The sequence below is a fragment of the Tsukamurella sp. 8F genome (genome assembly GCF_029167375.1).
Classification (GTDB): domain Bacteria; phylum Actinomycetota; class Actinomycetes; order Mycobacteriales; family Mycobacteriaceae; genus Tsukamurella.
Window position 1 is genome coordinate 114,548 of sequence record NZ_JARFTP010000007.1, and the last position, 55,200, is coordinate 169,747.

Below are 55,200 nucleotides of genomic sequence, written 5' to 3' on the forward strand. Positions count from 1 at the left end.
CGCCTCGCCACGGCATACACTGCGGCCGGGGACGGCGTGCGCCGCTGGGCGGAGGTCGCCCGGTCCGCGGACTTCCCCGGCGGGCGACCGACGACGCGCGGGCTATAGGAGGCATGACATGGCGACCGACGACCTGATGTCCCGGATTCTCGGCGAGATCGGCGAGACCGCAGAGATCGATGGCACGCTACCTGTCGAGACGATCCACCGCCTCGTCGACGCCGGAGACGACCCGCGCCCCATGTCCATCGCGGAGGTCGCGGAGCTCCTCGACCTGTCACCGCACTCGATCCGGTACTACGAGCGCGCCGGGTTGCTGACGGTGGCGCGAGACGGCCTGGGCCATCGCGTCTACGACGCCGAAGCGCAACGTCGCCTGGTGTTCGTCACGCGAATGCGCCTGTCGGGCATGCCGATGCGCGATCTACAGCACTACGTCGAACTGGTCGACGCGGGCGACGACTCGATCAGCGAACGGCTGGACATGCTGCTCGAACATCGGGACACGATACGCCGTCGGATGCGCGAACTGACGCTCTCGCTGGCCGCCACCGAATACAAGATAGCCACGTACCGCTCACACGGCGGCTGACGTCACCCGAGGGTGACGCTCCAAGCCCGGTGACCGTCGGCGAGGCGCCGACCGTTGCCCGTTCCCAATCGCTCGCGCAGCGTGACAGGCTCGTCGTGCGGCTCGTCGACCAGTCCCCGAGAACGCAACTCGGGCACGAGCTGGTCCACGATATCGACGAAGGTTCCCGGCATCGTCGCGTACATGAAGTTGAACCCGTCCACATCTGCCACGTCACGCCAGCGCTCCAACTCGTCGGCGACGGTGGCGGGTGAGCCGGTGATCACCGGTCCGCGACCGCCGATACTGACGAAGCGCGCGAGTTCCTCTACGGTCCACTGTCGATCACTGTCGCGGGTGAAGAGGTCGAGGGCGGAACGGTTCGCGTCCGTCGTCACGTGCACGAGTGGCGCGTCCGGCGGTAGCCCCGATAGATCCACGCCGGTCCAACCGCCGAAGAGCGCCAGGGCGCCGTGGGGACTGGCCGAGCGTCGGTAGTCGTCGAGCAGCTCGCGCGCGGCATCGTCGGTCGGGCGCACGATCGCGGTGAGCCCCGCGAGGATTCGCACCGAACGCGGGTCGCGACCCGCAGCCTCCACCTCTCTCCGGATCGCGTCGACAGTGGGCCGCACGGCGTCCGCCGTTGGGCCGATGACGAAGACCGCTTCGGCGTGAGTGCCGGCGAACCTTCGACCGCGGGGCGACGCTCCCGCCTGGAAGATGACGGGCGTGCGCTGCGGAGACGGTTCGCACAGGAAGGCGCCGGGCACCGTGTAGTTCTTCCCGCGATGTCCGATGTCCCGCACCCGCTGCGGGTCCGCGTACACGCCGGTCCCCCGGTCCGCGACCACCGCGTCGTCGGCCCACGAGTGTTCCCACAGCTTGTAGCACACGTCCAGGTACTCGTCGGCGACGTCATAGCGAAGGTCGTGCGGAATCTGTTCCGCGAATCCGAGGTTCTTCGCCGCAGAGTCGAGGTAGCCCGTGACCACGTTCCATCCGATGCGGCCCTTAGTCAGATGATCGAGTGTGGTCATGCGTCGCGCCAGAGCGTAAGGCTGCTCGTACGTGGTCGACACCGTCACCCCGAAGCCCAGATGACGCGTCGCCGCCGCCATGGCAGAGACCGCCAGGATGGGGTCGTTGACGGGAACCTGGATCGCGGAGCGCACGGCCTGGTCGCGGGACCCTCCGTATACGTCGTACGTGCCGAGTACGTCCGCGAGGAACAGCGCGTCGAAGCCGCCGCGCTCGAGCAGCTGAGCCAACGAGATCCAGTGATCGACATCCGCGTAGTGGGTGCTGGAGTCGTCGTCCCGTGTCCACAGCCCGGCCGACTGGTGTCCGATACACGCCATCGCGAAAGCACTCAGGATCAGGTTCCGACTCATCCCTGCACCGCCTCGACGCGTGCGCGCGGCCGCGTCTCCGGCGCCAGGCAGACGCCGACGGCGGACACCGCCGCGAGGACCATCAGGTACGCGGCCACGAGCCACGGCCGGCCCCCGCACGCGTCGAGGGCCGCCGCGGCGATGAGCGGCGTCAGCCCGCCTCCGACGACCGCGCCGACGGCGTACCCGATCGACGCGCCGCTGTACCGGAGCTCCGTGGGAAATAGTTCAGAGAAGAAGGCGGCCTGCGCGCCGTACTGGCTGTCGTGCCCGAGGTTGAGCCCCAGGATGTACGCCGCCACGACGAGAGCCGCCGCGCCCGTATCGATGAAGAGGAACGCGGGCACCGTGAACAGGACGGTGAACAGCGCACCGAACAGGTACACCCGGCGCCGACCGATTCTGTCCGATAAGGCGCCCCACAGTGGCGTCGCGACAAGGCTGATGACAGACGCAACGAGCGTGGCGACGAGGCCGACCGTCGTTCCGCGATGCCCCAGGGCATGCGCGATGTAGGTGAGCAGGAAGACGGTGTAGAGCGTGTACAGCGCGATCTGACCGATGCGCATGAGCACCGTCAGCCCCACCTCCCGGCCGTGGCGGCGAAGGACCAGTCCGACGGGGGCGCGGACGGTGCCGCCGGTGTCCCGTAGTGCGATGAATTCGGGCGAGTCCGCAACAGACAGTCGCACGATCAGGCCCACGATCACGAGTACCGCGCTGAGCAGAAACGGGATCCGCCAACCCCAGGACAGGAACGCCGAGCCGTCGACCGTCGCATGAACCGCTGTGAACACGGACGACGCGAGGATCATACCGACCGCCGAACCCGTCTGCGGCACAGCACCATACAGACCTCGCCGGCCTACCGGCGCATGCTCGACCGCCAGCAGCACGGCGCCTCCCCACTCGATACCCGCGGAGAGTCCCTGCAGGAGGCGGAGAACCGTCAGCAGAACGGGCGCGAGGAAACCCACGCTCGCATAGGTCGGGAGTAGCCCGATCGCCGTCGTCGCGACGCCCATCAACAGCAACGAGCCGACGAGGACGGCCTTACGTCCGACGCGGTCACCGAAGTGCCCCGCGAGCGCCCCGCCGACAGGCCGGGCAACGAACCCTACCGCGTACGTGGCGAAGGCGGCCAGTATGCCGCCCGCCGCGCTGGCGTGCGGGAAGAACAGCGGCCCGAGCACCAGCGCGGAAGCCGTTCCGTACAAGTAGAAGTCGTACCACTCGACGGATGTCCCGATCAAGGAGGCGACGGCGACCCGACGACGCTCCGCCCCGCTGGAGACCGGTCCGACGGTGGCCTCAACGCTCGTCAAGAGATCTGCCGCCTTTCATCATAGGAAGAGGTCAAACATATGGGCGCGCACCGCCATCCGGTCAACAGCTGCGATCACCGTGAGCCGATTCCCCATCGGCGGGCGCCGTTCCGCGTGCGCTACCGTCAGACAGGACACCGATGGGAGTGAGCGATGCCGATTCTCGAGCATGAGCGGGTCGTCGCACGAACACCCGACGAGCTGTACGACTTCGTCACCACTCCTTCGACGTGGCTCCAGTGGCATCCTTCGGTCGTCCGCGTCACTCCGCCCCTCGACGTCCCCGCACGAGAAGAGGCGACGTTCACTACGGAGGTGCGCACACCGGTCGGCACGGGTATCAACGCGTGGACCGTAGGACGGTGCGTTCCGGGCCGGGAGTGGCACGCGCAGGCGGACATGAGCATCGGCGGGACGACGATGCTGACCTATCGGATCGCACCCCACCGAGACGGCGCCCTCTTCACGCGCACGCTCGAATATCGACTGCGCAGCCCACTGCTGCGGGTCGCAGATCGAATCGTCGGACGGCGACGGATCGACGAGGAGTCGCGCGAGTCGCTGGACCGGCTGGCCACTCTGCACGCGTCCCACGACCCGGCCACACCACGGCGTGTGGCGGTGCTGGGCCGCGGAGGAGCAGGTAAGTCATCGCTGGCCCGACGCATCGGTTCACTGCGGGGCATCGATGTCATCGAGCTGGATGCGTGGTTCTGGCGGCTAGGCCCGCGGCTATAAAACGCGGACGTGAGAGTCGCGAGTTCTGGAAGTGGGTGGTCCGCTATCGCCGAGACAGCCTCCCCACCGTGAGCGCCGCCGCGCGCGCCACGTCCGCGATGGTGGTGATACTGCACAACCAGGATGAGGTCGAGCGGTTCGTCGCGAGCCTCGAGCGCCGGTGACGGTCATGTGAACCGAAACATCGTGACTGCCACCCGAAACGGATTCCCGTTGTAGCAGGTAGCTGGTATCAAGTCCAGGTGGGAATTCGCGCGGTGCTTTTCGATATAGGCGGTGTCCTAGAGATCACCGACGGCGCGCCGGCAGTGCTCTGGACGCGACGTCTGGGCCTCACTTCGTCTGGGTGGGATCGCTTGCGCAGCGTGCTCGCCGACGGCGAGATCGGCCGCACGACCGAGTCCGAGGTGTTCGACGTACTCGCCTCACTCATCGGACGCGACGCCGCAGAATCGACGCTCGGCGAGATGTGGGACCAGTACCTGGGCCACCCCGACACTGTTCTGATCGACTACCTGGCGGGACTCCGACCGACGTATCGCACGGGGCTGCTGAGCAATAGCTTCGTCGGTGCGCGAGAGCGCGAAGAGCGCCGCTACGGCTTCTCGTCGTTGGTCGACGAAATCGTCTACTCGCACGAAGTCGGTGTCGCCAAACCTGATCCCGCGGTCTACGAACTCGCCTGCCGCCGTCTCGATGTCGCTACGACCGAAACCGTCCTTATAGACGATTCCCAGGTCGCCGTAGACGGCGCGCGTGCGACGGGCATGAGAGCCATCCTGCATCGAGACACATGGACGACCACGCACGCCCTTGATGCATGTCTGGGCACGCGCTACGCACGATGAGGGTCACGCGTCTCGAGCAGCCGCCAACCGTGTTCCGGTGTCGGTCGAACTCAGCACCCGAGTTGGTCAGCGAGGTCGTCGAGTCCGGTCGCGTGGAAAGCGTCGAGCGGATTCGGCGCCTCATCCTTCACCTCGGGACCCCACTCGCGGGGCCGTTCGATGTAGGCGGTGCGCAGTCCGAATGAGCGCGCTGCCGCAAGGTCGGTGACGTGGGTGGCGACCATCAGCACCTCGTCGGGCCGCACCTGCATGAGTTCGGCGATGCCGAGGTATACCTCCCGCGCAGGCTTGTAGTGCCTCCACACGTCAGCCCCTCCGATGAAGTCCCAGTCGAATCCGTTGAGCTTCGCCATCTCCGTGAGCAGAGCCACGTTGCCGTTGCTGAGCGCCGAAACAACATACTGTGACTTGAGTCTTCGGATGCCGTCGGCGGCGTCGGGCCAGCCCGGAATCACGTGCCAGGCGTGTACCGCGATGTCGAGCTGACGGGTACTGGCGACGATCCTGTACGAGTCCCGCAGCAGACGATCGAGCGCCTCTCGATGCAGCTCGTCCAGCAATGTCCAAGGACGCGAGCCGGATTCGACCTCAGCCAGAGCGGGAGCGTATGTCCGTCGCCAGTCGAGCGCGAGCCGCGATCCGTCGATGTCTGGAAACTGTTCCGCGAGAACTTCGCTCACTCCAGTGTGCCAGTCGGTCACCGTACCGAAGGTGTCGAATGCCAGAAGCTTTATCACACCTGGTCCTCCCTATCACGGCCGTTGCCGTTCCGGCTGCGGCACCTTTCATTTCCGCGATCGCCGCACTTACGTATTCCGAGCTCGAAGTAGAGGACCGATCCGGAGCGGGCCACTTCCGACAAGCCTGCTTTGATGAGCACCTTCTGCGACGCCGAATTGCCAGCAAGGGTATCGGCGGCGATAGTCGCCGCCCCCCGATCGGCGGCAAAGGCGATCGCCGCGCGGAGGGCTTCAGTCGCGAAGCCACGCCGGCGCGCTGCCGGGACGACGCCGTATCCGATCCGGACGCGACCGTCTGGGTCTGGTGGACCGAAGTAGCCGATACCTCCGATCGCGATATGGTCGTCCCGGCGACGGATCATGTAGAGCGTGAACACCGGATCTGGATCATGTGTTCTCGCGAGGGTTCGCAACAACGAGAGTTCCTCGAGCAGAGGATATTCCGCATGCCAGTCGTCCCCCGTCCGCCGATCGCGAGAGACGATTCGCGCAGCCAGCTCCGGCGTGATCGACTCCAGGGTGAGTCGAGAAGTCTCGATGACCATCACCCGAGTCTCACACCGCGGGTTCGCAATCGCCATTGGGTTTTCCGGACCTCGCTCGCTCGTTGCCGCACGACCAGACCGCGGCCGCGCACGGCTACGCGGGTGCCGCCCTGTCGCCTACGCGGACTCGGAGGCTGTCGAGCATTCGGATGAGAACCCGCTCGCGACGGTCTACACCGACACCTGAGCGCATTCGAGTCAGGCCCGACCAGTGAACGCAAGCAGCAGGTCGGCTGTGGATCGCGATACCGGTCTGCGCTCGGGACCGAAGAGCCCTGCGGCACGCAGTTTATCGATCTCTGCCGACATCGTGTCGAGAACATACGAGCACAACTCGGCAGACGGTTCCCACGGAGCAGCAATGCCGTCACAGAGGTCTTTCGCGTGCAGAGTCAGTTCCATGACACGCATCCGCATCAACACAAGACCGGATCGCCGGCCCATTCTGTGATCGACGATCGCTGTGAGATCGCTCTGGCCGGCGACATCACGGAGAGCGCCCTCGGAACGCCAGAAGGCGGCGACGGGGTCGTGCCCGACGTAGTCCTCGGACCGCGTCGCGGCAGTCAGTGCAGCGGTCGCTCCGTCGAGCAGCATCGCGTAGCGGTGGGCGCCGCCGCTCACGTGGTCGACCAGGTCGCGGACAGTCCATTCGCCACAGCCGCTCGGTTGGCTCCACTGAGACGGAGCGACGTGCTCGAGCACCGAAAGCCAGACGCCCTCAGCCGAAGACAACGCCCGCATCAGCTGCCCGCGCTCCGCGTCGACCTCCGGATCGCTCATCAGACTCCCCTGCTAGCGCTATCAGCTGGTGAAACGAACCGGGCTCAGATCGCCCTTCAAGGTGGCAGCGCGCAGCCGCCTAGCCCCCGCTACCGTAGTGCCAACAACTGATCAACGGTGATAAACCTGTATCGGTCGGCTTTCAACCGCTGGATGACCGGCCGGATCGAGGCGCGCACAGATTGGCTGTACCAGGGATGCAACAACACGATGGATCCCGGCCGCGCTCTACCTGTGACGTAGCCCGTGATCGCTCCTCGCGTCGAGGCGCCCACGTCGAGCGGATCAACATCCCACATCACCGTAGTCATGTCTCGACTGGACAAGGCCAACGGCAAACCGACCAACTTCTTTCCGTAAGGCGGCCGAAACCGTAGCGGGCCTCGGTAACCGATACCACGCAGGGCCGAATTTGTCCGATCCAACTCATCGCCGTACCACCCCGGAGTGTGGAACCACATTCTCTGATGGGTGAAGGAGTGATTCGCAAGCTGGTGGCCAGCTGACATAAGCGCTTGCGCAGACGCAGGATGCGCGACGACTTGCGAGCCGATCAGAAAGAAGGTCGCGACAACCCCCTCCTCACGTAACACCGAGAGTATCTCGTCGAGCGCATCAGGGTTCGGACCGTCGTCGAACGTCAAGGCGACTACACGTTCATCGGTATCAACACGGGCAACGATGTCGCCGGCAATCGCAACGGTGCGGGCGTTGGCAAGTTTGTAGACTGCGAAGGTTCCACTGAGTGCCAGCGCAACAACGGTGAGTACTACGAGAACTTTGCGACGGCCCACGGGCCGACTCTACCGAGCAAGCGGCGCGTCGCCAGAAGCCCATCGAACCTGGCGGACGGTCGTACGGCCTCCTCCACCACGCGCACAGCCGAGATGTGGCCTACAGGACAACGACATCGGTAGGACATAGGAAAAGCCCCTGGCCTGCGATGCAGACCAGGGGCTCTCCGGTGGAGCTGCCGGGAATTGAACCCGGGTCCTCCGTCACCTTGGCGGGGCTTCTCCGTGCGCAGTCCGCTGCGTCTCTACTCGGATCTCCCGGTCACGCGAACAAGCCGGGATGACGATCCCAGTCGCTGTTTGATGTCCCTCACTATGCCGCGACCGCACCGTGAGGTGAGCCCTCTAGCTGATGCCGGTGACCGGGTCGAGGGCGAACCCGGGCCGACAGACCCGCTCTACTGCTTAGGCAGCGAGAGCGAAGTCGCGCTGATTGGAATCGGCGCTTAATTGGTTGCTGCGACGCTTAACGGTGGTCTCCAGCCTGCACCGGCACGCTTCCCCCGCGTTGACAAACGAAGTCGAAACCGATCAGCCCCTCGTTCGCCGCCTCAGCGGAGCCGCCCTGGTGGGCGGACCATCAACGATACCAGCGACGCCCCGTCGCCTGCCAACCCGTTTTAGGAGTCGGCCGGCGACGGCGGGACGCGTCGCTGCATCCGCCACGCACCCCGCCTCGCCGGAGGTCCTGCCATGTCCTAGCCAGAGAACGCCCCCGGACGAGACTCAGACCAGGGCGCGATGACCGACGTTGGTGGCGGTCATGTTGGCGAGCACAGTCAGCAGGACGGCCCCCACGCGTCGAGCGATGCTCGTCATCTTGGTCCCGGTCACGAGAACTCCTTCGATTGAATCCCATGAGTCACATCAGCAACTCTGTTCACAACTATCCATGGGCTGACCAGGGACTTCAATCAAAGTTATCGACCTGTGACCAAATGAATCACAGGGCTGTCATTCCTATCACCTCGCGGGCACCACACGAGGTTGCGTCACGAACATCAGTACAGCGTTCGCGAGAAGCAACAGCGCAGCGACCACGAACGTCTCGGATACCGCGTCCGTATACCCGGCCGGAGTGGAGATACCGCTCGACACGGCGCCGAAAACGGCCACGAGCACCGCTAGTCCGAGTGTCCCACCGAGCTGCTGCATGGCGTTCACGACGCCCGACGCAGCTCCGGCGTCATCTGGATGCACGCCGTCGAGCGCGGAGTTGGTGAGCGACAGGAACGTAGACCCACCCCCGAAGCCGAACAGTACGAACGGAATCACCAGGTCGACGTAGGTGGTGCCGACCGACAACTGCGAGACCCAGAGCAGCGAGAGGCCCTGTAGAGCGAAACCCGCGACAAGCAGTTTCCGAGGCGGGATCAGTCGCGTGAAATACCGGGCCGACAGCTGCGTCGCAAGGAACACCGCGCCCGTCATGGGCAGGTAGCACAGGCCTGTGACGAGCGGGCTCAGGTGCATGACATCCTGCATGAACTGCGTAAGGAAGAACATCATGCCGAGATTTCCGGCCACCATGAGCAGACGTCCGGCCAAAGCCGACGAGCGCGTGACAGAGGCGAACAACCGCATCGGCGTGATGGGCTCGGCCGCACGCCGCTCGACGATGACGAACACCGCGAGGAGCGCGACGCCGCCCGCGATCGCACCCAGCGCCACCGTCGAGCTCCAGCCGGCCTCGGCAGCCTTGACCAGGCCGTACACCAGGAGGCCCACGCCGGCCGTCGAGGTGACAGCGCCTGCGAGATCGAAGTGGCGGCTTTCGCGGGCCGTCGCCGGCAGCACGAGTGCGGCCGCGGCGGCGACGAGGATGCCGAGCGGGACGTTGACGTACAGCACAGCACGCCAGCCCAGCGTCTCGGTGAGTGCGCCGCCGAGCACGAGGCCGAGCGAGAACCCGCCGACCGACACCGCGGTGAACAGACCGAGTGCACGCATCCGCTCGCGCCCCTCGGGATACAGCGCCATGAGCAGGGCCAATGCCGCGGGAGCGGCGAACGCCGCCCCGACCCCCTGCGCGGCGCGAGCGATCAGCAGAACGGCCGCGTCGTCGGCCAGCCCCCCGACAGCGGACGCGACGGTGAACAGAACCACACCCGAGACGAAGGTGGCACGACGCCCGAGGATGTCGCCGAGACGAGCACCGAGCAGCAGCAAGCCGCCGAACGTCAAGGTGTAGGCGTTGAGCACCCACGACAGAGCCGCGGGCGAGAAGTGTAGGTCGCGCTGCATGTCCGGCAGGGCGACGTTGACGATGGTGGCGTCGATGACCACCATCAGCTGGCACCCGAGGACCGCCGCGAGGGCGGCACCACGAGCGCGCTTGAGGCGGGATGCGAATCCCGCTCCGGGACGTTGAACGAGAACAGACAAGGTACGACCCCTGATCCGTGGAGTGTTCGGATTGGACGGCTCGACGTTGAGCCCGAAAACAGAAGCGGAGGCTTCCTCCACTTACAATATCGGAGGGTTCCTCCGCTTCGCAAGCGGTTATCGTCGTACCCGAGGACAGGAGGTGGCCGAGATGGCGACATCGACGCGCCCCCGCGCCGACGCAGCCCGCAACCGCGAGAGGCTCGTGACCGCCGCGCGGGAGCTCATGAACAGCGACCCCAGGGTGCCGCTCGAGAAGATCGCGGCGGCAGCTGGCGTCGGCATCGGCACCCTGTACCGCAACTTCCCGAGCCGTGACTCACTCCTGGAGGCGGCGTACCGCCAGCACGCCGACGAGATGACCGACCTCGTGCAGAAGCTCGTCGCCGACGCCGTCGCTCCGGCCGAAGCGATGCGCCGCGTGATCGTGCACTACATGGCGACGTCCGGCCAGAAGGCCGGATTGAAGGAGGCGATCGTCGCGTCGGCCGGAACAGGCGCCGAGATCTTCCAAGACACCGCCGCACGCTCGAGCGCGGCGATCGGCACGCTCCTCGCGGCCGGCCAGGCCGATGGCACGTTCCGGACCGACGTCGAGGCGGAGGACGTGCGCCGCCTCATCGGGGGCCTGTGCGCGATGTGCCAGCGCAGCGAGCCCGCAGAGTGCGCATGCGGCTGCGGGGCCGACCCGTGCAACGGGCGCCTCGTCGGTGTCGTGCTGGACGGCCTGCGTCCCCACGCCTGACACGGGCCACGATCCGGGCCGACCAGCCCGCGAACGTCGGACCGCTATCCGCGCATGCCCTTGACGCGCCGGCCCAGCTCGCGGGTGATCTCCCGCTCAGCGGTGCGTCGCGCGATGTCCGCACGCTTGTCGTGCTCCTGCTTGCCCTTGGCGAGCGCGAGTTCCACCTTCACGCGACCGTCGTTGAAGTACATCGACAGTGGCACCAATGTCTGGTTGCCGTCCCGGATCCTGCCGACCAGCGAATCGATCTGACGCCTGTGCAGCAAGAGCTTCCGGGAGCGACGAGGAGTGTGGTTGGTCCAACTGCCGTGGCCGTACTCGGGGATGTGCAGCCCACGCAGCCATACCTCACCGTCATCGATGGTGGCGAACGCGTCGACCAGCGACGCCTTGCCCTCCCGCAGCGCCTTCACCTCGGTACCGACGAGCGCGACCCCGGCCTCGTAGGTGTCGAGGATCGTGTAGTTGTGGCGCGCCTTGCGATTACTCGCGATGACCTTGCGCCCCTTCTCCTTCGCCACGCTGCCTCTCTAGTCTCGATGGTGAACAACCTCTCCATCCTACGAGCCCGCCGCGGCGCGGGGGAAACGAGTTTCGTGCAATGTCCCCGACGATGCGTTCGACGCTGCGCCCGGCCGATCCCTGCGACGCCCCGGACATCGTGAACCTGCGGGACCGGATCGCGCGATGGATGGTCGACCGCGGCATCCGCCAGTGGTCGCCGGGCGAGTATCCGATCGCGACCGCAGCCGACGAGGCGGCCCGCGGCGAGTGGTTCGTCGCACGAGACGAAGCGGGGTGCCTAGCGGCGACCGTGCGCCTCATCTGGTCCGACCCCCGATTCTGGGGCGATGCGGACGCCCCGGCCGGCTACGTGCACGGCCTCATGGTCGCCACGGCGTCGACGGTGCGCGGCCGCGACGTGCTCGACTTCGCCGCCGAACGCACACTTGAGCGAGGGCTGGACCGCCTGCGGTTGGACGTCGTGGGCCACAACGACGTCCTCGTGCGGTTCTACGCGGACTACGGGTTCACAGAGGTCGGGCGCGCGAGGCTTCCGCACCCGTTCCCCGACTACGAGATCGCGTTGATGGAGAAGCCGCTCAGTCCCTGACCTGGACGCGCAGGGTCACGTATGCGGTGATGGCCGCGAATCCGGATCCTACGATCAGCAGCCACGGTGCAACGAGCAACACGTCGGTCGCGGTGATCTTGGCCAGGATGTTGACGCCGTAGAGCTCCTTGAGAGCGCGGTCGAAGAACAGGCTCTTGCCGACCATCAGTCCGCCGATCGCGAGCACGCCGCCGATCAGCGCCGCGACCACGGCCTCGATCAGGAACGGCAGCTGCGTATACCAGCGCGTGGCGCCGACGAGCCGCATGATCGACACCTCCGTCGCACGGCTCAGGGCCGCCACCTGGACGGTGTTGGCGATCAGCAGCACCGCGGCTATCGCCTGGATCAGGGCGACGATGAACGCGGCGTCCCGGGCTCCGTTGAGCACGGAGAACACGCGATTCACGAGCTCGCGCTGGTCCAGGACGCTGGCGACGCCCTTCTCCTTCTTCGCGGCCTCGACGACGCTGCTGAACCTGCTCTCGTCACCTACCCGCACCTTGAACGACGCCGGCAGGACGCCGGGCCGCACCAGGTTCGCGAGCTCGGGCTGGTTGGCGAACGTCTTGGTCACCGCGTCGTGGTAGGCCTGGTCGGGCGAGACGTAGTCGACGGCGTCGACTCCCGGAAGCTTCTCGAGCGCGTCACGCAGCGCAGAGCAGTCGCCCTTGGAGCAGCCTGGGTCCGCCTTGGACACACCGTCGTCGACGAAGACCTGCACCTCGACGCGCTGCAGGAAGATGTCCTGGCTCTTGTCTGCCATCCGGACGACGAGCAGGCCGCCGCCGAACAGGGCGAGGGAGATCGCGGTCGTGAGGATCATGGCGACAGTCATGGTGACGTTGCGCCGAAGACCGGTCGCGACCTCGGAGGTGATGAAACTCGCGCGCACGTGGCAGTCCTTACGTGGGTGGTCCCGGGCTTGGCAGCGCCCGTTCCTGGCAGGGGGTCGAGGGGATGGCCTAGCGGCCCAGGCCGTACACGCCGGTGGCGTCGTCGCGGACCAGCTCGCCGAGCCGTAACTCGATCACCCGGCGGCGCATCGAGTCGACGATGTGCCGGTCGTGCGTCGCCATGACCACCGTCGTGCCGGACCGGTTGATGCGGTCGAGCACGTCGACGATCTCGGTGCTGGTGTCCGGGTCGAGGTTGCCCGTCGGCTCGTCGGCGAGCAGCACCAGCGGCCGGTTGGCGATGGCACGGGCGATCGCGACGCGCTGCTTCTCGCCGCCCGACAGCTCGGTGGGCATCCGGTCGGCCTTGCCACCCAAACCCACGTAGTCGAGAACCTCGGGGACCGTCCGCCGGATCTGGGCCTGCGACCGGCCGATCACCTCGAGCGCGAACCCCACGTTGTCGGCCACGGACTTCTGCTGGAGCAGCCGGAAGTCCTGGAACACACAGCCGATGGACTGGCGCAGCGTCGGCACCTTGCGGCCCGGCAGCTTGTTCACGTGGAAATCGCCGACGCGAACGTCGCCCGAGGTCGGCTTGTCCTCCTTGAGCAGCAGCTTGAAGAAGGTCGATTTACCCGACCCGGACTGCCCGATGAGGAAGACGAACTCGCCCTTCCCGATCTCCAGCGACAGGTCCGACAGCGCAGGACGCGCCGACGACTTGTACTTCATGCTGACGTTCTGGACGCTGATCACGGTCGCCCAGTGTAACCACGCCCGGGTTCAGCGCGGCGGAGGTGAAGTCCTGGGTGGCACCTCCGTGCCGGTCTCGGTGGACTCCCCGGCGGTCGCGCCGGGCGCTGCCGTAGGCCCCAGGCCGCCGGTATCACCCGTGGTGGGCGAGGCACCGTCGGTCCCGGACTCCCGGGCGCCCGACGGGAGCTCGCTGCCGCTCTGCGGCTCGCCGGATTCCGACACGCCGGAGCTCGCCGAGGCGGACCGGGAGTCGGACGGTTCGGTCGACCTGCTCGGACGAACGGATCGCGTGGTGCTCGGCGCGTAGCTCGTCTCGGGCGTCGGGACGTACTCCTCGGTCGCCGTCTGCGCCGGGCGCGCGGGCGCGGTCACCGGCTGCACGTCTGGCTTGAGCACCAGGTAGACGTACGCGCAGAGCACCCACGCGATCACCAGGACCGCCGTACTCGTGCGGATCCGGGTGCCGCGGATGTGCTTGGGGATACGGCTCCAGAACGGCGGCCGCAGGGGCCGCTGCTCCCGGCTCATCGGCTGCCCTCCGTCTCGTTCTCGACGCGCGGGGCCTCTGGATCCATGTGCTGGGTCGTGGCGTCTACGCTGATCCCGGCCGTCGCGAGGGCGCGGACGATGCGCTCGCGCAGGTTGCGGCCCACCTCGAACTGCTTCCCCGGCAGTGTCCGCGCAACCATGCGCAGATTCATATGGTCGATGTCGATGGACTCGACGCCCATCAGGGTCGGCTCGTCGAGCAGCAGCGTCGACATGAACGGGTCCGCGAACGCCCGCTCCCCTACGCGGTGCAGGAGCTCGTTGACGCGACCCATGTCCACCTGTTTGGGCACCGGGATGTCCACGACAGCACGTGCCCAGTCCTTGGAGAGGTTGGTCGCCTTGAGGATCTGCCCGTTGGGAACCGTGATGACCTCGCCGTCGGCATTGCGCAGCTTGGTGACGCGCAGGGTCACGTCCTCGACGGTGCCCTCCGCCTCCGAGCCGCCCGTGATGGTCAGCTCGATGACATCACCGAAGCCGTACTGCTTCTCGGTGATGAGGAAGAACCCGGCGAGCAGGTCCTGCACGACGCGCTGGGCTCCGAAGCCCACGGCAGCGCCGATGACGGTGGCCGGGGCGACCAACGCGGAGATCGGGACGCCGAAGGCATGGATGATGTTGTACGCCGCGATGATGTAGATGATCGCGATCGCGACCCAGCTGACGACCTGGATCACCGCGTGCTGATGCTTCGCCGATTCGGTGCGCACGAGAGAGTCCGAGTACCGGAACTCCGAGTCGATCCGGGAGGTGACCCGCGCCGAGGCCCAGTTGACGAAGCGGTTCGCGAGCACAGCCGCGAGCGACCACATGATGATCGGGAGCAGGTGCGTGACGAGCACCGCCTCCCAGCCGTCGAAGCTGGGAGCGTAACGGCTCGCATGCAGCACGGAGGCGCTAAGCAGCGTCGTCACCGTTCATGCGCCAGCGGATCCCCGCCTCGATGAAGCCGTCGAGATCGCCGTCGAGCACCGACGTCGGGTTGTTGACCTCGTAGTTGGTTCGCAGGTCCTTCACCATCTGATACGGATGCAGCACGTAGGAGCGCATCTGGTTACCCCACGACGCGCCCTCGTTGGTCTTGAGCGCATCCATCGCGGCGCGCTCCTCCTGCCGCTTGCGCTCGAGCAGCTTGGCCTGCAGCACCTTCATGGCCGAGACCTTGTTCTGCAACTGCGACTTCTCGTTCTGGCAGGTGACGACGATGCCGGTGGGTATATGCGTGAGACGCACGGCCGAGTCGGTGGTGTTGACGGACTGACCACCCGGACCGGACGAGCGGTACACGTCGACACGCACGTCGTTCTCGTCGACGTCGATGTGGTCGGTGGTCTCGACGACGGGCAGTACCTCGACCTCTGCGAACGACGTCTGCCGACGCCCCTGGTTGTCGAACGGGCTGATGCGTACGAGGCGGTGCGTCCCCATCTCGACGGACAGCGTGCCGTAGGCATACGACGTCTTGACGGTGAACGTCGCGGACTTGAGCCCCGCCTCCTCGGCGTAGCTGGTGTCGTAGATCTCGACACCGTAGCCGTGCTTCTCCGCCCAGCGGATGTACATACGCATGAGCATCTCGGCCCAGTCCGCGGCGTCGACACCGCCGGCGCCCGCGCGGATGTTGACCAGCGCATCGCGGGCGTCGTACTCGCCCGACAGCATGGTCTTGACCTCCATGGCCTCGACCTCGGTACGTAGCTGGGCGCGGTCCGAGTCCGCGTCGGCGAGCGCCGCGGTGCGGTCGTCTCCCTCCTCGGCCTCGGCGAGCTCGTAGAGGACGGGCAGATCGTCGAGCCGCTGCCGCAGGTCGGTAACCCGTCGGAGCTCCGCCTGCAGGTGCGACAGCTGGCTGGTCACCTGTTGCGCGTTGGCCTGATCGTTCCACAGCTCCGGGTCGGCGGCCTTCTGCTCCAGCTCATCCACGTTCCGGCGGAGCTCCTCGAGGTCCAGGACCTTCTCCACGGTCTGCAGGGTGGTCTCGAGGCTCTCGATGTCAGCGGAAACGTCTGGTTGCACGGCGGCCAGAATACCCGCGTCCACGGACACCTCCGAGACGCAACTAGAGTCCAGGCGCATGACCGGGTGGGAGCTGCTGATCGTGCTCGTCGCCGGGGCCGGCGCAGGTTTCATCAACTCCCTGGTCGGTAGCGGCACGCTCATCACATTCCCGACGCTCGTATCGTTCGGCGTGCCGCCCGTGACGGCGACCATCAGCAACGCGATCGGCCTCGTGGCCGGCGGAGTGTCCAGCACATGGGGCTACCGCCGAGAACTTGCCGGGCAGGGCTCGCGGTTGCGCTGGCAGACGCCGGCATCGCTGCTCGGCGCGCTGCTGGGTTGTTACCTGCTGCTGCACCTGCCCGAGACGGTATTCGAGTCCGTCGTCCCCGTACTTCTGGTGCTCGCACTGATTCTGGTGATCGTGGGGCCGCGTATCCAGCGCGCCGCCGCGGCCCGCGCCGACGGTGACCCGACCCTCACCACGGCACGGCTCGGCGCCCTCGTTGCCGGCACGTTCGCCGTCGGCGTGTACGGCGGCTACTTCACCGCCGCGCAGGGCATCCTCCTCATCGCGGTGATGGGCGTGCTCCTGCACGACGACATGCAACGCCTCAACGCGGCGAAGAACCTACTGTCCCTGCTCGTCAACGTGGTCGCGGCGCTGACCTACCTGGCGGTGGCGTGGGACCGGATCGACTGGCCCGTGGCGGCCATGATCGCGATCGGCTCGTTGTTCGGCGGCGCGCTGGGCTCGAAGTTCGGCCGTACCCTGTCGCCTAACGCGCTGCGCGCGATCATCGTGGTCGTCGGGTTGATCGGGCTGTACCGGCTGCTGACGACGTAGCCCGGCCACAGGTCACATAGGCGGCGCGAGGGTGCCGAACTTCCAGCTGCTCTCGACCTTGCCGACCTTGTAGACGACCGGGACCTCGTCGCCGACCTCGGGCCAGCTCGCGCCGAGCTTCATCGCATAGGTCAGGTAGACGGGTGTGGGCGCAGTCGAGGGCCCGGTAACGGTGCCGGTGACCGTCACGAAGGCGTCGCCGTTGCGGTCTCCGTCCAGGGGGCGGTCCGTGACGCCGGTCAGAGTCAGCGTCCCCTGTTCGAGCCCGGGCTTGGAGGCCATCGTTCGCCCGCCGCCCGAACGGGACCGCTGCCAGGTCACGAACAGCATGGCCAGGACCCCGAGCATGATCAGGATCCACACGAACGTCATCACGGAACGCCTCCTTTGCCGGATTCGACTTCTCCACCCAGGCTAGCCGTTGTCGGCAGAAGCGACCGCCCAGGCGGCGCGGCGTGCGCGTCTCGGCGCCGACGTGGGCGAAGCCCCCGCGTGGCCGCTGCACTACCGTTCTGGTCATGTCGAGCAGCACATCGCCGTCCTCCGCCGTGCCGACCGAAGATCTCGAACTCGCACTCGGCCTCGCCGACGCCGCCGACGCGATCACCGAGTCGCGGTTCGGCGCATTGGACCTGCGGGTCGACTCGAAGCCCGACCTCACGCCCGTGTCCGACGCAGACATCGCGGTCGAGACCACGTTGCGCGAGCGGCTCGCGACCGCGCGCCCCGGCGATGCTCTGTTGGGCGAGGAGTTCGGCGGCGAGGCGGTGTTCTCGGGACGACAGTGGGTCCTCGACCCGATCGACGGCACCAAGAACTACGTCCGGTCCGTGCCCGTGTGGGCGACCCTCATCGCGTTGCTCGAGGACGGGGTCCCGGTCGTAGGGGTCGTATCGGCGCCTGCTCTGCGTCGACGGTGGTACGCAGCGGCCGGCAAAGGCGCCTACACCACATTCGACGGCGGCGAGCCACGCCCCATCCACGTATCCGAGGTGAGTGACCTGGCGTCGGCCTCGATCTCCTACTCCGACCTGTCGTATTGGGACGCCGCCGGGCGCGAGCGGTTCCTCGCATTCGCCGACGCGGCGTGGCGGGTGCGCTCGTATGGCGATTTCTGGAGCTACTGCCTCGTCGCCGAGGGTGCGGTCGACCTGGCTGTCGAGCCCGAGGTGTCCCTATGGGACCTGGCTGCCCTCGACATCCTGGTGCGCGAGGCGGGTGGCGTGTTCTCGTCCGTCTCCGGCGAGCCCGGGCCCCACCGGGGATCTGCGCTGGCGAGCACGCCGGCGCTGCACACACTCGCCGTCGAGCGCCTGGGGTGACAGGTCACACCTGATCGGGCTGCTTTGCACCGCGCCTGTTCTTACTCGGGAGTAAGGTCTAACCTGACTTTGGAGTAAGTTCGTGACGAGACGCGCGGGATCAGTCGTTTCCGCGCATCCGTCACACGACAGGCAGATGGTGGAGATGAGCACGTCAACCGATCCCCGCGACACGAGCGCCATTGGGAAGAACCCGATCCCGCGCAACCCGACAGGGCAGCTGATCCGAGGCCTGATGGCTATCGTCCAGTCCCCGTTCGTGCAGAAGCGCGGACTCACGGGCCTGGTCAATAAGGCCGCCTTCGAGGGCACCAAGCACGGATTCAAGGCACTCGGCGCCGCGAACCGCACCTTCAAGAAGGTGGGTAGCGCCGGTAAGCCCCAGCGCCTCACATCGAGCACGCGGTCGAACTACGACCTCACGCCCGACGAGGACCAGAAGATGATCGTGGACACGATCAAGGACTTCGCGGCAGAGATCCTGCGGCCCGCGGCACACGACGCCGACGAGGCTACGAAGACCCCCGAGGACCTGGGTGCCCGCGCCGCCGAGCTAGGCATCACCCTGATCAACATCCCCGAGGAGCTCGAGGGCGCCGGCACCGACCGTGGCGTCGTCACGAACGCGCTCGTCGCCGAGGCACTCGCCTACGGCGACATGGGCCTCGCGCTTCCGATCCTCGCCCCGAGCGGCGTCGCTGTGACGCTCGCGCAATTCGGGTCGGACGGCCAGCAGCGCACGTATCTGCCCGAGTTCGCGGGCGAGAAGGTGCCCCAGGCCTCGGTCGTCATCAGCGAGCCGACGGCCCTGTTCAACCCGTTCACCCTGGCGACCAAGGCGACTCGCACGCAGGGCGGCTACATCCTCAACGGCGTCAAGTCGCTTGTGCCCGAGGCCGGTTCGGCAGAGCTGTTCATCGTGGGTGCGGATCTCGAAGGCACGCCCGCCCTGTTCATCGTCGAGTCCGGCACCGAGGGCGTCGTCGTCGAGGGCGACCCGAGCATGGGCCTGCGGGCCGCTTCGCTCGGCCGACTGAACCTGAACACCGTCAAGGTTCCCGACGCCGCGCTGCTCGGCGAGGTAGACCGGGACACCGCCGCCAAGAACTACACCGACGTCGTGCGGCTCGCGCGGCTCGGTTGGTCGGCCCTCGCGCTCGGCACCTCCCGCGCGGTCCTCGATTACGTGACCCCGTACGTCAAGGAGCGCGAGGCGTTCGGCGAGCCGATCGCGCACCGTCAGGCGGTCGCGTTCGCGGTGGCCGACATGGCGACCGAGATCGACGGTCTGGAGCTGCTGGTGTGGCGCGGTGCCGCGCGCGCCGAGCAGGGGCTCTCGTTCGGCCGCGAGGCGGCGCTTGCGCGGCGGTTCGCAACGGACAAGGGCATGAAGATCGGCCTGGACGGCGTCCAATTGCTCGGCGGCCACGGTTACACCAAGGAGCATCCGGTGGAGCGTTGGTACCGCGACCTGCGGGCCGTCGGCATCGCCGAGGGCATCGTCGTCCTGTAAGCCTGCTCATCCCTTCTCACGAAAAGACTTCTCTCTCATGGCAATCAATCTGGAACTGCCCAAGAAGCTCAAGGCGTCGGTCGAGATGACGCATCAGGCGGCGGCCGAGATCCTGCGGCCGATCGCCCGCAAGTACGACATCGCCGAGCACGAGCCGCCGAAGGAACTCGACACCGCGTCCGCCCTCTACGACGGCCTGGCCGCAGCGGGACAGGCACCGTCGGGCTCGAGCGGCGATCGCAAGGGCGAGGACCCCGACAAGCCCAAGCCCGTCGTAGACCCCGCAGCAGGCGCCCGCAACGGCGGCACCATGGAATCGATCATCAACGCGATCGAGATGTGCTGGGGCGACGTCGGTCTCATGCTCGCCTTCCCCTACCAGGGCCTCGGCAACGCGGCGATCGCCGCAGTCGCCACCGACGAGCAGTTGGAGCGGTTCGGCAAGGTGTGGGCGTCGATGGCGATCACCGAGCCCGGTTTCGGTTCGGACTCGGCGGCCGTCACCACCACAGCCGTGCGCGACGGCGACGAGTGGGTTCTCAACGGCACCAAGATCTTCGTGACATCGGGCGCCCGTGCCGACCACATCGTCGTGTGGGCGACTGTCGACAAGAGCGCGGGACGTGCGGCCATCAAGTCGTTCGTCGTGCCCCGCGACCACCCTGGCGTCACGGTCGCGCGGCTCGAGCACAAGCTCGGGATCAAGGCGTCCGACACCGCAGAGATCCGCTTCGAGGACTGCCGCATCCCCTTCGACAACATCCTCGGCAGTCCCGAGGTGAACGTCGAGAAGGGCTTCGCGGGCGTGATGCAGACCTTCGACAACACGCGGCCCCTGGTTGCCGCCATGGCGATCGGCTGTGCCCGCGGTGCGCTCGAGGAGCTACGGGACGTACTGGAGGATGCGGGCGTGACCATCGATTACGACGCCCCGGTGAACTCGCAGTCGTACGCCGCCGCAGAGTTCATCCGTCTCGAATCCGATTGGGAGGCTGCCTATCAGCTCACCCTGAAGGCGGGATGGATGGCTGACAACAAGATCCCGAACTCGAAGCAGGCGTCCATGGCCAAGGCCAAGGCCGGCCGTACCGGCTCCGATGTCACGCTCAAGGCCGTGGAGCTGGCAGGCACGGTCGGATACTCGGAGCGCACGCTCATCGAGAAATGGGCCCGCGACTCGAAGATCCTGGACATCTTCGAGGGCACGCAGCAGATCCAGCAGCTGATCATCGCTCGGCGCCAGCTGGACCTGAACAGCTCACAGCTGAAGTAGAAGCGCTGCGCCGCAACGCCGCCCGGACATGATGTCCGGGCGGCGTTCGTCGTCTCCGGAGCTTCTTCCCGGGGGGATTGGAGACAGCCGTGACTTCTGCCATACGAACGGATTCGAGTGAGATGACGCACGAATCCACCGTTCCCCCCCAAAGCAGGCCGCACGCAGCGCGGACGCCCGCCGTTCGCGGCAGGACTCGGAACCCACAACCGACTCGCATCCCCACAGCCGACGGCACGGGCAGCTGGGAGGTGTGCCACAGCGAAGCGGTCACCCTCCCGCCGAGCGGCCCCCGAGGCACACTCGTACGGCGTTAGGGGCCTCACCGGGGCCGTCGACGAATCCCCGTCGGACGCTGTACGAATCGATGATCCGTCACCGTATCGTGACCTTCAGATGGTGCCGGCCGCCACAAAATCGCCGTGTTCTACATCACTTTCCGCTGGTAGGAGGCGTTTCTGGGAAGATGCTACGAATTGGCCGATGACCTGCACATACGCATTTCGCAGCGCACCGTGACCAAGCTGTTATCAAAAAGTGGTTAGTCCGACACACGGATGACAACCGCTCCGGCCGCCCCCTACTGTCTTTCTCGACCCGGTCAACGGGACCCGAACAACTGAATCCGCGACACCGCGTGTGAGTGGGACCGGCGCGACAGGGCGACCATCGAGTACAGCCCGCGCCGGCAAGTAGGACGAGAGGCACAGAACCTCCCCTGCGGCAGCGACCTCTTGCTGCTCCCACTGCCGTGCCCGACAGAGAAGGCACGGTCCACATGACTTCCCCCTTGTGACGTAGCCCGAAGGGCTTCGTTCGTGGTGCGCGCACGGCGAAAGGAATCCCCTTGAAGAACATCCGCAAGACCATGGGCATGATGGCCGTCTCCGGCGCGCTGATCGCCGCTCCGATCGCTCTGGGCGCCGGCTCCGCCAACGCCTCCAGCGTCGACTGGGACGCCATCGCGCAGTGCGAGTCCGGCGGCAACTGGGCCACCAACACCGGCAACGGCTACTACGGCGGCCTGCAGTTCACCCAGTCGACCTGGAACGCCAACGGCGGCAGCGGCTCGGCGGCGAACGCCTCGCGTGCCGAGCAGATCCGCGTCGCTGAGAACGTTCTTGCTTCGCAGGGCATCGGCGCATGGCCGGTGTGCGGCGCGCGCGGCTGATAAGCCCGGGCTCTCGCCCAGATCTTCATAACGCCGAGGGCGGCTGGATCATCCGATCCAGCCGCCCTCGGCGTTCGTCGCTCGAGTGTCAGGCGGGCACTGTCGCGCGCGGTCACGCCAGTACTGCGCGACCGACGTCGACCCGGCCCCGTACGCCGCCGCGCTCATCGAACCGGCGGCAACGACGGGGCGATCGACCCCACCTTTCCAAAGAACTCGAGACAAGCCGTCCCGCGTGCGGGGCGCGGGACCGCCGCCATCCGAGGACCTCACTGCCACGCGGTGGCCAGGCAGGCGGCCGCGCAGGCGGCGACCAGGAGACCGATGTTGAGGGCGATCGCTCGGTCCCCGCGGCGGAGATGTACGACGATAGCCGCGACCTGCAGAACGACGAATCCCGTTGCTGCGGCCGGCGCAAGCCCGCACGCCAAGCCGGTCAGTGGCGGCAGGATGAGGCCGACCGCGCCGAGCAGTTCCACAGATCCGATGCCCCGGACCATAGGCATGGGCATGTCGTCCACCCAGGCCATCATCGGCCGCAACCGTTCTCGACTGCGAAGGACCTTCAGGCCGCCAGCGTAGAGGTAGAACACGGCCAGCAAGCCGCCGACGAACCAATAGGCGATGATCATGCCAGCCGGTCGGTGTCGTGGTCGGGCGCGGGTTCGGTGGCGTATCGACTCATGATCTCGAGGTTCTCCTCGGGAGTCGGCGCGCGGCCATCGCGATGGGCGTCCTGCAGATCGCGGAAGTACTGCACGTAGTACGAGGGGGTGAAGGTGCTGAGCATCACCGCAGGCTGATCGGTGAGGTTCGCGAAGGTGTGCGGCGCGCCGGGCGGGACCATCACGAGCGTCCCCGCGGTGACGTCGTGGGCGGTGTCGCCGGATGGTGTCGGTGTGGTCTGGTGGTTCTCGCTCATGTCTCCATAGCACCGTCCGGAAGCGGGCAGAGTCCAAGATCCGTTGGGTGGCGCCGATACCGTGTGAGTATCGTGCCAGCATGGAGCTGCGGACGTTGCGCTATTTCGTCGCCGTGGCAGAGGAACTGCACTTCGGCCGCGCCGCAGCCCGGCTGCACATGAGCCAGCCACCGCTCAGTCGCGCGATAAGGCGACTGGAGACCGACGTGGGCGCTCAACTGTTCCGCCGCTCTTCTACGGGTGTCGCACTCACCCCGCCCGGGGCAGTACTGCTCGAGGAGGCCCGTGCCCTACTCGACCAGACCGACCGGCTACGGCGGCGCGTGGCCGCTGCCGCCGGCGATGCGAGTATCACCGTCGGCATCCTCGGCGACAACGCCGATTCGCACTGGGCACAGCTGGCCGATACCTATCGCCGCCTGCACCCCGGCGTCGACATCGGGGTGCGTGGGACGGATTTGACCGATCCCACCTGCGGGCTACGTACCGGGCTGGTCGACGTAGCGCTGACCAGGGCACCGTTCGACGAGACCGGCCTCGCGGTAACCGAACTGCGCACCGAACCGGTGGGTGCGCTGCTGCGTACCGACGACCCGCTGGCCCGCCGTCGTCGGCTGACGCTGGCCGATCTGTCCCGCCGTCGCTGGTTCCGCTTCCCCGAGGGCACGGACCCACTCTGGCAGTCGTACTGGCATGGCGGCCGTCCCAGACAGGGCCCGGTCGTGCACACAGTCCAGGAATGCCAGCAGTCCGTGCTGTGGAACGGCACGGTCGGCATGACCCTGCTCGATCACGAACCCCCGGCGGGCCTGACCGTCCTGCCGGTGATCGACATGCCGCCGAACCGTCGAGTACTCGCGTGGCACACCGGGCGCACGACCCCACGGATCCACTCGTTCGTCGATCTCGCGACAACCATTCACCGTGTAACCCCGGCTGGAGCCGCGGCGCTGTCCCATGGTCGCCCAGAGCGGCACTCCGAGAGGCCCTGATTCCGACGTCCGAAACAGGGCGGATGTTGTACGAGGGTGCCGATTTCGACAGATGAGGTGCGTGAGCTGCAGTCGGCTGCGGGCGCGCGGACGCGCGCGTTCAGTCCGAGGGGCTTGCCCCTGCCGTGGCGTCAGGGTTTCTACTACGTGTGGGCCGAGATCCGGCCGATCGGGGAATGTCGAAAGCGAGCCGAGGGAGTAGCGATGGGGTGGAGCACCACTGAGGTAGCACGTCTCGCGGAGGTGAGTGTCCGCGCGGTGCGGTACTACCACGAAGTCGGGCTGTTGCCGATGCCCGAGCGAAAGTCGAACGGGTACAAGTCCTATGGGGCGGCACACCTGGTCCGTCTACTGCAGATCCGGCGCCTCACCGCACTCGGGTTCACGCTCGCGCAGATCAAGGAGATCGACTCGGATGGACGCGTAGCCGAGGAGTTGTTCGACTCGCTCGACGCGGAGATCGCCGACCGGATCGAGCAACTGCAGCGCATCCGTAGGGAGTTGAAGGCGGTTCTCGTCGACGAGGTACGGGGAGGCGTCCCACCGGGCTTCAGGGTCCCCGAATCCGGTGTCGTGCTGACGGAATCGGATAAGACTGCGCTGTCGGTCATGAACCAGCTACTTCCAGAGGAGCGCCGAGAGGGATTGAAGGAGTGGCTGAGCACTCCTGGTTCGCACGCGGGCTCTGATGCGGATCCGGACCCCGACGCCGACTTCGAGGCCCTGCCCGAGGACGCCGACGAGGCGACCCGCGAGGCCCTTGCGGTGCGGATGCTGCCCGCCGCGCGCGTCGCGCGCCGTCGGAGTCCGTCGGCATCGACCCCGCCCGATACCGCACGCGACATCGGTAAGGCGTTGCGCGACATCTACAACCGCGCGCAGATCGACGTTCTGATCCGCGTCGCGACCGCCCTCGAGTCGTGAATCACAACTCGTCAGAACGGTATCCATCCATGCATGCTCCACCCGCAGTGCCCTCCACGTCGTCGGCCCGCATGTCGGTTCGACGGCCCGGTTGGCCTGAGCTCGCCATCGGCCTCTGCGTCCTGCTGGTCCTCGAGATCGGCCTGGCCCGTATCGCGTTCTCGATGCACCTCAGCGATACGACACTGGCCGTGTTCATGTCCGCGCTGTCTGCCGTCGTCGCAGGCGGCGGCTTCGCTGCGGCAGTCCTCCTCCGCATCCGGCGGGCACAAAGTTTCGGCGTGATCCGCACATCGCGCAACTGGATCGTCGTCGGGATCGCCGGTGGGATCGCCGTCACGGTCCTCAAGATCCCGGCGACGATGGTCTACACAGCACTGTTCGGGCAGACCACCACCGGCCAAGAGGGCTGGTCCACAGCCAGTTCCGGCGGAGTGGCCGCCGTGACGGTGTCGTTCCTCCTTCTCGGCGTGCTTACACCGATCGGTGAGGAGCTGTTCTTCCGCGGCGTCGTCACGACGGTGTTGCTGCGGTATGGAGCGATCGCCGGCGTCTTCGGCAGCACCCTCGTGTTCGCCCTCATGCACGGCAAGCCGCTCCTGATGGTCTCAGCAGTCCTCGTCGGGCTGCCCGCAGCGGAGCTTCGCCGAAGGACCGGGTCCGTCTGGCCCGGCATCGCCCTGCACATCACGTTCGATTCGGTCTCCAGCATCGGCTTGTTCATCATCGTTCCGGCCCTCACTCACTGATAGGAGCACCCATGACCCTCGACATGACCGCCCGCCGCGCGGGCCTCGATTTCGAGATCGAAACCGCGCGTGGCGGTCTCGGCCGAGTCACCTCCCGCTTCCTGCGGTCTGGGGGCACCCTCGCACGCGGCGTCACGAGCTACGAGTTCACGCGCTCGAGGTCGGCCACGTCTCTCCGCAGCGGCACCGGCGCCGTTACCGCGATCAGGACCGGTATCGGCGCCTGGACCATCGACGCACCCGGCGGTCCCTACCGCCTGCGGCAGGGCCGAGGTCTGGCACCCTCCGAACTGACCTCCCCTGACGGCGCTACCGTCGCGACGGTAGTCCGGTCGGGCGTTGCCAGGAGGTCTCTGACCGTCAGCTCCGAGTCGGTCGGTGAGCCGGTTGCGCTCCTGGCCCTCCTCACTGTTCTCGCTCGCCGCCGCAGGAAGGCCCGCGTCGTCTCGGCCGTGAGATAGGCGATACGAGGGCCTCGGGCACGCGACGGGCTTGTTCACCGTCGAGTTCACTGGAGACTGGAGACTGGAGACTGGAGACTGAGCGGTTGGTGCGACCGGGCGTCCGTCGCACTCGTGGCCACGTGCCGGCCGGCACGATGTCAGCTCGCTAAACGAGCCCCGCTCCTGGCGCGCGAGAGCACGAAGAGATCGAGAACAGAGGAGAGCATTGTGGTCAGACCGGCATTGGCCGTCGCGCTCGACCTAGAGCCGCATCCCGAGGGCGGCTGGTTTCGGGAAACCTGGCGCAGCCCGATGGAATTTGATCCCGAGGGGTACGACGGGAAGCGATCAGTGGCGACCGCGATTCACTTCTTGTTGATGCCGGGCGATGAATCCGCACCGCACGCGGTGCGTTCGGATGAGCTCTGGCTGTGGCATCGAGGCGGTCCGCTACTGCTGAACATCGGGAGTGAGGAGATCACGCTGGGTCCGGATGTGGAGCGCGGACAGCGGTTGCAGGCCGTGGTGCCCGGCGGGGTCGTCCAGTCCGCTCGGCCAGGCGCTGACGAGTACGTGCTCGTCAGTTGCATCGTTGCGCCCGGTTTCGACTTCGCCGATTTCCGCTTCGACTGAGATCACCTACCCCCTTCCTCCGCAGATACCTCCACGCCTGGACACCGGCCACCCTGCCGATCCGTCCGGGTCAGGCCAGCGCATCGCGCAGATGACCCAGCGTGTCGGGTTCAGGGTGGTTGGGCGTGAGGATGAGTTCATCGACCCCCACGCGCGAATACGCGTCGGCGATCGTGCGCAACGCCGTGACGGTGGTCAAGGTACCGGCGACTGCCGAATCGCGAAACTCTGCTCCCAGATCTTCGTAATAGCCGGCGACGGCGTCGACACCTGTTCCCGGAGCGTCGGGTCCGATGCTGGTCATGACCGACACGGCTACGTGTGGCCGGCCGACACGTCCGGCGTCGGCGAACGACGCATTCAGTCGGGTGATGAAGTCCGCCACCTGCTCGGGTGTCATGCCGCCGCCGATCCACCCCGAGCCGTGGGTGGCGACCCGACGCACGGTCGGTGTCGACGAGCCCCCGAAGAGCAGGGGCGGCCCACCCGGAGTGGCAGGACGCGGTCCCAGCTGGTTGGTGCCCGCCCACGTCTCACGCACCCGCTCGAGCCAGCTGTCGAATGCAGGCCCCCGGTCTGCGAAGTCGACCGGTGCGCCGGTGTAGTCCTGGGGGCGGCCGCCCGGAGCCAGCCCCAGGCGGAGCCTGCCCTGTCCCGCAAGCCGATCGATGGTGGCGGTGGCTGTCGCGAAGAGGCCGGCGTTGACGTAGAGAGGCGCAAGCAGAACGCTGGTGAGCAGGCCGATCCGCCGCGTCACCGCGGCTGCCGCAGCCAGTGACGTCAGCGGCTCGGACGTGGTCCACGACGGCCGGTCCGTGAACGACAGAGCGTCGAAACCGAGTTGCTCCACTGTCCGAGCCCAGTCGGGAATGTCGGCCACGTCGAACCCGTCGACATGGCTCGGGAGCGCAATCGCGATATGCATGAGGGCGAGGTTCGTCCCTCAACCGCAGTCGAGGTCAACCCGCGGTGACGAGAGTCACCGCGGGTTGACCTTCACGCGCGACCCGCGCGCAACCCTTGCGAGCGCACCCGATCCGTGATGAACGCAGGCAAGATGGCGGTGTGCTGCTCGCCTCCGTCGTCACCGCATCCGCCGAAGTCGGCGCCACCCGCTCGCGCAAAGCCAAGATCTCTACGCTCTCGGCCGTCGTCCGCGCGGCCGAACGGGACGAGGTTCCGGTCGTCGTCTCGTGGCTCGCCGGCGCACTCCCCCAGGGACGGATCGGAACGGGGTGGCGCACCCTGGCGAAGCACCGGACCGCGGCAGCGCAGACACCGTCACTCACCGTCGCCGAGGTGGACTCGGCACTGACCGCACTCGCCGGGGCCACGGGCGCAGGCTCCACAGCGCGGCGCGGCGCGCTCGTGACCGAATTGCTGGGGCGCGCGACACAGCCCGAACAGCAGTTCCTGATCGGTCTGCTCACGGGCGAACTGCGGCAGGGCGCGCTCGCGGGAGTGATGACGGAAGCCGTCGCCGTGGCCACCGGAGTACCCGTCGACGCCGTGCGGCGCGCGGCTATGCTGTCGGGTTCCCTGCCGGACACCGCGGCGGCGGCCACCGGCGGCGGCACGGAAGCTCTCGCGGGATTCGGCCTGGAGGTCGGACGCGGTGTGTCGCCGATGCTTGCTTCCCCGGCCGAGGACATCGTGTCCGCCGTCGAGGAGTTGGGAGATGTCAGCGTCGAGTTCAAGCTCGACGGTGCACGCATCCAGGTTCACCGCGACGGTCCCGACGTCCGCGTCTTCACGCGCACCCTCCGCGACATCACAGCCGCCGTGCCCGAGATCGTCGAGCTGGCGCGTTCTCTACCGTGCACGTCGGTGGTCCTCGACGGCGAGACCCTCGCCCTGACGGACGCTGGGCGGCCTCGACCGTTCCAGGAGACGATGAGCCGGTTCGGTGCTCACGAAGGCGAGGCCGCACTGCGCCCCTTCTTCTTCGACTGCCTCCACCTGGACGGAGTCGACCTGCTCGACGAGCCTCTCTCGCACCGCCGCGCTGTGCTCGCCGACGTCGCAGCGGGCCAACTCATTCCATCGCTGACGTCGCCGACCGTCGACGAGGCCGCGCAACACCTGCACGCGGCATTGGACGCCGGACACGAGGGGGTGATGGTGAAGGCACTCGACTCGCCGTACGCCGCCGGTCGCCGGGGACGAGCCTGGCAGAAGGTGAAGCAGTCGCACACGCTCGACCTCGTCGTACTCGGCGCGGAGTGGGGCTACGGGCGGCGCACGGGGTTGCTGTCCAACCTGCACCTCGGCGCTCGCGACCCCGACGGCGGCGATCCGATCATGGTGGGCAAGACGTTCAAGGGGCTGACCGACGCCTTGCTGGCGTGGCAGACGGAGGAGTTCCCGCGCTTTGAGCGCTCTCGCGATGCACACGCGGTGTATGTGAGGCCGGAGATCGTCGTCGAGATCGAACTCGATGGCGTGCAGGTCAGCCGCCGCTATCCCGGCGGCGTGGCGCTACGTTTCGCTCGGGTGCTGCGCTACCGGCCGGACAAGACCGCTGCCGAGGCCGACACGATAGACGTCGTGCGCGCCCTTGTCCCGTGACACCATGAATTGCATGGCATTCCCGACGGTGACAGCGGTTCAGGGCGACATCACCCGGGCGGAGGTGGACGCGGTGGTCAACGCCGCGAACCGGCGCATGCGCGGCGGCGGCGGGGTCGACGGCGCTATCCACCGGGCCGGCGGCCCCGCCGTGCTCGCGGACTGCATCGCCCGGTTTCCCGGCGGTCTCGCCACCGGCGACGCGGGTTGGACCACAGCAGGCGACCTGCCCACGCGCTGGGTGATCCACACCGTCGGACCGAATCATCGTGCGGGAGAAACGGATCGGAGCCTTCTCAGCTCATGCTACCGACGGTCTCTGGAGGTCGCCGACGAGCTCGGGGCGCGCAGCGTCGCGTTTCCACTCATCAGTGCGGGCGTCTACGGTTGGCCGCTGGACGATGCGATCGACACCGCGGTCGAGACACTGTCGACCACGCCGTGCGCCGTCGAGGAGGCTCGCATAGTCGCCTTCGACACTGCAACTTTCCGGCTCGTCGAGCGCCGGGTCGCAGAAGGCTGAAGCTCACGGCAGGTTGAGCTGCCACGACACCCCGAAGCGATCGCTCACCCACGCGAAGGCCGTGGAGAAGCCGTAGTCGCCGAGCGGCATCAACGTCACACCGTCCTCGCCCAACGTCGTTGTCAGGCGCTCCAACTCGTCGCGGCTCTCGACGTCGACGAACAGCGAGCTCGACGGGGTGAAGTCGAAGCCGTGCTTGACGGCACTGTCACTCAACAGGATTCGCTGCCCCTCGAGTTCGATCTCCGCAAGCATGATCCCCGTCGCCGGAGCGGCATGCTCCTTGCTGGAGACCAGCCTGCCGGAGGGGAACGCACCCAGGTACAGCTCTATAGCCGCGGCGGCATGGCCACCCTGGAACATGAGAAACGGTCGAATGGTCGTCACGCCTGGCGAGCCTAGGCCTCCGCGCACGGTGTCACAAAGCCCGCAACCGGGCGCCGTCCGTCGCACCCTGGGTCCTGGGAGTCACTCCGGGCCGATCGGAGGCAGGACGCCCGACACCGGAGTGTTCTGCGCAGCGGCGAGCCACCAGTCACCATCACGCAAGACCATGACGTACATGGCGACCTCGCTGAATCCGCCGTTGAGCGCCGCGCGGCGAATCTGGGCGACCACCAATCCGGGCGCCGGCCGGATGACCTGCACCGGCTCGAACCTTGATGCGGGCTTCACCGGCGTTCCGCCCATCATCCCGCGATGAATAGGGTTCAAGTTCGCGTATCCGGCCAGCCAGTGCCCCTTCGGGGTGCCCCAGAGGACGTCCGAGGCGAACATCGAGTCGTACCGATCGGCATCGCCCGTGTCGAATCCGCTCTGTAGCGCGGCAACGAGCCGTTCGACCGCAGTACCGGACTCGGAATCGGGAAGATCGAGAGCGGGGCGAGAGTGGTCATCCATGTCCACAAGCTAGAACGTGAACTTTACTCGAGGTCAAGTCCGGAACTCCCCGGGTACCCATCACACACGGCGGCCCTGACCAGGTCTTGTGCTTTCGCCCTGGTCAGGGCCGGTTATCTAGTAGCGGGGACAGGATTTGAACCTGCGACCTCTGGGTTATGAGCCCAGCGAGCTACCGAGCTGCTCCACCCCGCGTTGGCGTCAGCAACCATACACGAGCGGCGGAGTCGGGTCTGCAGCCGGGTTGGAACGGTCGGATGGGACCGCCGGCCGCTACAGTCACCGTCGTCCGCAGAACAAGCCAGTCAGGAGGCACCCGTGACCGCAGCCCAGCCCGACGACCTCGTCCGCTACGAGGCAGCCGACGGGGTCGCCGAGCTCACCCTGAACCGCCCCTCCGAGGCCAATGCGATCGACCTCGAGACCGCCCACGCCCTGAAGACCAACGTCGAACGCGCGGCGTCGGACGATTCTGTGAACGTCGTGCTGCTACTCGGCGCCGGCCAACGCTTCTGCGGCGGCGGGGATCTCGCGGCGATGGCCGCCTCTGCGGATCGCTCCGACTATCTGGCCGAGCTCGCGGGGACCGCCCATGATGCCATCCGTGCCCTGGACACCGTCGCTAAACCCGTCGTCGCCGGCGTACAGGGAGCCGCGGCTGGGATCGGGCTGTCATTGGTACTCGGCGCGGATCTCGTCGTCGCCGGGGCGTCCGCCAAGTTCGTCACGGCGTACACGTCCGTCGGCCTCACTCCGGATGGCGGGCAGTCATGGCTCCTACCGCGCATCGTCGGGCAGCGTCGGGCTCTCGAGCTGATCCTGACGTCCGCGCCCCTCACCGCCACGCGTGCCGAGGAGTGGGGCATCGTGTCGACAGTGTGCGACGACGACGATGTCGTCGCCACAGCCCGGCAGGCCGCGGCGTCGCTCGCGGCAAGACCGGCACAGGCGCTCGGCGCGGCCCGGAGCCTGGTGCGGCAGTCGTGGGATCGCCCACTGAACGAACAGCTCGATGTCGAAGCCGCATCGATCTCCTACGCCGTGGGTACGCCGGAGTCGACGGCTCTCGTCGATCGGTTCGTGACGAAGCGCTATCCGTAACGCTCGATCAGCAGGCGCTTCACGAGTTTGCCTGTGGCGCTGCGAGGTAGTTCGTCGGTGAAGTCCAGGGAACGCGGAATCTTGAAGTCCGCGATCCGCCCGCGTAGCGAGGCGAGGATCTCGTCTCCGAGGCTGTCCGTCGGCTCGACGCCCGGCGCAGGCTGCACGACCGCCTTGACCACCTCCCCCAGCTCCTCGTCGGCCACGCCGATCACGGCGACGTCGTAGATCGCCGGATGCAGAGCGAGCGCATCCTCGATCTCCTGCGGGTAGATGTTGACGCCACCGCTGATGACGGTGAACGCCGCTCGATCGGTCAGGTAGAGGAAGCCGCCGTCGTCGACGTGCCCGATATCGCCCGTCGTGGTCCACGTCGGGTTCCGCGGGTGCGTCGCATCCGCAGTCTTGGCATCGTCGTTGTGATACGTGAAAGGGCGTTCGTCCCGCTCGAAATAGACGATTCCGTCCTCCCCGACAGGCAGTTCCTCGCCGTCGTCGCTGCAGATGTGGATCACGCCCAGACCTGCGCGTCCGACGGTGCCGGGCCGCTCCAGCCAATCGTCCGGTCCGACGACGGTGACCCCGTTCGATTCGGTCGACGAGTAGTACTCGTAGAGGACCGGACCCCACCAGGCCATCATCCGGCGCTTGACCTCGACCGGGCAGGGCGCCGCCGCGTGGATCGCCACCCGCATGCTGGACAGGTCGTAACCATCGCGAACACCCCTGGGCAGCTTGAGCATCCGCACGAACATCGTCGGCACCCATTGGCTGTGCGTCGCGCGATACCTATCGATGTGTCTGAGGGCCGCCTCAGCATCGAACCGGGAAGCGAGCACGACGGTTCCACCGTTGGCGTTCGCCATGACGGAGAAGCGCAGCGGTGCAGCATGATACGTGGGAGCCGGCGAATAGTAGACGGTGTCGCGGTCGAACCCGAAGAGCCGGCCGAACACCAGGGACATGGTGTCGCCTTGCGGGTCCTCGAGCGGCCGCCCGGTCAGTGCGGGACGAATTCCCTTGGGATTACCGGTCGTTCCCGACGAGTACAGCATGTCCGACCCGCGCGGCTGTTCAGCCAGTGGTTCCGCCGAAGCCGAAGCCAGAGCCGCACGGTAGGAGCCGAACCCGGCGGCATCGGTACCGTCGCCGCCGAAGACGAGCCTGATGTTCACGTTCGGCACCAGCTCGACGACCTCACGGGCGAGCGGCAACCTCGACGCCGACACCAGCAACGCCTTCGCACCACAGTCGGAGAGGATGTAGGCGGCCTCGGCAGCGGTCAGGTGGTGATTGATGCCCGTGACGTACATGCCGGATCGCAGGGTGGCCCAATATATCTCGAACACCTCGGGCGAGTTGTCAGAGAGGAACGCGACGACGTCGCCCACCCGCACACCAGCGCCCTGGAGGTGGCGGGCGAGGCGGACCGAGTTCTGCTCGAGCTCCGTGAAGGTGCGTGTCTCACCTGTGTCGGCCTGGATTATGGCGAGCTTGTCCGGCTGGTCGCCCACGTGCGCTCCGAGATACATGAGCCCCTCCACTCGCCGTCGGTGCCGTCCCATCGACCGTACGGACGGCTCGGCACCCCCGCGGCGGTTCCGGGCAAGCGGCGAAGTCAGCCCACGGACCGCAGCCCGGCGGCGACGGCTGCCGGGAGCGGCCGCGAAGCCGCGGCTTCGGTATCCACGTTGACGTAGACGAGCTCGACGCGAGCGACGGGATCGTCGTCACGCGTGAACGTCATGTGCAGTTCGAAGCTGGCGTTCCCGACGTGCGGACACGTGACGTCGACGTCGATCCGGTCGTCGAATCGCGTGGGAGCGGAGAACGTGAGCTTCGCACTCACGACAGACGGGTCCGCACCCAAGGCCAGGAACTCGCTGTACGACCACCCGAGCGCCCGCAGGAACTCCGTCATCGCGACATCGGCGATCTCGAGGTACCGGGCGTTGAACAGGAAACCCTGCCCGTCTACCTCGTGGTATCGCACATGGTGGGTGTACGTGTGCATGCGCCGCCTTCTACTCGGTCCCCCGCCCCTACGGAAAGACATGAGGCCGGATCCGTTATCCGGATCCGGCCTCATGAACCTTGGTAGCGGGGACAGGATTTGAACCTGCGACCTCTGGGTTATGAGCCCAGCGAGCTACCGAGCTGCTCCACCCCGCGTTGGTGAACACAACATTACGCGAGCGGGAGCCGGAAACACAAATCGCTTGAACAACTTCCGCATCACCGCGCCGACCTGCGGCGACACGATTCACCGTCGGGCACGGGCATGCGATGCCCGACGGTGAATCGCGTCACTTCGGCTGCTGGGCCTGCTCGGCCGCCTGCAGCTTCGACACGGCGTCGCCGAGCCGAGCCATCGCGTCCCCGACGGCGGCCTGGTCACCGGCCTTCTGCGCCGCGACCACATCCCCCCATGCCTTCGTCACGGCCTGCGCCGCGGTGGTGACCGCCTGGCTGTCACCGGACCCGGTGCCCGGGCCGGGGACCGTGGCCTCGTTACCGCTCGACGACTCGGGGTTACCCCCGGATGGCGCCGCGGCGCCCGGTGCCTCGGCGACGCCCTTCGCGGCCGAGCTGAGCGCAGCGTCCACGCCCTGATAGCCCGCCTGCTTTAGCGCTGCGGCCACCGTCGGCTGATAGCCCGCTGCGCCGGTCACCGGGTTGAGCACCAGCACCTTGATGAGCTTCGGCGGATCCTGGTTGCCCGAGTCGGTGTACATCGGCCGCACGTACACCATTCCGCCCTCCTGGAGAGGGATGGCCTGCATGTTGCCGTACTGCGGCTTGATCGCGTTGATGTTGGCGCGGTCCGCCGTCACCGGTCCGGACGCGTCCATACGACCGGCGGCCTGACGCGGCCCGTCGACCAGCCCGCTGCCGCGCGCGAACTCGCGCACCGTGATCTGCCCGTACGTCGCCGTAGACGAGGACACCGACATCTGCGCCGCCAGGTAGTCCTGGTCGCGGGCCTGCAGCAGCGACGAGAGCTGAAAGTACGCCGTACCGCTCTGCGGCCCGGACGCGACCGAATAGTACGGCGCCTGCGGCCCGCCCTGGTCCGGGGTGTCCTCGGGAGAGGTGGACAACTGCCACAGGTTGTTGCCCTGGCGATAGCTGGTCGGATCATCGGTGTGGTACTTCTGCATCAGCACCCGCTGTACCTCGAAGAGGTTCTCCGGGTAGCGCAGATGGTCGGCGATACTCTGTGGGATCTCCGACCGTGGCTGTACCACTCCCGGGAAGACGTTCTTCCACGCGTTCAGCACGGGATCGTGGTCGTCCACCTGGTACAGGTGCACGGTGCCGTCGTACGCGTCGACCGTGGCCTTCACCGAGTTGCGGATGTACCCGATCTTCTCGTCGGGCTGGGTCCGCGCGTTGGCCGGCAATCCGTTCTGGCCCGCCGTGCTCTGCCCCTGCTGCTGTCTGATGCCTGGCTCGGCGGTCGCGTTCTGCAACGAAGTCTGCTGCGCGTACGGGTACTTGGGCAGCGTGGTGTAGCCGTCGACGACCCACACGATGTGGCCTGTCTTCTGGTCTACGACAGGATAGGTCTTGGTGTCGGTCGTGAGGAACGGAGCCACCTGTCGGACGCGGTCGCGCGGGTCGCGTTGATAGATGATCCGGGACTGTGCGTCGATGTCACGGTTGAACAGCAGGTTCCGCTCACCGAACTTGATCGCGTACGCGAGCCGCCTCGGCCAGCTGCCTATGGAGACCCCGCCCGTGCCCGCGTAGGTGGTGTGGTCGTTGTCGTTGTCGTACTCGCGCGGCCCGCCTGCGCCGCCGACGATCGAGTAGAAGCTCGGGTCCGAGCCGATGACCTCGCCGAAGTAGATTCGCGGCTGCGTCACCTTGACGTCCTTGCCGATGGTGTTGGTCGCCATGACCGGCAGCCCGCCCGACGAGCCCGTGCTGGCCTGGTCGGCGCCGGTCAGCACCTCGTCGACCTGGCCCGCGGGCGCGGACAGCAACCCGTTGCCGTGCGTGTAGACGAGGTGGCGGTTGGCCCAGTCGTTCGGCGTGTTGTCCGGGTCCAGCTCGACCGCGGCCACCAGGTAGTTGGTGAGCTTCCCGTCGGTGTCGTATCGGTCGACCGCGAGCTGATTGGGGACCGCATAGAACTGCTTGAGCTCGTTGCGCTTTCGGAACGCGTCCGACACCACCGAGGGGTCGAGCAGGCGAACGTTCTGCAACGACGCACTGTCCGCCGCCGTGATCGTCTGCAACTGCGCCTTCGTTCCCTTGCCGAACTCCCTGACGTAGTCGACCTTCGACAACCCGTAGGCCGCCTTGGTGCCGTCCAGGTTCCGCTGGATGTAGGCGGTCTCCTTCTCGATGCTCGGGTTGACCGTGAAGTACTGCACGGCCTGCGGCCACCCGAACCCGACGATGACGGAGGAGAAGAGCATCAGGACCGTCGCGATGGCCGGAACCCGCAGGTCTCGCAGCACGATGCCTGCGAAGAAGGCGCCCGCGCAGATGATCGCGATGCCCGTGAGAATCGCCTTCGCGGGCAGGACGGCGTGGATATCGGCGTAACCCGCTCCGGTGAACATGCGGGAGCGGTCCGAATAGACGAGCTCGTACCGGTCGTACCAGTAGGCGGCCGCCTTGGTGAGCAGGAAGGCGCCGGCGATCGACGCGAGCTGGATCCGCGCGCCCCGCGACAGCGCTCCTTCACGGCCCGCCAACCGGATACCACCGAACACATAGTGCGCCAACAGGTTCGACAAGAACATGATGATCAGCGCCGCGAACAGGAAGCCGAGCACCAGCTGTATGAAGGGCAGCGTGAACGCGTAGAAACCGATGTCCTTGCCGAACTGTGGGTCGTCCGTACCGAACGGCACCCGGTGCAGGAACAGCTGGACCGTGCGCCATGCGGCCTGGCCGAAGATGCCCGCGATGACGGCGACCAGCAGCGTCGGGACGAGGGCGAACGTCTTGATCCGGCTCATCACCACCGCGCGGTAGCGGACCACGGGGTCGTCGGTCGCCGACGGCACGAATGCGGGCCGAACGCGGTGGGCCAGCCACAGACCGACGAACGTGAACAGCCCCATCAACAAACCGGTGATGAGGAACAGCACGATGCGGGTCAGCACCACCGTCCGGAGCACCGACGAATGACCGAGCGAGCCGAACAACAGGAAGTTCGTGTAGAGGTCCACGAAACGGGGCCCGATCAACAGAACCGCCAGCACGACGACGGCCACCGCGATGAGGATCTTGGCCCGGCGGGACAGCGACGGGATCGACCCCGAGGCACGAGTAGTCACGGCACCACTGTACGGATTGCCGGGTACAGCCCTGGTCGGGGCGGCATGCCCGCGTGGGCGACCGAGCCGGGCGGCATGGCCGACTACCCGGGGCGGGTGGGAGGATGACGGCTGTGAGTGACAGCGACTTCGGCACGTTCGGCGAGGCATCCCTGGGGCGGGCGGCCGCAGAGGCGATGGAGTTCGTCGACCCTCGCGGCTGGGGGCAGCCGCCGCAGTTGTTCGGTCTCGTTCCGACGGCATTGCTCGCCCAGAGCCAGCCGGAGTGGGCGGACATGCTCGACGACGGCACCGAGCTCACCGTCATCGAGCAGGAGCCCCTGCCCGGCGATCCGACCGGCGGGAGTGCGGAACTCGACCACGTGCTGGCCACCACGACGTGGCCTGACGAGGTCGTAGGGTGTGCACTCGTGCAGGAGATCCTGGTGCTGCCACCGGACGCGGAGGCCGCCCTGGACGGTGCGCTGCTCGCCTCGGACGGCGCCGACGACGCCGCGCGGCACGTCGCCCACACGCACCCCGACCGCCGTCAGGCACGCATGTGCGCGGCGGTCCTCCGCGACGGACAGCGGATCACGCTGCTCCAGCTACGCCCGCTCGACGAGGACGAGAACCCGTTCGCGCAGGAGGATGTGCTGCGCGCGGACGAGCTGTCCCCCGGGCTCGTGCAGGCACTCCAGGCGACCCTCGACCGGGAGGACTAGCAGGCCGGCGCCGGCTTGCCCTCTCGGACCAGGCCGAGAGACGAGACCGCGTCGGAGAGCTTGTCCACCTTCACCATCTGCAGCCCGTCCTGCGGGTGCGCCTTGGCCTCCGCGCAGTTCTTCTGAGGAACCAGGAACACGCTGGCCCCCTGCCCCTTCGCCCCGCGCAGTTTGTGCGCGATGCCGCCGATGGGCTCGACGGTGCCGTCGGGAGTGATCTCGCCGGTCCCTGCCACCTTCTTGCCGCCGGTGAGGTCCGTGGGCCCCAGCATGTCGACGAGGCCGAGCGCCAGCATGAGCCCGGCGGACGGGCCGCCGATCCCTTCGACGTCGAAGCGGATGTCGAGGGTGGAGTCGGCGGGCACCATACCGACGGTGATGCCGGCCATCCCCTTGTCCTTGTCTCCAGGCTTGCTCCCGAGCGTGACCGTCACGGGCATCGGCGCACCATTGCGCTGCACGGTGAGCGGGACCTGCGTCCCGGGCCTATGGGCCGAGATCAACGTGCCCACGTCATCGATCCTCGTCACCGGCTTGCCGTCGACCTGGGTGATGACGTCCTCGGGCTCGAGCTTGCCGTCCGCCGGGCCCTTGACCACGACGGAGACGACACCCGGCGCCGTCGGGACGTGCAGGTAGTCGAGAGCGGAGAGCATCGCGTTGGACTCGGAGCCCACGAACTGCGCGCGGCTCGCGGCCTCGGTCTGCTGCCGTGTGCTCGTCGGCGGGAAATACGCGTCACGGGGTGCGATCTGCGTTCCGCTACTGAGCCAATAGCCGAGCGCCTCGAACAGAGTGAGCTCGTCGCGGATGCCGACGGTGGTGAGCATCAGCTCACCATCGGGTTTCCGGACGTCGCGCCCTTCGACGGTGATCACCTTGTGACCGTTGTAGCTGCCGAGGGTGTCGGCGGTGTCTCCCGCGCCGACGGCGACGAACGGCACCCGCACGCTGACGCCCAGCAGCACCAGGACCAACAGGGGTACCAGGGCCACCAGGAATACTGTCGTCCTGCGGTCCGTCACCCGGCCAGCGTAGCGACCCACGCCGGCTCTCAACGAAGGCGGCGCCTGTTCGCCCAGAGCGTGACGGACGCTCGCGCAGGGCCGATGCTCGGCAAGTACCGTGGAGGCATGAGCGATCTTCCCTTCGGTTTCTCCTCCGGCGACTCGTCGGACGACGACGAGCGCCGCAAGCGTGAGGAGGAGGCTCGACAGCAGGGCGAGGGGCAGGCGCAGAACCCGTTCGGCTTCGGCGGATTCGATGCGGGCCAGGGTTTCGACCCCGCACAGCTCGGGAACATGCTGAGCCAGCTGGGCCAGATGATCTCGGGTATGGGCGGCGCGATGAACGATCCCGCTTCCGCTGCGTCGGGTGACCCCGTCAACTACCAGCTCGCGATGCAGCTGGCGCGGCAAGCGCTCGGCAAACACGCTCCCGTCTCCGAAGGCCAGCGCAAGGCCGTCGAGGAGTCGGTGCACCTCGCGCAGCTGTGGCTCGACGGCGCTACGGTTCTGCCCGCGGGCCCGCAGAAGACACACGCATGGACGCCCGTCGACTGGCTCGAGAAGACCCTCCCCACGTGGAAGCGGCTGGTGAACCCGGTTGCGGAGAAGATGTCCAATATGTGGGTCGAGGGCATGCCCGAAGAGGCGCGCCAGGCGGCGGCGCCGATGATGGGGATGTTCACGCAGATCGGCTCGATGTCGTTCGGCACGCAGCTCGGGCAAGGCCTCGGGCAGCTGTCGAAGGAGGTGCTCACCTCGACGGACATCGGGCTACCGCTGGGGCCGACCGACGAACTCGCCCTACTGCCCGAGGCGATCGAGGCGTTCAGCAAGGAGCTGGAGCAATCCGACCAGGAGATACTGGTCTTCCTCGCGGCTCGCGAGGCCGCGTACCACCGGCTCTTCTCCCACGTGCCGTGGCTGCGTCAGCGGCTGCTGGACACCGTCGAGCAGTACGCGCGCGGTATCCAGATCGACATGTCGGGCATCGAGGAGCTGTCCCGCGGACTCGACCCGTCGGTGCTCTCCGACCCGGCCGCGCTCGAGCGTCTCATGGCAGAGCAGTCAGCCGCGCTGGAGCCTAAGGCGACACCCGAGCAGAAGGCGGCACTGGAGCGACTCGAGGCACTGTTGGCCCTCATCGAGGGCTGGGTCGAGACCGTGGTACATCGCGCTCTCGCCGATCGCCTGCCCAGCGCGGGCGCCCTCCGCGAGACGATGCGCCGCCGCCGTGCGTCCGGCGGGCCCGCCGAACAGACCTTCGGCACCCTCGTCGGCCTGGAGCTGCGCCCGCGCAAGGTGCGCGAGGCCGCGACGCTGTGGGAGCGACTGTTCGAGGCGACGTCGATGGAGAAGCGTGACGCGGTGTGGGGCCACCCGGACCTCATGCCCGATTCATCGGATCTCGACGACCCTTCCGGGTTCGTCGACCGCCAGATCGGCGGCTCCGAGCTCGACGACCCGATCGCCGAGTTGGAGCGCCAGATCCAGCGCGAGGCGGCGGAGCGTGACGACCAGGACGAGGGCGATCAGGACGGCCCCGGCGACGAATCGTCGAAATGACTCGTCGAGGCAGGTGAGCGCGTGTTTGCACCTGTGGATAACGATGGCTTGAACGAGTTCTGACGGCGGCAGCCGTGCGATGGTCGCAGCATGCAGACCACCGGATCGCGGGTGCGCCTCGACCCCTACGCAACCATCGTCGTTCGCCCGCCGGGCGTCGTGCAGATCGGCACGGGTGCAGGCGGGGCCCCGCTCGTCACCATGCCACCGTGGCTCGCTCCCGAGACCGCTGCCGGGCTGCTGCGGTGGCTGCAGACCGACCGCGGTTTCGCCGAACTATCGCACCGCGCCCGCGACGCCGGCTTCGCCGAATCCGACACGTCCGACCTCGTAGCCGCCCTCGACGGCGCGGGAGTCCTTACGTGGACGCGTCCCGCGTCGCCGCTGCGGGCCCGCATACAGGGCCGCGGTCCGATCACGGACGCGCTCGCGACGGAACTCGACCGGCGCCGGGAGGTACGGGTCGCAGTCGTCGGCGATGCGGCGGCACCCCCTGTACCGGACCAGGCCGACCTGCTGCTGCTGACCGACGCCTTGGTCGTGGACCCGGTCCTGGTGCAGCAGCTCATGGCAGCGCGGATGCCGCACCTCCCGGTGCGCCTACGCGACGGTGCCGGCGTCGTCGGGCCGCTGGTCCTGCCGGGTGCCAGTCCCTGCCTGCGCTGCCTCGACCGCTCGCGCACCGACCGTGATCCCGCATGGCCGGCGATCGTCTGCCAGCTCTACGGGCGGGCCGGGCGCGCGTCGACGACGACGCTGGGCATGACCGTCGCGGTCGCGGCGGCAGAGATCGACCGCATCGTGGCCGCCCGATACGAGATGACCACCGACGAGGGCGCGTGGCAGCCACCGGAAGACGTCGGCTCCGGAGGATCCCCCGCGTCCCTCGGCTGTACCTTGGAGGTCGACGCGCACCGCTTGCGGGTCGCCACCCGTCGTTGGGCGATGCACCCTGGATGCGGCTGCGGGAGTACACCCACGTCCGGGTAGTGCGGGCTCGCGCTTTCTTGAATCGATCGGGAGGACCATGTCGGAGATCACGCGCGGCGGGGCGAAGCGCACGGCGAAGCTCGCGGGGCTGCCCCTCGGGATGGCCGGGCGCGCCGCGAAGGGCTGGGGGAAGCGCCTCACCGGCGTCGACAAGGACACCGTCAACGCGGAACTCCAGGCCAAGGCCGCACAGCAGGTGTTCGAGGTGCTCGGTGAGCTCAAGGGCGGCGCGATGAAGCTCGGGCAGGCTATGAGCGTCATGGAGGCCGCGGTGCCGCCGGAGTTCGCCGAGCCCTATCGCGAGGCCCTCGGCAAACTGCAGAACGAGGCCCCGCCCATGCCCGCGGCCACGGTGCACCGCGTGCTCGCGCAGCAACTCGGCAGCGGGTGGCGCGACCGGTTCACATCCTTCGACGACGATGCGGCCGCGTCGGCGAGCATCGGCCAGGTGCACCGAGGCGTGTGGTCCGACGGCCGGGAGGTGGCTGTGAAGGTCCAATACCCCGGGGCCGACGAGGCTCTGCGCGCGGATCTCAAGGCGCTGGGCCGACTCTCGTCGGTACTCAAACCGCTCACACCCGGCGCCGACGTCAAGGCACTCGTCGACGAGCTGACCGACCGCACCGAGGCCGAGCTCGACTACCGGTACGAGGCGACGAACCAGCGCAAATTCGCCAAGGCTTTCGCGGATGACCCCGACGTGCTCGTACCGCGGGTCGTCGCCAGCTCGCCGACGGTGATCGTGAGCGAGTGGGTGACGGGGCGCCCACTGCGCGAGGTGATCCACGGTGGCACGCAGACGGAACGGAACGATGCGGCGGCCAAGCTCGCCGAGTTCGAGATCAGTGCGCCCGCACGGACGGGGCTGCTGCACGGCGACCCGCATCCGGGCAACTTCCTCATCGCCGGCGACGGCCGGCTCATCGCGCTGGACTACGGTGCGGTCGCCGAGTACCCGGGCGGGATCCCACCGGCCGTGGGACGGATCCTGCGGCTCGCGCGCGACGAGGACTACGACGCTCTGTTCCCGCTGCTGCGCAGCCAGGGCTTCATCCCGCCGCGACTGGAGATCACACCCGACGAGATCCGCCGCTACCTCGCGCCATACGTCGACCCGCTGCGGTCGGAGAGTTTCCACTTCACCCGCGAATGGCTCATGCGTGTCGCGAACACCGCGACCGATGTGCGCGGAGAGCAGTTCCAGACGGGACGCAAGCTGTCGCTCCCACGGGAATACGTGATGCTCTTCCGAGTGCTGATGGGCGTCGTCGGGATCTGTTCTCAGATGAACGCCGAAGCTCCCTACCGGGCGATCGTGGAGCACTGGACCCCGCAGATCGGGGACGAATGAAACGGGTCCAGGTCACCTGACCTCGGACAGCAGAACGCCCGCAGGTCCTCATGGATCCTGCGGGCGTTCTCGGCCCGGTCACGCCGCGTTCTTCCGCGGCCGGCCCCGGGGCCGCTTGCGGGCGATCACGACACCCTGGTCGAAGATCTGCCCGCCCCACACACCCCACGGCTCAGCACGGTCCAGGGCGGCGGCAAGGCAGGCGCGCTGCACGGGGCAGCCGCTGCACAGTTCCTTGGCGCGTTCGAGGTCTGCGGGAGCCTCTGCGAACCACAGATCGGGATCGCCTCCGCGGCAAGGGATATCGTCGAGGATGTCGGCATTCGTCCCGCAGGTCGCGCCCCAGGCGCTCCGGCAGTCCTCGTCGTCGGTCGTTCGGTCGTCGAGCATGGTCGGCACGTTCATTCACCTTCCACCCGGATGCGGGTGGCCTCAGGTCTGGGCGCTGCGGTAAGGCGCCGGATGGTTCTTGTGTCTCGTGCGCGAACCGTGTGAGCGGCGGTCCCCGGCCCAACGCCGACCGGCTGTCGCCGGTCGTAGTCGGAACTCGTGAGGGGACCTCGAATCCACGGGGCGCGCGTCTGCGCGGAGCCCGTGGCGAGAGTGAGAGAGGCGGGTCCTGTAGGACCTAACCTCGGTGTGACTCCCACACGGGTCGCGCATGCTTGTCGATGTCGCCAGCGGTGATCACTTCGCCGAGCCACACTCGCCGCGGTCGCGGCAGAGGGGCGGGCGAGCACGTGGATGCGGAGGCGTACATACGAACTGCTGCTGCGGCTGCGAAGGCTCCACCCTCGCTCGCGGTGAACTGGTCGCCGAAGACGATTGCGTTGTTCATTGTTCATGCCTCCTTCCAACTAGTGCTCTGATCACGGCTCACGATTCGAAGCGGCGTCATCCGCCGTCGCGCGTCGTTTCCCGTGCGGTCGCTATCTAAGGTAAACGTGCGAACGAATCCGCACAACCTATTTTCTACCTGCGGTTATGCGGGTTGTGGGTCGGCTGCCGTACTAGGCGTGCTCCGCGACGAGTGCGAGCACCTCGTCGCCGTATCGCTCAGCCTTCGTAGCGCCGATGCCGTTGATGCGCACCAACGCGGCGCGGGATCGCGGCTGATGCTCGGCGATCGCGAAGAGTGTGGCGTTCGAGAAGATCGTGTAGGGCGGGATCTTCTGCTCGCTGGCCTGGCCGGTGCGCCACTGCTTGAGCGCGACCACCAGACCGTCGTTGAGCTCGGACGGGCAGTCATCGCATCGCGACATCAGCCGCTCCTCACGCGTGTCGAGAACCTTGCCGCACACGCGGCAGATGTCGGATCCACGCCGCTTGCCCCGGGTGGGCGCCGGCGGGGAGCCGGCGGCACCTGCCTCCGCTGCGACGACGTCCAGAAAGCGGCTGCGCTTGCGAATGCGCCGACCACCCTCGTTGCGGGCGAGGGCCCATGACAGCTGGAGGTGCACCCGGGCGCGGGTGACGCCTACATACAGCAGGCGACGCTCCTCCTCGATGGGCTCCTGCTCACCCTTCGCGATGGCCTGCGAGATCGGCACCGAGCCCTCGGTGAGCCCGACCAGGAAGACCGCGTCCCACTCCAGCCCCTTCGCGGCATGGAGCGAGGACAGTGTGACCCCCTGCATCGTCGGCGGGTGCTTCGCCTCGGCGCGGGTGCGCAGCTCGGTGAGAAGGCCGAGCAGGTTCAAACCCGGCCGCTCGGCGACCAGGTCTCTGGTCAGCTCCACCAGGGCGCGCAGCGACTCCCAGCGATCGCGGGCACGTGCGCCGTCGGGGGCCTTCTCGCTCAGCCCGAGTCTCTCCAGCGCGCCGCCGACGAGACGGACCAGATCCGCATCGGCCACGCCACCGAAATCATTTGCCCGCGTAGATAGTTCACGGATCGCCTGACCGATCTCGGGACGCTCGAAGAACGAGTCACCGCCACGCACCTGATACGGGATCCCCGCCTCGGTGAGTGCATTCTCATGCACGGCGGACTGCGCGTTGATGCGGTACAGGATCGCGATCTCGGAAGCGGGCACACCCTGGGCCAGTAACTCCCCGATCCGCTCGGCGACCTGCTTGGCCTCCGCCGGTTCGTCGTCGCTCTCGACGTAGGTGGGCCGCGGCCCCTCGGGACGCTGCCCGATCAGCTCGAGCCGCGTCCCCGCGACCCGTCCGGTGGCCGCCCCGATCACCTTGTTCGCGAGCTCGACCACCTGGGGCGTCGACCGGTAGTCGCGCCGCAGCCGGACGATCGTCGCGTCCTCGAAACGGCGCGTGAAGTCCAGCAGATACCGCGGCGTGGCACCCGTGAACGAGTAGATGGTCTGGTTGGCGTCACCGACCACCGTCAGGTCGTCCCGCTGGCCCAGCCAGGCGTTGAGCAGGCGCTGCTGTAGGGGCGTGACGTCCTGGTACTCGTCGACGACGAAGCTGCGGTAGCGGTCGCGGAACTCCTCGGCCACCACCGGATTGTCGTCGAGGATCGCCGCAGTCATCAGGATCAGGTCGTCGAAGTCGAGCAGCCGGTTGCCCTCGGAGTCGGTCTTGCGCCGCTCGTACGCCTCGTAGACCTCGGCGACGGTCTCGGGCTTGAGCGGCGCCGTACGGTCGATCTTCTCGACCGCGGACGCGTAGAGCTCGGGCGTGACCTCCGATGCCTTGGCCCAGTCGATCTCCGACAGCAGGTCGCGAATCGTGTCGGTCTCCGGGCGCAGCCCGCAATCTCGCGCCGCCCGTCCCACGACCGGGAACTTGTTGTCCAGCAACTGCCAGCGGGTGTCCCCGATCGCGCGGGGCCAGAAGTAGCGCAGCTGCCGCATGGCAGCCGCGTGGAAGGTGACGGCCTGCACCCCGGGCGCGCCGTCGGCACCACCGATCCCCAGGCCACGCAGTCGCGCCCGCATCTCGGCCGCGGCGCGCGATGTGAACGTGACCGCCAGGACCTGGCCCGCGGCGACATGCCCGTCCGCCACGAGGTGGGCGATGCGGTGCGTGATGGTGCGAGTCTTGCCGGTACCCGCGCCTGCGAGCACGCAGACGGGGCCGCGCGGCGCCAGCACCGCGGCGGTCTGCTCCGGATCCAACTGCGGCGTCATCCGCCGTCGCTCCTCTCGCCCACCGATTCGCTCATAGGGTCGAGTATGGCAGTCGGCCCCGACAGGTTTCGAAGCCCGCGGGAACACTCGCCCGCACACGATGGTTGTCTAGTCCCGTGAGCAAGCTGACGATGTACACGACCTCCTGGTGCGGCTTCTGCGCCCGCCTCAAGACCGGGCTGAAGGCCGAAGGTATCGAATGGGACGAGGTCGACATCGAAGCCGACCCGTCGGCCGCCGAGTTCGTCGGCAGCGTGAACGGCGGCAACCATGTCGTGCCCACCGTGAAGTACGCCGACGGGACCACCGCGACCAACCCGACCGCGAAGGCCGTCGCGCGGAAACTGGCCGAGCTGTAATACGCTCAGGCGCCGCCGCGCAGCGCGTAGCGGACCGCGTCGGCGCGGGTCTCGAAACCGCCCTTCGCGAACAGGTTGTTGATGTGCGTCTTCACCGTGGCCTCGCTGACCACGAGTCGCTCGGCGATCTCCCTGTTACGCAGGCCCTCGCCGATCAGCGCGAGGATCTCGCGCTCGCGGGCGGTGAACGGTGTGGGCGGCTCGCGCGGCGGCGCCGACCGTGTGGCGAGTGCGAGCAGCCGCTGCTGCACCGTCGGGTCGAGTACCGTCTGGCCCTGTGCCGCGCCGCGCACCGCGGCGAGGATCGCGTCTCGCCCGGCATCCTTGGTGAGGTAACCGGCCGCGCCCGCCTGGAGAGCACCGAGGATCGAAGCGTCGTCGTCGAACGTGGTGAGGATCAGCACCTTCACCGTAGGGTGCTCGGCCCGGATCCGCTCTGTGGCGCGCACCCCGTCCAGGACGGGCATGTTGAGGTCGAGCAGGGCGACATCGGGAGCCTGCTCGCCGATCAGCTCGAGGGCAGCGGCACCGTCGGGGGCGGCGCCCACGACGTCCACGTCGTCGTCCAGGTCGAGCATGACCGCGAGCGCCTCGCGCACCGTCGCCTGGTCGTCGGCCAGCACCAGTCTGATCCTCATCGGGGAATCCGCACCTCGACCTCCCATCGGCCGCCGACCGGCCCGGCACGCAGGCTACCGCCGAGCAGGGCCACGCGCTCGGCCATCGATTCGAGTCCCATGCCTGTGCCGCCCTGTTCTCCAGGCGGCCCCGTGAGCTCGTTGACAAGGGTCAGGACGGCGTCGTCGGAGACGGCGAGCCGGATCCCGACCGGCCGCCCGGGTGCGTGCCGTGCCGCGTTGGTGAGCGCCTCCTGCGTCACCCGCACCAGCGTGTGCCCCACCACCGGTGCCAGTTCCTCAGCGTCACCGTCGACGGTGACCGTCGCCGCATAGGGTTCGGCAACGACCCGCAATGCCTCGGGGACGGGCTTGGCGCCGTCTCGCAGAGCGTGCACCGCGCTACGTGTCTCCCCTATCGAGTCGACGGCGAGCGTGCGCGCCCGGCGCATGGCGGCGAGCGCATCGTCGGTGCGGCCGCGGGACTGCAATGCCTCCGCCAGCTCGAGCTGCAGCGCTATCCCCGAGAGCGAGTGGCCGACCACGTCGTGTACCTCACGCGCGATGCGGCCGCGCTCCTCGAGGGCGGCGGACCGGGCATCGGCGGCTGCCGCGCGGCGCGCCTCGTCGGCGGCCGTGCGCGCGCTCCCGAGGGCCTCCTCGCGGAAACGGCGTGTGATGCCCGCGTACACCCCCAGGCCGATCGTCAGGCCCACCCACCACGGCCATCCACGAACCGAGCCCTGGCGTTCCACCAGCCACAGGCCGCCCGCGGCGAGGACGGACCCCGCGACGGCGTACGCCACGGCAAGAGGCAGCGACCGGAGACGCGCTCCCGCGACGGACATCGCCGCGTACGGCAGGACGGCCGCGGCGACCGTGTTCGACAGCGGGTACAGCAGCACCGCGGCGAGCGCGTAGACGCCGATATACGACGCGAGTACGGGCTGTGACAGGTGCCGCCACGGAAGAAGCGACGCGAGCGCCCCGGCCGCCACCACCACGAGCAGTGGCATCGCGACGGCCGGGTGCGCGACGGCGTGCTCTGAGGGCCACAGCACGATCGTCGCCACGAGGACCGCGGCGACGAGCAGCCGCCGGGCGGTGTTGCCCGCTCGGTCGAGTGGGGTCTCGGCTGTAGTCACGCTCACGGTCCTAGACGCTAGCGAGTTCTCAGGCCGCCACCGGTACGGCGCGCTCGGCCCGCGCACGGGCGACGTAGCGGCGAGTCAGCACCGCCGGCACGACGAACGCCGCGACCTGCACCGCGAGTCGCACGATCTCGGGCTCCCCCGTCGCCACACAGACGACCCCGAGCACCGCGGCGGTCCCGAAACCGGCCGCCCAGAAGCCTGTGACCACGGTGTTGAAGCGCAGGAACATCGGGTGCCGCGCGACCTCATCGGGCACGGAACGACGTGCGATGGCGAGTGTGAACGGCCGCCCGACCGCAAGGCCGAGCACCGCGATCACGGCCAGCCACGCCGACGAGAGCGGACCGTCGTACGCCTCGAGCGGCGAGTGCGGCGACGTGAACGCGAGGACGGTCAAGACAAGGAAGAAGACCGCCCCTCCGAGGTCGAGGATCTGCGCCCCGACCTCGATGCCTGCGCGGCGATCACGCCACAGCGAGTGCGTGGTGACGGCGAGTGCCGCGAGGGCACCCCACTGCCAACCGACGAGAGAGGACAGGACCGAGAAGGCGATCCAGGGAAGGAATCCGCGTAGGTAGCTCATGCCTTAGGACGCTATTTCGCGATGGGTCTCGCGTCGTGGTCCCGCGGGTGGAGATCCAGGTGGAGACGTCTCAGGCGACCCATGCCTCGATGATCGCGCGGGCGATCGAGATCGAGTTGGGCAGCAGCAGTGGGGAATCCGAGGACTCGCTGCCCCAGTCCCCCGCCTCGAGTGCGGTACGCACCTCGTCCCGGGTGAACCAGCGGGCCTCCGCGATCTCCCCGTCCCGGAAGTCGAGGGCAGAGTTCCGCGCTGTGCGGGCCGTGAACCCGAGCATCAGCGAACGCGGGAAGGGCCAGGGCTGGCTCGCGACGTAGGTGATCTCGTCGGCGGCCACGCCGACCTCCTCGTAGAGCTCGCGCGCGACGCACTGCTCGAGGGACTCGCCGGGCTCGACGAAACCTGCGAACAGGGAGAAACGTCGTTCCGGCCAGACGGCCTGGCGGCCGAGCAGTACCTGATCGCCCCCGTCGTGCACGAGCGTGATCATCGCGGCGTCGGTCCGCGGGAACTCCTCGGTACCGGTAGCGGTGTTGCGCCGCACCCACCCGCCGCGTTCGGGCTCCGTCGGTGCGCCGTCCACCGGCGAGAAGTGTGCCGAAGCATGCCAGTTCAGGATGGCGATCGCCTGGGCCGCGACCGCCGCGTCGGTCTCGGACAGGGCCAGGCCGGCGAGCCGCAGATCAGACGACGACGATGCGCCGCCCCCGACGGCCACGTCCAGCACACGCACCGCGAAGACGGAGCGGTCCTCGACACGGCCGAGGAACACGGCGTCCGCGGGGCGGGACTCCGCGACGTCGCTCCCGAGCGCGTAGTCGAGCGCGCCGTCGACGAGTGAGAACCGGCCCTTGCGATCGATCCGCACGACCGCCGCACCGGGCCACGCGACGTCGAGAGCCTGTGAGTCGCCGCGCAACTCGTCGGCGCGATCGATGTCGTAGCGGGACAGGAGCGGAGGCACGGTCAGACGAATAGGCACGATGGCCATCGTATGCCGGGCGGATCGACGCCTCGTGTCGAGTGCTGCCCGGCCGCTAGTGGCCCTGGGCGCCGTCCCGCACGTAGAGGAGACGGTCGCCCGCCTCGACGACGGACATCGCAGGCGAGTCGACGCGGTATAGGCGGCCCTGCCGGACCACACCCAGCACGATGTTGGGCAGGTGCCGCGGCGAGCGGCCCACCTCCACGCGGGTCACCTCGCGCTCGGCGATGGCGAAACCGTCGCCCGGGGACAGCAGGTCCTCGATCATCTCCACGACCGACGGTGTGGTCGTCGCCATGCCCAGCAGGCGGCCCGCGGTCTCGGAGGACACGACCACCGAGTCCGCGCCCGACTGCCGCAGCAGGTGCACGTTCTCCGCCTCACGGATCGCGGCGACGATCTTCGTCTTCGGCGCGAGTTCCCGCGCCGTGAGGGTGACCAGCACGGCCGCGTCGTCGCGGTTGGCGGCGATGATGATCGAACCCGCCCGCGGTGCGCCCGCGAGCCGAAGGACGTCGGCCTTCGTCGCATCGCCGCGGACGGTGACCAACCCGTCCGCCTCGGCGGCCTCCAGCACTGTCGAATCGGTGTCGACGACGACGATCTTGCCGGCTTCGATGCCGTCGTTGAGCATCGCGTTGATCGCGGTGCGGCCCTTGGTGCCGTACCCGACGACGATGGTGTGGTTGTGCACCGATGACCTCCAGCGTTGGATCTTGAATGCCTGCCGCGACCGCTCGGTGAGGACCTGCAGCGTCGTCCCGACCAAGACGATCAGGAACAGGACGCGGAGCGGAGTGATGAGCAGCGTGTTGACGAGGCGCGCGGACTGGCTCACGGGCGTGATATCGCCGTAGCCCGTGGTGGAGAGCGAGACCGTGGCGTAGTAGAGGCAGTCGATGAGCGTCAGGTGATCCTTGGCGCTGTCGCGGTAGCCGTCACGCTCGAACCACACGATCGCGACGGCCAGAAAAAGCGCGCCGAGAGCGATGAATACGCGCACGCTGATCGCGCGCCACGGGCTCGCGTCGCCGGCCGGTATCCGGAGGATGCCGACGAGCGCGTGGTCGGGCATGTCGGTCAGCTCGGCCTTGAGCCGCCGACGGAACTTGGTGCGTGCCACTTGTCTGCTTTCGCCGTTCGTGTCGGGTGGGACTCTAACCGCGCCCGACGGTGCGCGCCCGCCCGGGCCGTCTCGGCGCGTCCCGACCATCGCGAGTGACGCGCAGCCGCACCTACGCCGCCGACACGTCTGTCACAATCGCGACATGGCATCCACGAACCGCAGGGCCCTGACCATGGCGGGCTCCCTCGCCACCGCCGGCGTCGCGCATTTCGCCTTCCCCAAGCCGTTCGACGACATCGTGCCGCCGCAGCTGCCGATCACGCCCCGCCAGGCCACGCAGCTGTCGGGCATCGCGGAGCTGACGATCGCGGGCCTTCTAGCCGTGCCGCGCACCCGTCGCCTGGGCGGCTGGGCCGCGGCCGCGCTGTACGTCGCCGTCTACCCGGCGAACGTCTACATGGCCCAGCAATGGTCGGACAAGCCGACGGCACAGAAGCTCGTCGCCTACGGCCGCCTGCCCCTTCAGATCCCTCTCATCGTCAGCGCCGTCAAGATCGCCAGGGCACCGAGGAAGGCACCGGCGTCCGAATAGTCATGCTCCACCCGCACTGGTGATGAGGACGCGCAGGCCGTCGTCGTCGAGGAGATCCGACGGTGCGACGGTCTCGCCGGAGCGCACGTAGAAGAAGGCCGCCCGGACGTCGTCGACCGAACAGCCGTGCAGGCGCGCCCACGCAAGGCGGTACGCGGCCAGTTGCACAGCCGCCGCGCGCTCGTCGGCCGGTTCGGTCGGCTGGGCGCCCGTCTTCCAGTCGACGACGGTGAACCCGCCGCCCGGGTCGCGGAACACCGCGTCCATCCGGCCGCGCAGAACCGTTCCGGCGACGGCGATCTCGAACGGCACCTCGATATCGACGGGCGTGCGCGCCGCCCACTCGCTCTCCTCGAACCTGCGCTGCAACAGCGCCAGGTTGTCGTCGTCTCCCCCGGCGTCGGCCGCACCGGGGAGCTCATCGAGATCGAGCAACCTGGAGGCGCCATAGCGGCGCTCCACCCACGCGTGGAACGCGGTGCCCCGGCGCGCGTACGGATTCGGCCGGTACGGCACAGGACGGCGCAGGCGACGCGCGAACTGCGCGGGACTGCGACGCAGCTCGACCAACTGGCTGACGGACAGGTCCGGGGGAACCGGGACCTCGAGCTCCAGCGCCTGGTTCCGTTCGCGCTCCGCGAGCAGCGCGGTCACGTCAGCGGCCCAGCCGTGCGGGTCGGGTTCGTGCTCCCCCGGCTCCGTCGCCGACGCGGCGAGCACGAGAGCGGCCCCGGCATCGACGGCAGGGCGGTACGCGCCGAGGAAGTCGCGTGGCCACGGCGCGGTCACGGGCTCGGCCTCCAGGGGGTTCTCGGTGTCCTCGTCCGGCTCCGCAGCCCACACGGCCACGGCGTCCGGCACCTCGACGCGGGCCTCCTCGAGGAAACGCGACGGTGCCTTCGGCTTCTTCACGTCCTCGCTCCACCGGTGTCCCGATAGCAGCAGCACGCGCTCGGTACGCGTCACCGCGACGTAGTAGAGCCGGCGGTCCTCGTCTGCCGACAGCGCCTTGAGTGCTCCGCGGTGACGTTCCAGTTCTTCCTCGAGATCCTTGCGGTTGGCGCATGCGCCGAAACCTGCGCGCGGAACGCCCTCGCCCGCGCCTGGCTCCGCGGCACGAGACGAGCCGGGTTCGGCGACCACGTCGCCGCGCAGCTCGGGCGGCAGTTCCGCGGGGCTCGACAGCCACGTCGGGAGCGCGCGATTCGACGGGAAGATCCCCTCGGAGAGGTGCGGCACCGCGACGACTTCCCACTCCAGCCCCTTGGCAGAGTGCACGGTGAGGATCTGCACGCGATCGGTGGCGACCTCGATGTCGCCGGGTGCGAGGCCGCCCTCGATGCTCTCGGCGGCGGTGAGGAATGCGAGCAGCCCCGGAAGCGAAGCGTTGGGCCGCTCGGCATACGACACCACCACGTCCGCGAACGCGTCGAGGTGCTCGCGCCCGGACGCCCTGGCGCCGACCTGCCGCGCGGCCCGGATTCGCGTCTCGATGCTCACGCCTAGCACGCGTTCGGCCTCCGCAACCACCTCGGGCAGCGGGTGCCCGAGGCGCTGCCGCATGTGCCGGACCTCCCGGTCGAGCGACTTGATGCGGTCGAACCCGACGGTCGAATACGCCTGTGCCGGGCCGGGATCGGCGATCGCATCGCCCAGCCCGGCCACGTCGAGAAGTTCGGCGGGGAGAGTCGCATCGAGGGCGGCATCGAGCTGCTCCCGACTTCCGACGGTGCCCGCCGCCGCGCGCCCGACCTGGGTCGCGATCCGTCCGGCTCGCTCCCACAGCGCACGCAGGTCCGCGGCGCCGAGCTGCCATCGGGGCCCGGTGAGGAGACGCATCGCCGCCGTTCCGGCCAGCGGGTCCACGGCCAGGCGCAGCAGTGCGACGACGTCCTGTACCTCGGGCGTGTGCAGCAGTCCGCCCAGGCCGACGACCTCGACCGGGATGCCGCGCGCGCCGAGCTCCGCTGCAAGGCCCGCCGAATCCGCATTGCGGCGCACCAGGACTGCTGTCGTGGGCGGAGGCTCACCCGATTCGACGGACTCACGCCAGAAGCCGGCGACGGCATCCGCGACCCATGCACGCTCGTCGATCACCGTGGGGTGCAGCGCGATCCGCACGTCCCCGTCGGGGGCGTCGGGGCGGGCCCGGAGCGTCGAGACGGGCACACCCCGTTCGCGCAGCTCCTCCGAAGCCTGGTTGGCGATGCGCAGGGCGGACTCGGGGTTGCGCCAGCTTGTGAGCAACTCGCGGCGGGGTGCGGGGCTGCCGTCCGCCAGGGGGAAGTCCGTGATGAACCGGGGCAGGTTCGATGCGGACGCGCCGCGCCAGCCGTAGATGGACTGGATGGGGTCGCCCACTGCTGTGACCGCCGGGACCCGGGCGACATCCGGCACCGCCGGGACCCGGGCGACATCCGGCACCGCGGGCGCCAGCACGCCCCTCCGACCCTCGTCGCGCGGCCAGGCCCCGAACACCGATGCGAGCAGGACGCGCTGCGCGTGCCCGGTGTCCTGGTACTCGTCCAGCAGCACGGCGCCGAAGCGGCGGCGCTCGAGTGCGGCGACGTCGGGGTGCTCGAGCGCGAGGCGAGCGGCGAGGCTCATCTGGGACCCGAAGTCGAGCACCTCCCGTGCCCGCATCTCGGCGGCGACGGCGCGGACGAGAGGAATGAGCTCGCGCCGTTCGACCTGGATGTCGCCCTGCTTCTCGAGGTCCTTGCTCACGGCCTTCCGCTGGCGCGGTCCGGGGGGCAGCGTGAGGATCAGGCGCTCGAGCTCGCGGTCGGCCTCCAAGATCTCTCCGGGGTCGACGAGATGGTCCGCGAGCGACGAAGCGAGTCCCAGAACGTGCTGCGTGAGCGCTGCCGGCGTTCGATCGGTGTCCAGCTCACCGTCCCATCCGGTGACGACGTCATACGCGATCTGCCAACGCTCGGTCTCGGATACCAGCCGCACGGACGGCTCGACCGGCATCAGCATGCCGTAGTCGCCGAGCAGCCGCCCGGCATACGTGTGGTACGTGCTGATCTCCGGCTCGACGGTCCGCAACAGGACGCGCAGGCCGCCGGTCGGGTCTATGCGATCGACGACCTGCGCCCCCGCGAGTCGCGCTAGCCGCTTGCGCACGCGAATCATCAACTGCTGCGCGGCCTTCCGTGTGAATGTCAGCCCCAACACCTGGTCAGGCGTGACGTACCGGTTGGCGATCAGCCATACGACGCGACCCGCCATCGTCTCGGTCTTGCCCGCACCCGCGCCGGCGACGACGAGGCCTGGCTCGAGCGGGGCCTCGATCACAGCCCGCTGCTCGTCGGTGGGACCGAACGCCTGACCCAGCTCGACCGCGAGGTCGTCGGCGGAGATGTAGGGCGCGTGGGGAAGGTCTGGGTCAGTCATCGGTGACCGCCCTCCCCTTGTCGACCGCGGGGCAGCAGGAGGCGGCGTCGCAGTGTGCGCAGACCGGGCCGAGCGTCGCGGCGAAGGAGGGGCCCCGTGTCGCACGCGCGGCGCGGCGCATCACGACGAGCCACTCGTCTACGTCGGTGGGGGTGAGTGCGGGCTGGACCCGTTCGGCTGCACCGGTCTTCGCTTCCTTCGCCACGTAGACGAGGCGACCTCCGCCCGGTTGGGCACCCGGCTCGACGAGAGCACCGGGAACGCCGCCGTGCGCGAGCGCGGCCTGGTACGTGCGCAGCTGCGCGTGCGCCTCGGCGTCCGCCTTGGTGGGCACAGTCCGACCGGTCTTGAGGTCGATCGGCACGGGGCG

General features: G+C 68.1%; 57 protein-coding genes, 2 tRNA genes and 1 other RNA gene (2 of these 60 only partly in view). 25 read left to right on the forward strand and 35 right to left on the reverse strand.

Annotated elements, in window-relative coordinates; all coding sequences use genetic code 11:
* Together P0W64_RS07820 and P0W64_RS07825 are read left to right on the forward strand one after the other, a co-directional pair.
* Nucleotides 1-108, forward strand: the 3' portion of a protein-coding gene (locus tag P0W64_RS07820) for an SDR family NAD(P)-dependent oxidoreductase (protein ID WP_275479517.1). It extends 744 nt beyond the left edge of the window; 108 of the gene's 852 nt are visible here — the last part of the coding sequence; its start codon lies off the left edge, out of view; it ends in the stop codon at nt 106-108.
* A 10-nt stretch (nt 109-118) separates the two neighbouring features.
* Nucleotides 119-592: a MerR family transcriptional regulator gene (locus P0W64_RS07825; protein ID WP_275479518.1), complete on the forward strand. Its 474-nt coding sequence runs from the start codon at nt 119-121 to the stop codon at nt 590-592.
* A 2-nt stretch (nt 593-594) separates the two neighbouring features.
* On the opposite strand, the gene P0W64_RS07830 is transcribed toward P0W64_RS07825, so the two are convergent.
* The gene (locus P0W64_RS07830; RefSeq protein WP_275479519.1) at nt 595-1,962 is read right to left on the reverse strand and encodes an LLM class flavin-dependent oxidoreductase; all 1,368 of its coding nucleotides are present in this window, start codon (nt 1,960-1,962) and stop codon (nt 595-597) included.
* A complete protein-coding gene (locus tag P0W64_RS07835) occupies nt 1,959-3,287 on the reverse strand; it encodes an MFS transporter (RefSeq protein ID WP_275479520.1) in 1,329 nt (442 codons plus the stop codon). The genes P0W64_RS07830 and P0W64_RS07835 overlap by 4 nt, the downstream gene beginning before the upstream one ends.
* 153 nt (nt 3,288-3,440) lie before the next feature.
* Between P0W64_RS07835 and P0W64_RS07840 the strand changes: the two genes are divergently transcribed.
* Together P0W64_RS07840 and P0W64_RS07845 are read left to right on the forward strand one after the other, a co-directional pair.
* Nucleotides 3,441-4,025: an SRPBCC family protein gene (locus P0W64_RS07840; protein WP_275479521.1), complete on the forward strand. Its 585-nt coding sequence runs from the start codon at nt 3,441-3,443 to the stop codon at nt 4,023-4,025.
* 242 nt (nt 4,026-4,267) lie between these two features.
* Entirely contained in the window at nt 4,268-4,873 is a 606-nt protein-coding gene (locus P0W64_RS07845) for an HAD family phosphatase (RefSeq protein ID WP_275479522.1), read from the forward strand.
* 50 nt (nt 4,874-4,923) lie between these two features.
* Here P0W64_RS07845 and P0W64_RS07850 read toward each other — a convergent pair whose 3' ends face one another.
* From P0W64_RS07850 to P0W64_RS07875, 6 genes are all read right to left on the reverse strand, one after another.
* Nucleotides 4,924-5,610, reverse strand: coding sequence for a haloacid dehalogenase type II (locus P0W64_RS07850; protein ID WP_275479523.1), 687 nt, complete (start codon nt 5,608-5,610; stop codon nt 4,924-4,926).
* Nucleotides 5,607-6,158: a GNAT family N-acetyltransferase gene (locus tag P0W64_RS07855; protein ID WP_275479524.1), complete on the reverse strand. Its 552-nt coding sequence runs from the start codon at nt 6,156-6,158 to the stop codon at nt 5,607-5,609. Before P0W64_RS07855 ends, P0W64_RS07850 begins: the two co-directional genes overlap by 4 nt.
* A 198-nt stretch (nt 6,159-6,356) precedes the next feature.
* Nucleotides 6,357-6,941, reverse strand: a complete 585-nt coding sequence (locus P0W64_RS07860; RefSeq protein WP_275479525.1) for a maleylpyruvate isomerase family mycothiol-dependent enzyme — start codon at nt 6,939-6,941, stop codon at nt 6,357-6,359.
* 89 nt (nt 6,942-7,030) lie between these two features.
* Nucleotides 7,031-7,735, reverse strand: coding sequence for a polysaccharide deacetylase family protein (locus P0W64_RS07865; RefSeq protein WP_275479526.1), 705 nt, complete (start codon nt 7,733-7,735; stop codon nt 7,031-7,033).
* A gap of 168 nt (nt 7,736-7,903) precedes the next feature.
* Nucleotides 7,904-8,274, reverse strand: a transfer-messenger RNA (tmRNA) gene (gene ssrA / locus P0W64_RS07870).
* 424 nt (nt 8,275-8,698) lie between these two features.
* Nucleotides 8,699-10,120, reverse strand: coding sequence for an MFS transporter (locus P0W64_RS07875; protein ID WP_275479527.1), 1,422 nt, complete (start codon nt 10,118-10,120; stop codon nt 8,699-8,701).
* Nucleotides 10,121-10,271: 151 nt separating this feature from the next.
* On the opposite strand from P0W64_RS07875, the gene P0W64_RS07880 reads away from it, so the two are divergent.
* Complete coding sequence (locus P0W64_RS07880; protein WP_275479528.1) at nt 10,272-10,865, forward strand: TetR/AcrR family transcriptional regulator; 594 nt, start codon at nt 10,272-10,274, stop codon at nt 10,863-10,865.
* Between the two features lie 44 nt (nt 10,866-10,909).
* On the opposite strand, the gene smpB is transcribed toward P0W64_RS07880, so the two are convergent.
* Nucleotides 10,910-11,389 (reverse strand): SsrA-binding protein SmpB, encoded by a 480-nt coding sequence (gene smpB, locus P0W64_RS07885; protein ID WP_275479529.1) that lies wholly within the window; start codon nt 11,387-11,389, stop codon nt 10,910-10,912.
* 92 nt (nt 11,390-11,481) lie between these two features.
* On the opposite strand from smpB, the gene P0W64_RS07890 reads away from it, so the two are divergent.
* The gene (locus tag P0W64_RS07890) at nt 11,482-11,982 is read left to right on the forward strand and encodes a GNAT family N-acetyltransferase (RefSeq protein WP_275479530.1); all 501 of its coding nucleotides are present in this window, start codon (nt 11,482-11,484) and stop codon (nt 11,980-11,982) included.
* Here the strand turns inward: P0W64_RS07890 and ftsX are convergent.
* The 5 genes from ftsX to prfB form a co-directional block, all read right to left on the reverse strand.
* Nucleotides 11,972-12,877 (reverse strand): permease-like cell division protein FtsX, encoded by a 906-nt coding sequence (gene ftsX, locus P0W64_RS07895; RefSeq protein WP_275479531.1) that lies wholly within the window; start codon nt 12,875-12,877, stop codon nt 11,972-11,974. The two genes, P0W64_RS07890 and ftsX, sit on opposite strands and share 11 nt — an antisense overlap.
* Nucleotides 12,878-12,947: 70 nt before the next feature.
* Nucleotides 12,948-13,637, reverse strand: coding sequence for a cell division ATP-binding protein FtsE (ftsE, locus tag P0W64_RS07900; protein WP_275479532.1), 690 nt, complete (start codon nt 13,635-13,637; stop codon nt 12,948-12,950).
* Nucleotides 13,638-13,664: 27 nt separating this feature from the next.
* Nucleotides 13,665-14,165 carry a hypothetical protein gene (locus tag P0W64_RS07905; protein ID WP_275479533.1) on the reverse strand — a complete coding sequence of 167 codons (501 nt, stop codon included), beginning with the start codon at nt 14,163-14,165 and terminating at the stop codon, nt 13,665-13,667.
* Nucleotides 14,162-15,001 (reverse strand): mechanosensitive ion channel family protein, encoded by an 840-nt coding sequence (locus P0W64_RS07910; protein WP_275479601.1) that lies wholly within the window; start codon nt 14,999-15,001, stop codon nt 14,162-14,164. The genes P0W64_RS07905 and P0W64_RS07910 overlap by 4 nt, the downstream gene beginning before the upstream one ends.
* A gap of 85 nt (nt 15,002-15,086) precedes the next feature.
* Entirely contained in the window at nt 15,087-16,205 is a 1,119-nt protein-coding gene (gene prfB / locus P0W64_RS07915) for a peptide chain release factor 2 (RefSeq protein ID WP_275479534.1), read from the reverse strand.
* 58 nt (nt 16,206-16,263) lie between these two features.
* On the opposite strand from prfB, the gene P0W64_RS07920 reads away from it, so the two are divergent.
* Nucleotides 16,264-17,034, forward strand: a complete 771-nt coding sequence (locus P0W64_RS07920) for a sulfite exporter TauE/SafE family protein (protein WP_275479535.1) — start codon at nt 16,264-16,266, stop codon at nt 17,032-17,034.
* A 12-nt stretch (nt 17,035-17,046) separates the two neighbouring features.
* On the opposite strand, the gene P0W64_RS07925 is transcribed toward P0W64_RS07920, so the two are convergent.
* Nucleotides 17,047-17,406, reverse strand: coding sequence for a hypothetical protein (locus tag P0W64_RS07925; protein WP_275479602.1), 360 nt, complete (start codon nt 17,404-17,406; stop codon nt 17,047-17,049).
* Nucleotides 17,407-17,552: 146 nt separating this feature from the next.
* On the opposite strand from P0W64_RS07925, the gene P0W64_RS07930 reads away from it, so the two are divergent.
* From P0W64_RS07930 to P0W64_RS07945, 4 genes are all read left to right on the forward strand, one after another.
* On the forward strand, nt 17,553-18,356 hold the full coding sequence (locus P0W64_RS07930; protein ID WP_275479536.1) for an inositol monophosphatase family protein: 804 nt from the start codon (nt 17,553-17,555) through the stop codon (nt 18,354-18,356).
* Between the two features lie 145 nt (nt 18,357-18,501).
* Nucleotides 18,502-19,869, forward strand: coding sequence for an acyl-CoA dehydrogenase family protein (locus P0W64_RS07935; protein WP_275479537.1), 1,368 nt, complete (start codon nt 18,502-18,504; stop codon nt 19,867-19,869).
* A gap of 37 nt (nt 19,870-19,906) precedes the next feature.
* On the forward strand, nt 19,907-21,142 hold the full coding sequence (locus tag P0W64_RS07940) for an acyl-CoA dehydrogenase family protein (protein WP_275479538.1): 1,236 nt from the start codon (nt 19,907-19,909) through the stop codon (nt 21,140-21,142).
* A gap of 847 nt (nt 21,143-21,989) precedes the next feature.
* Nucleotides 21,990-22,313, forward strand: coding sequence for a transglycosylase family protein (locus tag P0W64_RS07945; protein WP_275479539.1), 324 nt, complete (start codon nt 21,990-21,992; stop codon nt 22,311-22,313).
* 269 nt (nt 22,314-22,582) lie between these two features.
* Here the strand turns inward: P0W64_RS07945 and P0W64_RS07950 are convergent, their stop codons facing one another.
* Together P0W64_RS07950 and P0W64_RS07955 are read right to left on the reverse strand one after the other, a co-directional pair.
* Complete coding sequence (locus tag P0W64_RS07950; protein WP_275479540.1) at nt 22,583-22,945, reverse strand: DoxX family protein; 363 nt, start codon at nt 22,943-22,945, stop codon at nt 22,583-22,585.
* Nucleotides 22,942-23,235: a cupin domain-containing protein gene (locus P0W64_RS07955; protein ID WP_275479541.1), complete on the reverse strand. Its 294-nt coding sequence runs from the start codon at nt 23,233-23,235 to the stop codon at nt 22,942-22,944. Before P0W64_RS07955 ends, P0W64_RS07950 begins: the two co-directional genes overlap by 4 nt.
* Before the next feature lie 80 nt (nt 23,236-23,315).
* On the opposite strand from P0W64_RS07955, the gene P0W64_RS07960 reads away from it, so the two are divergent.
* From P0W64_RS07960 to P0W64_RS07980, 5 genes are all read left to right on the forward strand, one after another.
* Nucleotides 23,316-24,227, forward strand: coding sequence for a LysR family transcriptional regulator (locus P0W64_RS07960; RefSeq protein WP_275479542.1), 912 nt, complete (start codon nt 23,316-23,318; stop codon nt 24,225-24,227).
* Nucleotides 24,228-24,431: 204 nt separating this feature from the next.
* Nucleotides 24,432-25,151 (forward strand): MerR family transcriptional regulator, encoded by a 720-nt coding sequence (locus P0W64_RS07965; protein WP_275479543.1) that lies wholly within the window; start codon nt 24,432-24,434, stop codon nt 25,149-25,151.
* 29 nt (nt 25,152-25,180) lie between these two features.
* A complete protein-coding gene (locus P0W64_RS07970; RefSeq protein ID WP_275479544.1) occupies nt 25,181-25,900 on the forward strand; it encodes a type II CAAX endopeptidase family protein in 720 nt (239 codons plus the stop codon).
* Nucleotides 25,901-25,911: 11 nt separating this feature from the next.
* Nucleotides 25,912-26,361, forward strand: a complete 450-nt coding sequence (locus P0W64_RS07975) for a hypothetical protein (protein WP_275479545.1) — start codon at nt 25,912-25,914, stop codon at nt 26,359-26,361.
* Between the two features lie 210 nt (nt 26,362-26,571).
* Nucleotides 26,572-26,976, forward strand: a complete 405-nt coding sequence (locus P0W64_RS07980) for a cupin domain-containing protein (RefSeq protein ID WP_275479546.1) — start codon at nt 26,572-26,574, stop codon at nt 26,974-26,976.
* A 70-nt stretch (nt 26,977-27,046) separates the two neighbouring features.
* Here the strand turns inward: P0W64_RS07980 and P0W64_RS07985 are convergent, their stop codons facing one another.
* On the reverse strand, nt 27,047-27,901 hold the full coding sequence (locus tag P0W64_RS07985) for an LLM class flavin-dependent oxidoreductase (RefSeq protein ID WP_275479547.1): 855 nt from the start codon (nt 27,899-27,901) through the stop codon (nt 27,047-27,049).
* Between the two features lie 140 nt (nt 27,902-28,041).
* On the opposite strand from P0W64_RS07985, the gene P0W64_RS07990 reads away from it, so the two are divergent.
* Nucleotides 28,042-29,544, forward strand: coding sequence for an ATP-dependent DNA ligase (locus P0W64_RS07990; RefSeq protein ID WP_275479548.1), 1,503 nt, complete (start codon nt 28,042-28,044; stop codon nt 29,542-29,544).
* A gap of 13 nt (nt 29,545-29,557) precedes the next feature.
* Entirely contained in the window at nt 29,558-30,067 is a 510-nt protein-coding gene (locus P0W64_RS07995) for an O-acetyl-ADP-ribose deacetylase (protein WP_275479549.1), read from the forward strand.
* Nucleotides 30,068-30,070: 3 nt separating this feature from the next.
* Here the strand turns inward: P0W64_RS07995 and P0W64_RS08000 are convergent, their stop codons facing one another.
* The 3 genes from P0W64_RS08000 to P0W64_RS08010 form a co-directional block, all read right to left on the reverse strand.
* Nucleotides 30,071-30,454: a VOC family protein gene (locus P0W64_RS08000; protein WP_275479550.1), complete on the reverse strand. Its 384-nt coding sequence runs from the start codon at nt 30,452-30,454 to the stop codon at nt 30,071-30,073.
* Nucleotides 30,455-30,535: 81 nt separating this feature from the next.
* Nucleotides 30,536-30,967, reverse strand: coding sequence for a nuclear transport factor 2 family protein (locus tag P0W64_RS08005; RefSeq protein WP_275479551.1), 432 nt, complete (start codon nt 30,965-30,967; stop codon nt 30,536-30,538).
* A 121-nt stretch (nt 30,968-31,088) separates the two neighbouring features.
* Nucleotides 31,089-31,162, reverse strand: a tRNA-Met gene (locus P0W64_RS08010).
* A gap of 123 nt (nt 31,163-31,285) precedes the next feature.
* Here P0W64_RS08010 and P0W64_RS08015 point away from each other — a divergent pair.
* Nucleotides 31,286-32,068, forward strand: coding sequence for an enoyl-CoA hydratase/isomerase family protein (locus P0W64_RS08015; protein ID WP_275479552.1), 783 nt, complete (start codon nt 31,286-31,288; stop codon nt 32,066-32,068).
* Here P0W64_RS08015 and P0W64_RS08020 read toward each other — a convergent pair.
* The 4 genes from P0W64_RS08020 to P0W64_RS08035 all read right to left on the reverse strand — a co-directional run bounded on the left by P0W64_RS08020 (nt 32,059) and on the right by P0W64_RS08035 (nt 37,365).
* The gene (locus P0W64_RS08020) at nt 32,059-33,600 is read right to left on the reverse strand and encodes an acyl-CoA synthetase (protein ID WP_275479553.1); all 1,542 of its coding nucleotides are present in this window, start codon (nt 33,598-33,600) and stop codon (nt 32,059-32,061) included. The two genes, P0W64_RS08015 and P0W64_RS08020, sit on opposite strands and share 10 nt — an antisense overlap.
* Before the next feature lie 86 nt (nt 33,601-33,686).
* Nucleotides 33,687-34,082 (reverse strand): thioesterase family protein, encoded by a 396-nt coding sequence (locus P0W64_RS08025; RefSeq protein WP_275479554.1) that lies wholly within the window; start codon nt 34,080-34,082, stop codon nt 33,687-33,689.
* Between the two features lie 81 nt (nt 34,083-34,163).
* Nucleotides 34,164-34,240, reverse strand: a tRNA-Met gene (locus P0W64_RS08030).
* Between the two features lie 134 nt (nt 34,241-34,374).
* Nucleotides 34,375-37,365, reverse strand: coding sequence for a UPF0182 family protein (locus P0W64_RS08035; protein WP_275479555.1), 2,991 nt, complete (start codon nt 37,363-37,365; stop codon nt 34,375-34,377).
* A 104-nt stretch (nt 37,366-37,469) separates the two neighbouring features.
* Between P0W64_RS08035 and P0W64_RS08040 the strand changes: the two genes are divergently transcribed.
* Nucleotides 37,470-38,069, forward strand: coding sequence for a PPA1309 family protein (locus tag P0W64_RS08040; protein ID WP_275479556.1), 600 nt, complete (start codon nt 37,470-37,472; stop codon nt 38,067-38,069).
* On the opposite strand, the gene P0W64_RS08045 is transcribed toward P0W64_RS08040, so the two are convergent.
* Nucleotides 38,066-39,094, reverse strand: coding sequence for a PDZ domain-containing protein (locus P0W64_RS08045; RefSeq protein WP_275479557.1), 1,029 nt, complete (start codon nt 39,092-39,094; stop codon nt 38,066-38,068). The two genes, P0W64_RS08040 and P0W64_RS08045, sit on opposite strands and share 4 nt — an antisense overlap.
* Before the next feature lie 108 nt (nt 39,095-39,202).
* On the opposite strand from P0W64_RS08045, the gene P0W64_RS08050 reads away from it, so the two are divergent.
* The 3 genes from P0W64_RS08050 (at nt 39,203) to P0W64_RS08060 (ending at nt 42,980) form a co-directional block, all read left to right on the forward strand.
* Nucleotides 39,203-40,639, forward strand: a complete 1,437-nt coding sequence (locus P0W64_RS08050) for a zinc-dependent metalloprotease (protein ID WP_275479558.1) — start codon at nt 39,203-39,205, stop codon at nt 40,637-40,639.
* A gap of 90 nt (nt 40,640-40,729) precedes the next feature.
* Nucleotides 40,730-41,629, forward strand: coding sequence for a cyclodehydratase (locus P0W64_RS08055; RefSeq protein WP_275479559.1), 900 nt, complete (start codon nt 40,730-40,732; stop codon nt 41,627-41,629).
* A 37-nt stretch (nt 41,630-41,666) separates the two neighbouring features.
* The gene (locus tag P0W64_RS08060; RefSeq protein ID WP_275479560.1) at nt 41,667-42,980 is read left to right on the forward strand and encodes an AarF/UbiB family protein; all 1,314 of its coding nucleotides are present in this window, start codon (nt 41,667-41,669) and stop codon (nt 42,978-42,980) included.
* Nucleotides 42,981-43,058: 78 nt separating this feature from the next.
* Here the strand turns inward: P0W64_RS08060 and P0W64_RS08065 are convergent, their stop codons facing one another.
* Both P0W64_RS08065 and P0W64_RS08070 read right to left on the reverse strand, forming a co-directional pair.
* Complete coding sequence (locus P0W64_RS08065; RefSeq protein WP_275479561.1) at nt 43,059-43,385, reverse strand: WhiB family transcriptional regulator; 327 nt, start codon at nt 43,383-43,385, stop codon at nt 43,059-43,061.
* Between the two features lie 605 nt (nt 43,386-43,990).
* Nucleotides 43,991-46,075: an ATP-dependent DNA helicase UvrD2 gene (locus tag P0W64_RS08070; protein WP_275479562.1), complete on the reverse strand. Its 2,085-nt coding sequence runs from the start codon at nt 46,073-46,075 to the stop codon at nt 43,991-43,993.
* Between the two features lie 131 nt (nt 46,076-46,206).
* Here P0W64_RS08070 and P0W64_RS08075 point away from each other — a divergent pair, with 131 nt between their 5' ends.
* Nucleotides 46,207-46,434 carry a mycoredoxin gene (locus tag P0W64_RS08075; RefSeq protein WP_275479603.1) on the forward strand — a complete coding sequence of 76 codons (228 nt, stop codon included), beginning with the start codon at nt 46,207-46,209 and terminating at the stop codon, nt 46,432-46,434.
* Nucleotides 46,435-46,439: 5 nt separating this feature from the next.
* On the opposite strand, the gene P0W64_RS08080 is transcribed toward P0W64_RS08075, so the two are convergent.
* The 5 genes from P0W64_RS08080 to P0W64_RS08100 all read right to left on the reverse strand — a co-directional run bounded on the left by P0W64_RS08080 (nt 46,440) and on the right by P0W64_RS08100 (nt 50,848).
* Complete coding sequence (locus tag P0W64_RS08080) at nt 46,440-47,072, reverse strand: response regulator transcription factor (protein ID WP_275479563.1); 633 nt, start codon at nt 47,070-47,072, stop codon at nt 46,440-46,442.
* On the reverse strand, nt 47,069-48,202 hold the full coding sequence (locus P0W64_RS08085; RefSeq protein WP_275479564.1) for a histidine kinase: 1,134 nt from the start codon (nt 48,200-48,202) through the stop codon (nt 47,069-47,071). The genes P0W64_RS08080 and P0W64_RS08085 overlap by 4 nt, the downstream gene beginning before the upstream one ends.
* A gap of 22 nt (nt 48,203-48,224) precedes the next feature.
* Complete coding sequence (locus P0W64_RS08090; protein WP_275479565.1) at nt 48,225-48,788, reverse strand: hypothetical protein; 564 nt, start codon at nt 48,786-48,788, stop codon at nt 48,225-48,227.
* A 70-nt stretch (nt 48,789-48,858) separates the two neighbouring features.
* The gene (gene nudC / locus P0W64_RS08095; RefSeq protein ID WP_275479566.1) at nt 48,859-49,779 is read right to left on the reverse strand and encodes an NAD(+) diphosphatase; all 921 of its coding nucleotides are present in this window, start codon (nt 49,777-49,779) and stop codon (nt 48,859-48,861) included.
* A 46-nt stretch (nt 49,780-49,825) separates the two neighbouring features.
* Nucleotides 49,826-50,848 carry a potassium channel family protein gene (locus tag P0W64_RS08100; protein WP_275479604.1) on the reverse strand — a complete coding sequence of 341 codons (1,023 nt, stop codon included), beginning with the start codon at nt 50,846-50,848 and terminating at the stop codon, nt 49,826-49,828.
* Between the two features lie 193 nt (nt 50,849-51,041).
* Between P0W64_RS08100 and P0W64_RS08105 the strand changes: the two genes are divergently transcribed.
* Nucleotides 51,042-51,431 carry a hypothetical protein gene (locus P0W64_RS08105; protein WP_275479567.1) on the forward strand — a complete coding sequence of 130 codons (390 nt, stop codon included), beginning with the start codon at nt 51,042-51,044 and terminating at the stop codon, nt 51,429-51,431.
* Here the strand turns inward: P0W64_RS08105 and P0W64_RS08110 are convergent, their stop codons facing one another.
* The gene (locus tag P0W64_RS08110) at nt 51,432-54,830 is read right to left on the reverse strand and encodes an ATP-dependent DNA helicase (RefSeq protein ID WP_275479568.1); all 3,399 of its coding nucleotides are present in this window, start codon (nt 54,828-54,830) and stop codon (nt 51,432-51,434) included.
* Nucleotides 54,823-55,200: the 3' end of an ATP-dependent DNA helicase gene (locus P0W64_RS08115; RefSeq protein WP_275479569.1), read on the reverse strand. 2,922 nt of this gene lie beyond the right edge of the window; the window shows 378 of its 3,300 coding nt (coding positions 2,923-3,300); the start codon falls outside the window, past its right edge — the gene reads right to left on this strand; its stop codon occupies nt 54,823-54,825. Before P0W64_RS08115 ends, P0W64_RS08110 begins: the two co-directional genes overlap by 8 nt.

What these genes read in the sequence shown, in the direction of transcription:
- P0W64_RS07955 (WP_275479541.1), bottom strand. Translation starts at nt 23,235, where the DNA reads ATGAGCGAGAACCACCAGACCACACCGACACCATCCGGCGACACCGCC.
- P0W64_RS07910 (WP_275479601.1), bottom strand. Translation starts at nt 15,001, where the DNA reads ATGTGGTCGCTCGCGGCTGTGCTCGCGAACCGCTTCGTCAACTGGGCC.
- P0W64_RS08075 (WP_275479603.1), top strand. Translation starts at nt 46,207, where the DNA reads ATGTACACGACCTCCTGGTGCGGCTTCTGCGCCCGCCTCAAGACCGGG.
- P0W64_RS07970 (WP_275479544.1), top strand. Translation starts at nt 25,181, where the DNA reads ATGCATGCTCCACCCGCAGTGCCCTCCACGTCGTCGGCCCGCATGTCG.
- P0W64_RS08040 (WP_275479556.1), top strand. Translation starts at nt 37,470, where the DNA reads ATGACGGCTGTGAGTGACAGCGACTTCGGCACGTTCGGCGAGGCATCC.
- P0W64_RS08070 (WP_275479562.1), bottom strand. Translation starts at nt 46,075, where the DNA reads ATGACGCCGCAGTTGGATCCGGAGCAGACCGCCGCGGTGCTGGCGCCG.
- P0W64_RS07925 (WP_275479602.1), bottom strand. Translation starts at nt 17,406, where the DNA reads ATGACGTTCGTGTGGATCCTGATCATGCTCGGGGTCCTGGCCATGCTG.
- P0W64_RS07960 (WP_275479542.1), top strand. Translation starts at nt 23,316, where the DNA reads ATGGAGCTGCGGACGTTGCGCTATTTCGTCGCCGTGGCAGAGGAACTG.
- P0W64_RS07935 (WP_275479537.1), top strand. Translation starts at nt 18,502, where the DNA reads ATGAGCACGTCAACCGATCCCCGCGACACGAGCGCCATTGGGAAGAAC.
- P0W64_RS08020 (WP_275479553.1), bottom strand. Translation starts at nt 33,600, where the DNA reads ATGTATCTCGGAGCGCACGTGGGCGACCAGCCGGACAAGCTCGCCATA.
- P0W64_RS08060 (WP_275479560.1), top strand. Translation starts at nt 41,667, where the DNA reads ATGTCGGAGATCACGCGCGGCGGGGCGAAGCGCACGGCGAAGCTCGCG.
- P0W64_RS07860 (WP_275479525.1), bottom strand. Translation starts at nt 6,941, where the DNA reads ATGAGCGATCCGGAGGTCGACGCGGAGCGCGGGCAGCTGATGCGGGCG.
- P0W64_RS07930 (WP_275479536.1), top strand. Translation starts at nt 17,553, where the DNA reads ATGTCGAGCAGCACATCGCCGTCCTCCGCCGTGCCGACCGAAGATCTC.
- P0W64_RS07890 (WP_275479530.1), top strand. Translation starts at nt 11,482, where the DNA reads ATGCGTTCGACGCTGCGCCCGGCCGATCCCTGCGACGCCCCGGACATC.
- P0W64_RS07880 (WP_275479528.1), top strand. Translation starts at nt 10,272, where the DNA reads ATGGCGACATCGACGCGCCCCCGCGCCGACGCAGCCCGCAACCGCGAG.
- P0W64_RS07985 (WP_275479547.1), bottom strand. Translation starts at nt 27,901, where the DNA reads ATGCATATCGCGATTGCGCTCCCGAGCCATGTCGACGGGTTCGACGTG.
- P0W64_RS08050 (WP_275479558.1), top strand. Translation starts at nt 39,203, where the DNA reads ATGAGCGATCTTCCCTTCGGTTTCTCCTCCGGCGACTCGTCGGACGAC.
- P0W64_RS07975 (WP_275479545.1), top strand. Translation starts at nt 25,912, where the DNA reads ATGACCCTCGACATGACCGCCCGCCGCGCGGGCCTCGATTTCGAGATC.
- P0W64_RS08055 (WP_275479559.1), top strand. Translation starts at nt 40,730, where the DNA reads ATGCAGACCACCGGATCGCGGGTGCGCCTCGACCCCTACGCAACCATC.
- P0W64_RS07830 (WP_275479519.1), bottom strand. Translation starts at nt 1,962, where the DNA reads ATGAGTCGGAACCTGATCCTGAGTGCTTTCGCGATGGCGTGTATCGGA.
- P0W64_RS07855 (WP_275479524.1), bottom strand. Translation starts at nt 6,158, where the DNA reads ATGGTCATCGAGACTTCTCGACTCACCCTGGAGTCGATCACGCCGGAG.
- P0W64_RS08080 (WP_275479563.1), bottom strand. Translation starts at nt 47,072, where the DNA reads ATGAGGATCAGACTGGTGCTGGCCGACGACCAGGCGACGGTGCGCGAG.
- P0W64_RS08065 (WP_275479561.1), bottom strand. Translation starts at nt 43,385, where the DNA reads ATGAACGTGCCGACCATGCTCGACGACCGAACGACCGACGACGAGGAC.
- P0W64_RS08090 (WP_275479565.1), bottom strand. Translation starts at nt 48,788, where the DNA reads ATGAGCTACCTACGCGGATTCCTTCCCTGGATCGCCTTCTCGGTCCTG.
- P0W64_RS07940 (WP_275479538.1), top strand. Translation starts at nt 19,907, where the DNA reads ATGGCAATCAATCTGGAACTGCCCAAGAAGCTCAAGGCGTCGGTCGAG.
- P0W64_RS08005 (WP_275479551.1), bottom strand. Translation starts at nt 30,967, where the DNA reads ATGGATGACCACTCTCGCCCCGCTCTCGATCTTCCCGATTCCGAGTCC.
- P0W64_RS07920 (WP_275479535.1), top strand. Translation starts at nt 16,264, where the DNA reads ATGACCGGGTGGGAGCTGCTGATCGTGCTCGTCGCCGGGGCCGGCGCA.
- P0W64_RS07840 (WP_275479521.1), top strand. Translation starts at nt 3,441, where the DNA reads ATGCCGATTCTCGAGCATGAGCGGGTCGTCGCACGAACACCCGACGAG.
- P0W64_RS07965 (WP_275479543.1), top strand. Translation starts at nt 24,432, where the DNA reads ATGGGGTGGAGCACCACTGAGGTAGCACGTCTCGCGGAGGTGAGTGTC.
- P0W64_RS07995 (WP_275479549.1), top strand. Translation starts at nt 29,558, where the DNA reads ATGGCATTCCCGACGGTGACAGCGGTTCAGGGCGACATCACCCGGGCG.
- P0W64_RS08025 (WP_275479554.1), bottom strand. Translation starts at nt 34,082, where the DNA reads ATGCACACGTACACCCACCATGTGCGATACCACGAGGTAGACGGGCAG.
- P0W64_RS08105 (WP_275479567.1), top strand. Translation starts at nt 51,042, where the DNA reads ATGGCATCCACGAACCGCAGGGCCCTGACCATGGCGGGCTCCCTCGCC.
- P0W64_RS07950 (WP_275479540.1), bottom strand. Translation starts at nt 22,945, where the DNA reads ATGATCATCGCCTATTGGTTCGTCGGCGGCTTGCTGGCCGTGTTCTAC.
- P0W64_RS08100 (WP_275479604.1), bottom strand. Translation starts at nt 50,848, where the DNA reads ATGCCCGACCACGCGCTCGTCGGCATCCTCCGGATACCGGCCGGCGAC.
- P0W64_RS08110 (WP_275479568.1), bottom strand. Translation starts at nt 54,830, where the DNA reads ATGACTGACCCAGACCTTCCCCACGCGCCCTACATCTCCGCCGACGAC.
- P0W64_RS07825 (WP_275479518.1), top strand. Translation starts at nt 119, where the DNA reads ATGGCGACCGACGACCTGATGTCCCGGATTCTCGGCGAGATCGGCGAG.
- P0W64_RS07905 (WP_275479533.1), bottom strand. Translation starts at nt 14,165, where the DNA reads ATGAGCCGGGAGCAGCGGCCCCTGCGGCCGCCGTTCTGGAGCCGTATC.
- nudC (WP_275479566.1), bottom strand. Translation starts at nt 49,779, where the DNA reads ATGGCCATCGTGCCTATTCGTCTGACCGTGCCTCCGCTCCTGTCCCGC.